Source organism: Shewanella sp. 10N.286.52.A9, assembly GCF_041468985.1.
GTDB classification, from domain to species: domain Bacteria; phylum Pseudomonadota; class Gammaproteobacteria; order Enterobacterales; family Shewanellaceae; genus Shewanella; species Shewanella japonica.
The window spans coordinates 1-57,671 of the sequence record NZ_JBFRJQ010000009.1 but is presented as its reverse complement, the minus strand read 5'-3'; the positions used below and the strand labels follow the sequence as shown (position 1 = coordinate 57,671).

General features: G+C 39.2%; 55 protein-coding genes (1 of these 55 running past the window's edge). 27 read left to right on the top strand and 28 right to left on the bottom strand.

The window, feature by feature from the left end; genetic code table 11:
• Both AB4128_RS08605 and proB read right to left on the bottom strand, forming a co-directional pair.
• A protein-coding gene (locus AB4128_RS08605) for a glutamate-5-semialdehyde dehydrogenase (RefSeq protein WP_192022304.1) crosses the window boundary here: on the bottom strand, positions 1 to 1,022 show its 5' portion. The gene continues 226 nt to the left of window position 1, outside the view; the window shows 1,022 of its 1,248 coding nt (coding positions 1–1,022); the start codon lies at positions 1,020 to 1,022; its stop codon lies beyond the left edge, outside the window.
• On the bottom strand, positions 1,019 to 2,125 hold the full coding sequence (gene proB, locus AB4128_RS08600) for a glutamate 5-kinase (protein ID WP_372037450.1): 1,107 nt from the start codon (positions 2,123 to 2,125) through the stop codon (positions 1,019 to 1,021). The genes AB4128_RS08605 and proB overlap by 4 nt, the downstream gene beginning before the upstream one ends.
• A gap of 965 nt (positions 2,126 to 3,090) precedes the next feature.
• Between proB and AB4128_RS08595 the strand changes: the two genes are divergently transcribed.
• Positions 3,091 to 3,573 carry a MarR family winged helix-turn-helix transcriptional regulator gene (locus AB4128_RS08595; protein WP_055024276.1) on the top strand — a complete coding sequence of 161 codons (483 nt, stop codon included), beginning with the start codon at positions 3,091 to 3,093 and terminating at the stop codon, positions 3,571 to 3,573.
• A gap of 115 nt (positions 3,574 to 3,688) precedes the next feature.
• Here AB4128_RS08595 and AB4128_RS08590 read toward each other — a convergent pair whose 3' ends face one another.
• The 4 genes from AB4128_RS08590 to AB4128_RS08575 all read right to left on the bottom strand — a co-directional run bounded on the left by AB4128_RS08590 (position 3,689) and on the right by AB4128_RS08575 (position 8,849).
• Positions 3,689 to 4,459 (bottom strand): DUF2913 family protein, encoded by a 771-nt coding sequence (locus AB4128_RS08590; protein WP_372037449.1) that lies wholly within the window; start codon positions 4,457 to 4,459, stop codon positions 3,689 to 3,691.
• A 160-nt stretch (positions 4,460 to 4,619) separates the two neighbouring features.
• Positions 4,620 to 5,255 (bottom strand): peroxiredoxin-like family protein, encoded by a 636-nt coding sequence (locus AB4128_RS08585; RefSeq protein ID WP_080915173.1) that lies wholly within the window; start codon positions 5,253 to 5,255, stop codon positions 4,620 to 4,622.
• 286 nt (positions 5,256 to 5,541) lie between these two features.
• Positions 5,542 to 6,843 carry a DEAD/DEAH box helicase gene (locus AB4128_RS08580; protein ID WP_065109002.1) on the bottom strand — a complete coding sequence of 434 codons (1,302 nt, stop codon included), beginning with the start codon at positions 6,841 to 6,843 and terminating at the stop codon, positions 5,542 to 5,544.
• 218 nt (positions 6,844 to 7,061) lie between these two features.
• A complete protein-coding gene (locus AB4128_RS08575; protein WP_372037448.1) occupies positions 7,062 to 8,849 on the bottom strand; it encodes an aminopeptidase P family protein in 1,788 nt (595 codons plus the stop codon).
• Positions 8,850 to 9,070: 221 nt separating this feature from the next.
• Here AB4128_RS08575 and AB4128_RS08570 point away from each other — a divergent pair, with 221 nt between their 5' ends.
• A complete protein-coding gene (locus AB4128_RS08570; RefSeq protein ID WP_372037447.1) occupies positions 9,071 to 10,285 on the top strand; it encodes a M24 family metallopeptidase in 1,215 nt (404 codons plus the stop codon).
• 157 nt (positions 10,286 to 10,442) lie between these two features.
• On the opposite strand, the gene AB4128_RS08565 is transcribed toward AB4128_RS08570, so the two are convergent.
• From AB4128_RS08565 to AB4128_RS08545, 5 genes are all read right to left on the bottom strand, one after another.
• Complete coding sequence (locus tag AB4128_RS08565) at positions 10,443 to 10,913, bottom strand: FKBP-type peptidyl-prolyl cis-trans isomerase (RefSeq protein WP_055024272.1); 471 nt, start codon at positions 10,911 to 10,913, stop codon at positions 10,443 to 10,445.
• A 100-nt stretch (positions 10,914 to 11,013) separates the two neighbouring features.
• A complete protein-coding gene (locus AB4128_RS08560) occupies positions 11,014 to 11,358 on the bottom strand; it encodes a DUF1294 domain-containing protein (protein ID WP_055024271.1) in 345 nt (114 codons plus the stop codon).
• A 105-nt stretch (positions 11,359 to 11,463) separates the two neighbouring features.
• Positions 11,464 to 12,087 carry a YceI family protein gene (locus AB4128_RS08555; protein WP_372037446.1) on the bottom strand — a complete coding sequence of 208 codons (624 nt, stop codon included), beginning with the start codon at positions 12,085 to 12,087 and terminating at the stop codon, positions 11,464 to 11,466.
• Between the two features lie 8 nt (positions 12,088 to 12,095).
• Entirely contained in the window at positions 12,096 to 13,316 is a 1,221-nt protein-coding gene (locus AB4128_RS08550; RefSeq protein WP_372037445.1) for a DUF418 domain-containing protein, read from the bottom strand.
• Between the two features lie 98 nt (positions 13,317 to 13,414).
• The gene (locus AB4128_RS08545) at positions 13,415 to 13,888 is read right to left on the bottom strand and encodes a hotdog fold domain-containing protein (protein ID WP_055024269.1); all 474 of its coding nucleotides are present in this window, start codon (positions 13,886 to 13,888) and stop codon (positions 13,415 to 13,417) included.
• A 337-nt stretch (positions 13,889 to 14,225) separates the two neighbouring features.
• Between AB4128_RS08545 and AB4128_RS08540 the strand changes: the two genes are divergently transcribed.
• From AB4128_RS08540 to AB4128_RS08480, 13 genes are all read left to right on the top strand, one after another.
• Positions 14,226 to 15,116 carry a DUF368 domain-containing protein gene (locus AB4128_RS08540; protein WP_372037485.1) on the top strand — a complete coding sequence of 297 codons (891 nt, stop codon included), beginning with the start codon at positions 14,226 to 14,228 and terminating at the stop codon, positions 15,114 to 15,116.
• Positions 15,117 to 15,294: 178 nt separating this feature from the next.
• Positions 15,295 to 16,254, top strand: coding sequence for a DUF523 and DUF1722 domain-containing protein (locus tag AB4128_RS08535; RefSeq protein ID WP_372037444.1), 960 nt, complete (start codon positions 15,295 to 15,297; stop codon positions 16,252 to 16,254).
• A gap of 51 nt (positions 16,255 to 16,305) precedes the next feature.
• Positions 16,306 to 17,772 (top strand): deoxyribodipyrimidine photo-lyase, encoded by a 1,467-nt coding sequence (gene phrB, locus AB4128_RS08530; RefSeq protein ID WP_372037443.1) that lies wholly within the window; start codon positions 16,306 to 16,308, stop codon positions 17,770 to 17,772.
• A gap of 258 nt (positions 17,773 to 18,030) precedes the next feature.
• Positions 18,031 to 19,242, top strand: coding sequence for an NnrS family protein (locus tag AB4128_RS08525; protein WP_119968932.1), 1,212 nt, complete (start codon positions 18,031 to 18,033; stop codon positions 19,240 to 19,242).
• A 96-nt stretch (positions 19,243 to 19,338) separates the two neighbouring features.
• Positions 19,339 to 20,694: an ammonia-forming cytochrome c nitrite reductase subunit c552 gene (locus AB4128_RS08520; protein ID WP_080917413.1), complete on the top strand. Its 1,356-nt coding sequence runs from the start codon at positions 19,339 to 19,341 to the stop codon at positions 20,692 to 20,694.
• A gap of 341 nt (positions 20,695 to 21,035) precedes the next feature.
• Positions 21,036 to 21,479 carry a nuclear transport factor 2 family protein gene (locus AB4128_RS08515; RefSeq protein ID WP_055024364.1) on the top strand — a complete coding sequence of 148 codons (444 nt, stop codon included), beginning with the start codon at positions 21,036 to 21,038 and terminating at the stop codon, positions 21,477 to 21,479.
• Positions 21,476 to 22,240 carry an SDR family NAD(P)-dependent oxidoreductase gene (locus AB4128_RS08510; protein WP_080915185.1) on the top strand — a complete coding sequence of 255 codons (765 nt, stop codon included), beginning with the start codon at positions 21,476 to 21,478 and terminating at the stop codon, positions 22,238 to 22,240. Before AB4128_RS08515 ends, AB4128_RS08510 begins: the two co-directional genes overlap by 4 nt.
• A 75-nt stretch (positions 22,241 to 22,315) precedes the next feature.
• The gene (locus AB4128_RS08505) at positions 22,316 to 23,584 is read left to right on the top strand and encodes an NAD(P)/FAD-dependent oxidoreductase (protein ID WP_055024264.1); all 1,269 of its coding nucleotides are present in this window, start codon (positions 22,316 to 22,318) and stop codon (positions 23,582 to 23,584) included.
• On the top strand, positions 23,581 to 24,393 hold the full coding sequence (locus AB4128_RS08500) for a DUF1365 domain-containing protein (RefSeq protein ID WP_372037442.1): 813 nt from the start codon (positions 23,581 to 23,583) through the stop codon (positions 24,391 to 24,393). Before AB4128_RS08505 ends, AB4128_RS08500 begins: the two co-directional genes overlap by 4 nt.
• A 77-nt stretch (positions 24,394 to 24,470) precedes the next feature.
• The gene (locus tag AB4128_RS08495) at positions 24,471 to 25,742 is read left to right on the top strand and encodes a cyclopropane-fatty-acyl-phospholipid synthase family protein (protein WP_055024262.1); all 1,272 of its coding nucleotides are present in this window, start codon (positions 24,471 to 24,473) and stop codon (positions 25,740 to 25,742) included.
• Positions 25,743 to 25,744: 2 nt separating this feature from the next.
• Positions 25,745 to 26,275 (top strand): DUF2878 domain-containing protein, encoded by a 531-nt coding sequence (locus tag AB4128_RS08490; protein WP_372037441.1) that lies wholly within the window; start codon positions 25,745 to 25,747, stop codon positions 26,273 to 26,275.
• Between the two features lie 13 nt (positions 26,276 to 26,288).
• Positions 26,289 to 26,963 (top strand): chalcone isomerase family protein, encoded by a 675-nt coding sequence (locus AB4128_RS08485; protein ID WP_372037440.1) that lies wholly within the window; start codon positions 26,289 to 26,291, stop codon positions 26,961 to 26,963.
• Positions 26,963 to 27,508, top strand: coding sequence for a DUF3833 domain-containing protein (locus AB4128_RS08480; protein WP_065109014.1), 546 nt, complete (start codon positions 26,963 to 26,965; stop codon positions 27,506 to 27,508). Before AB4128_RS08485 ends, AB4128_RS08480 begins: the two co-directional genes overlap by 1 nt.
• Positions 27,509 to 27,678: 170 nt before the next feature.
• On the opposite strand, the gene AB4128_RS08475 is transcribed toward AB4128_RS08480, so the two are convergent.
• Positions 27,679 to 28,023 carry a DUF3634 family protein gene (locus AB4128_RS08475; protein ID WP_065109015.1) on the bottom strand — a complete coding sequence of 115 codons (345 nt, stop codon included), beginning with the start codon at positions 28,021 to 28,023 and terminating at the stop codon, positions 27,679 to 27,681.
• A 286-nt stretch (positions 28,024 to 28,309) separates the two neighbouring features.
• Between AB4128_RS08475 and AB4128_RS08470 the strand changes: the two genes are divergently transcribed.
• Together AB4128_RS08470 and AB4128_RS08465 are read left to right on the top strand one after the other, a co-directional pair.
• Positions 28,310 to 29,761: an NAD-dependent succinate-semialdehyde dehydrogenase gene (locus AB4128_RS08470; RefSeq protein WP_372037439.1), complete on the top strand. Its 1,452-nt coding sequence runs from the start codon at positions 28,310 to 28,312 to the stop codon at positions 29,759 to 29,761.
• 179 nt (positions 29,762 to 29,940) lie between these two features.
• Positions 29,941 to 30,681 carry a DUF599 domain-containing protein gene (locus tag AB4128_RS08465; RefSeq protein ID WP_055024256.1) on the top strand — a complete coding sequence of 247 codons (741 nt, stop codon included), beginning with the start codon at positions 29,941 to 29,943 and terminating at the stop codon, positions 30,679 to 30,681.
• Between the two features lie 590 nt (positions 30,682 to 31,271).
• On the opposite strand, the gene AB4128_RS08460 is transcribed toward AB4128_RS08465, so the two are convergent.
• The 3 genes from AB4128_RS08460 to AB4128_RS08450 are packed head-to-tail and all read right to left on the bottom strand — an operon-like array spanning position 31,272 to position 33,611.
• Positions 31,272 to 31,574, bottom strand: a complete 303-nt coding sequence (locus AB4128_RS08460) for a hypothetical protein (RefSeq protein ID WP_372037438.1) — start codon at positions 31,572 to 31,574, stop codon at positions 31,272 to 31,274.
• Between the two features lie 15 nt (positions 31,575 to 31,589).
• Complete coding sequence (locus AB4128_RS08455; protein WP_102519327.1) at positions 31,590 to 33,077, bottom strand: DEAD/DEAH box helicase; 1,488 nt, start codon at positions 33,075 to 33,077, stop codon at positions 31,590 to 31,592.
• A complete protein-coding gene (locus tag AB4128_RS08450) occupies positions 33,078 to 33,611 on the bottom strand; it encodes a hypothetical protein (protein WP_102519326.1) in 534 nt (177 codons plus the stop codon). It lies immediately after the preceding gene.
• A 126-nt stretch (positions 33,612 to 33,737) separates the two neighbouring features.
• Here AB4128_RS08450 and AB4128_RS08445 point away from each other — a divergent pair, with 126 nt between their 5' ends.
• The 4 genes from AB4128_RS08445 to AB4128_RS08430 all read left to right on the top strand — a co-directional run bounded on the left by AB4128_RS08445 (position 33,738) and on the right by AB4128_RS08430 (position 35,358).
• Positions 33,738 to 33,968 carry a helix-turn-helix domain-containing protein gene (locus AB4128_RS08445; protein ID WP_102519325.1) on the top strand — a complete coding sequence of 77 codons (231 nt, stop codon included), beginning with the start codon at positions 33,738 to 33,740 and terminating at the stop codon, positions 33,966 to 33,968.
• A 178-nt stretch (positions 33,969 to 34,146) separates the two neighbouring features.
• On the top strand, positions 34,147 to 34,731 hold the full coding sequence (locus AB4128_RS08440; protein ID WP_372037437.1) for a restriction endonuclease subunit S: 585 nt from the start codon (positions 34,147 to 34,149) through the stop codon (positions 34,729 to 34,731).
• Between the two features lie 46 nt (positions 34,732 to 34,777).
• Positions 34,778 to 35,026, top strand: a complete 249-nt coding sequence (locus tag AB4128_RS08435; RefSeq protein ID WP_372037484.1) for a type I restriction-modification system subunit M N-terminal domain-containing protein — start codon at positions 34,778 to 34,780, stop codon at positions 35,024 to 35,026.
• Entirely contained in the window at positions 34,975 to 35,358 is a 384-nt protein-coding gene (locus tag AB4128_RS08430; protein ID WP_372037483.1) for an N-6 DNA methylase, read from the top strand. Before AB4128_RS08435 ends, AB4128_RS08430 begins: the two co-directional genes overlap by 52 nt.
• Positions 35,359 to 35,370: 12 nt before the next feature.
• On the opposite strand, the gene AB4128_RS08425 is transcribed toward AB4128_RS08430, so the two are convergent.
• The 9 genes from AB4128_RS08425 to AB4128_RS08385 are packed head-to-tail and all read right to left on the bottom strand — an operon-like array spanning position 35,371 to position 46,719.
• Positions 35,371 to 36,222, bottom strand: a complete 852-nt coding sequence (locus AB4128_RS08425; RefSeq protein WP_198589263.1) for a hypothetical protein — start codon at positions 36,220 to 36,222, stop codon at positions 35,371 to 35,373.
• The gene (locus tag AB4128_RS08420) at positions 36,219 to 36,503 is read right to left on the bottom strand and encodes a hypothetical protein (RefSeq protein WP_102519323.1); all 285 of its coding nucleotides are present in this window, start codon (positions 36,501 to 36,503) and stop codon (positions 36,219 to 36,221) included. The genes AB4128_RS08425 and AB4128_RS08420 overlap by 4 nt, the downstream gene beginning before the upstream one ends.
• A complete protein-coding gene (locus AB4128_RS08415; protein WP_102519384.1) occupies positions 36,496 to 37,335 on the bottom strand; it encodes a M48 family metallopeptidase in 840 nt (279 codons plus the stop codon). Before AB4128_RS08415 ends, AB4128_RS08420 begins: the two co-directional genes overlap by 8 nt.
• A 5-nt stretch (positions 37,336 to 37,340) precedes the next feature.
• Positions 37,341 to 40,652: a type I restriction endonuclease subunit R gene (locus AB4128_RS08410; RefSeq protein ID WP_372037436.1), complete on the bottom strand. Its 3,312-nt coding sequence runs from the start codon at positions 40,650 to 40,652 to the stop codon at positions 37,341 to 37,343.
• Positions 40,653 to 40,655: 3 nt separating this feature from the next.
• Positions 40,656 to 42,185: a nucleotidyltransferase gene (locus AB4128_RS08405; RefSeq protein ID WP_372037435.1), complete on the bottom strand. Its 1,530-nt coding sequence runs from the start codon at positions 42,183 to 42,185 to the stop codon at positions 40,656 to 40,658.
• 2 nt (positions 42,186 to 42,187) lie between these two features.
• Positions 42,188 to 43,339 (bottom strand): SAVED domain-containing protein, encoded by a 1,152-nt coding sequence (locus tag AB4128_RS08400; protein WP_372037434.1) that lies wholly within the window; start codon positions 43,337 to 43,339, stop codon positions 42,188 to 42,190.
• 11 nt (positions 43,340 to 43,350) lie between these two features.
• Positions 43,351 to 44,562 (bottom strand): restriction endonuclease subunit S, encoded by a 1,212-nt coding sequence (locus AB4128_RS08395; protein WP_372037433.1) that lies wholly within the window; start codon positions 44,560 to 44,562, stop codon positions 43,351 to 43,353.
• Entirely contained in the window at positions 44,552 to 46,069 is a 1,518-nt protein-coding gene (locus AB4128_RS08390; RefSeq protein ID WP_372037432.1) for a type I restriction-modification system subunit M, read from the bottom strand. Before AB4128_RS08390 ends, AB4128_RS08395 begins: the two co-directional genes overlap by 11 nt.
• Before the next feature lie 44 nt (positions 46,070 to 46,113).
• Positions 46,114 to 46,719, bottom strand: a complete 606-nt coding sequence (locus AB4128_RS08385) for a type I restriction endonuclease subunit S (protein ID WP_102519319.1) — start codon at positions 46,717 to 46,719, stop codon at positions 46,114 to 46,116.
• A 172-nt stretch (positions 46,720 to 46,891) separates the two neighbouring features.
• Between AB4128_RS08385 and AB4128_RS08380 the strand changes: the two genes are divergently transcribed.
• The 3 genes from AB4128_RS08380 (at position 46,892) to AB4128_RS08370 (ending at position 48,655) form a co-directional block, all read left to right on the top strand.
• Complete coding sequence (locus AB4128_RS08380) at positions 46,892 to 47,872, top strand: hypothetical protein (protein ID WP_372037431.1); 981 nt, start codon at positions 46,892 to 46,894, stop codon at positions 47,870 to 47,872.
• Positions 47,838 to 48,182 carry a hypothetical protein gene (locus AB4128_RS08375; protein WP_102519317.1) on the top strand — a complete coding sequence of 115 codons (345 nt, stop codon included), beginning with the start codon at positions 47,838 to 47,840 and terminating at the stop codon, positions 48,180 to 48,182. Before AB4128_RS08380 ends, AB4128_RS08375 begins: the two co-directional genes overlap by 35 nt.
• A gap of 296 nt (positions 48,183 to 48,478) precedes the next feature.
• Entirely contained in the window at positions 48,479 to 48,655 is a 177-nt protein-coding gene (locus AB4128_RS08370; RefSeq protein WP_157936106.1) for a hypothetical protein, read from the top strand.
• 215 nt (positions 48,656 to 48,870) lie between these two features.
• On the opposite strand, the gene AB4128_RS08365 is transcribed toward AB4128_RS08370, so the two are convergent.
• Genes AB4128_RS08365 through AB4128_RS08350 form a run of 4 tightly spaced genes read right to left on the bottom strand, consistent with a single transcriptional unit; the run spans position 48,871 to position 54,442 of the window.
• Positions 48,871 to 49,332 (bottom strand): hypothetical protein, encoded by a 462-nt coding sequence (locus tag AB4128_RS08365; protein ID WP_102519316.1) that lies wholly within the window; start codon positions 49,330 to 49,332, stop codon positions 48,871 to 48,873.
• Entirely contained in the window at positions 49,325 to 49,972 is a 648-nt protein-coding gene (locus tag AB4128_RS08360) for a hypothetical protein (RefSeq protein WP_102519315.1), read from the bottom strand. Before AB4128_RS08360 ends, AB4128_RS08365 begins: the two co-directional genes overlap by 8 nt.
• A complete protein-coding gene (locus AB4128_RS08355; protein WP_372037430.1) occupies positions 49,965 to 53,051 on the bottom strand; it encodes a hypothetical protein in 3,087 nt (1,028 codons plus the stop codon). The genes AB4128_RS08360 and AB4128_RS08355 overlap by 8 nt, the downstream gene beginning before the upstream one ends.
• On the bottom strand, positions 53,051 to 54,442 hold the full coding sequence (locus AB4128_RS08350; protein ID WP_102519313.1) for a site-specific integrase: 1,392 nt from the start codon (positions 54,440 to 54,442) through the stop codon (positions 53,051 to 53,053). The genes AB4128_RS08355 and AB4128_RS08350 overlap by 1 nt, the downstream gene beginning before the upstream one ends.
• A 496-nt stretch (positions 54,443 to 54,938) precedes the next feature.
• Here AB4128_RS08350 and AB4128_RS08345 point away from each other — a divergent pair, with 496 nt between their 5' ends.
• The 3 genes from AB4128_RS08345 (at position 54,939) to AB4128_RS08335 (ending at position 56,822) form a co-directional block, all read left to right on the top strand.
• The gene (locus AB4128_RS08345; RefSeq protein WP_102519312.1) at positions 54,939 to 55,550 is read left to right on the top strand and encodes a DUF1643 domain-containing protein; all 612 of its coding nucleotides are present in this window, start codon (positions 54,939 to 54,941) and stop codon (positions 55,548 to 55,550) included.
• A gap of 48 nt (positions 55,551 to 55,598) precedes the next feature.
• Complete coding sequence (locus AB4128_RS08340; RefSeq protein ID WP_102519311.1) at positions 55,599 to 56,117, top strand: hypothetical protein; 519 nt, start codon at positions 55,599 to 55,601, stop codon at positions 56,115 to 56,117.
• A 459-nt stretch (positions 56,118 to 56,576) separates the two neighbouring features.
• Complete coding sequence (locus AB4128_RS08335; RefSeq protein ID WP_102519309.1) at positions 56,577 to 56,822, top strand: hypothetical protein; 246 nt, start codon at positions 56,577 to 56,579, stop codon at positions 56,820 to 56,822.
• The last annotated feature ends 849 nt before the right edge of the window (positions 56,823 to 57,671 follow it).

The following is a 57,671-nucleotide window of genomic DNA, read 5'->3' as shown; positions in this document are numbered from 1 at the left end:
ACCTCGGTATGATTACTGCCAAACTGATGGATATGATCCAGTGCTCCATTCAAACTATCGACAGTTTTAACCGCTATTTCAAGGTCGAGATATTCTGTACCAAATTGGTCATCTTGCAATAATTGAGCTTGGTTAAAAAATGGGAGGCTGGTTTGGCAGGCGTTAATCAAGACATTTTGCTCTGCCATATGTTTAGCAACTAACGGCATAAAGTCATTTAAAATGGCTTTATGAACGATTAATCCTTCTAGCGCATTACACACGCCTGTTCGTTGTGTCTTACCGTTTAACAGTAATTTAATGGCTTTGTCGAAGTCAGCATATTTGTCTATATACAAATGGCAGACTCCTTTAAAGTGTTGAATTACAGGCACTTTACTGTTATCTGTGACAAAGTTAATTAACCCTTCACCGCCTCGAGGAATAATGACATCAATATATTCACGTTGTTGCATTAAATCCATTAATAAGGCTCTGTCAGCGTTGGGCACGACGCTAATGAGTGCTTCAGGTAAATCAAATTTGACTAAGGTTTTTTGTAGTATTGAGGCAATGGCTTTGCTTGAATGCAATGCTTCTTTACCGCCACGTAAAATAATGGCATTGCCTGATTTAAAGCATAATGCGCCAGCATCAGCGGTGACATTGGGTCTTGCTTCATAGATCATGCAGACAACGCCAAGTGGGATGCGCATTTTACTGATCTTGATGCCATTAGGCTGCTCACCTAAGTCGCGGATTTTACCAACAGGATCGGGGAGTAGTGCTACCTCTTCTAGTCCTTTTGCCATTAGTTCAATTCGTTGTTCGTTTAATAGCAATCTGTCTTGCATGGCACTGGCTAAGTTATTTTGTTTTGCATTGTCCATATCCAGTTGATTCGCTTCGAGGATCGTGGTCACCGCATTGCGCAATTCTGCTGCCATAACGTTTAGAATATGGTTTTTAGTTTCGGTGTCTAAGTTAACTAAAGAGCGTGAGGCCTGTGAGGCCTGCTTTGCAATATCTGTAATTAAATTCATTCGTTCTCCAATACGGTTAAGTGCTCTTTCGAAATAATAGAATCGTTTTGCGCAAAATAGCTTTGGCTTGTATTCTCGTCATCCTGTTCTTGAGCGATATAATTAAGTAAACAGCTACTGTAATTGGTTTGAGCTTTAGCCACTTTGGTGCCATCATCGGTCGATACTAAGATGGTATCTCCTGCCGAAAACTGCCCCTTCACCTCAAGGATATTGCCACTTGTGAGCATATCTTCATCACTTGCAAAGTGGGTGGTTGTGGTGTCATTAATGATGACTTCACCACGCTCTTTGACAGTGTGCGTCATCCAATGAATCGCGGGTGAGAGTGGCTCGATATTAGCTAGGAAGTGGGTGCCAGGGTTTTTACCTGCCAGTAGTTGTTCGAAAGAGGCATTCTCAAACCCATTAATAATTAAGGTATCAATACCCTGTGCAGTGGCTTTTTCTGCCGCTTGGATTTTAGTTAACATCCCTCCTGTGCCAGTTGCGCTTACCGCGCCTCCCGCCATTGAATATATTTTGGAGGTTATCTCATTCACTTGCTGAATAAGTTGGGCGTTGTCGTATTGATGTGGGTTTTTATCATAAAGGCCGTTAACGTCTGTGCACATGATAAGGGTATCAGCATCAATTGCCGCCGCTGCCATCGCTGCTAGGTTGTCGTTATCACCCACTTTAAGTTCTTCAGACGTCATGGTGTCATTTTCATTAATTACAGGCAGTACATTGTGCTCTAACAATGACTCAATGGTGTCTTTGATACTGACGTAGCGTTCTCTATTACATAAATCTGCATGAGTTAACAGGATTTGGGCTAATGGCATATCGAGTAACTTAGCCCATATTGCCATCATGTCATTTTGACCTGCCGCTGCCATGGCTTTCTTTAACGCTTTAGTTGGCGAATCAACATCAAACCATTGTCGCCCAGCAGCAACAGAGCCAGATGAAACAAGTATTACTTGTTGTCCTTGCTGGCGACAGTTTTGAATAAACTGAGCAATATTTTTAAGGTATTTAGCGCTACAGCCATCGTTTCCTGGTGCAATAAGGGCACTGCCAACTTTGACTACGATGCGCGTGTTGTGACGTAAAGACATAGTTCCTCTTGTGATGTGCTTTTAACAAGCTTTCGATTAACTAATTTAAATTTAAGGGTTATTTGTTGAGGTAGTAGATGGCTAAAGAAGAAAGCGACTTTTGTGGTTAGTGCACTTTTGGTGGCTAGTGCGTTAATGCTTAATTTAAGTCGTAAAAGAATGGCAAACCGAATAACTGAAAAACTACCTTGTAGCACTGTTAAGCAGAACCAGTTAATCAATACACTGATACTGATAAATGTGTTTTTGAATGAAGTGGAATATGAATAATATCGTTGGGATAAATTGAAAGTAGGGCCTGAAAGCTCGGCAACGAAAGTTGTAAAAACTAAGCTAAAGTAAAATTGTGGTGTGAACTTGAAACCAAACACAGCAAACGAGCTGATAAATAACCCAACAGCAGTATTGGTTTTCTTATAGCTAAAAAAATACTCATACAGCCTGCTACACGCCTGTAAGTAAGAGTGTATAGGCCTTTGGGCGCAGCAAATGCGATTCAGCTTGTTGTGTTTACGCTGAATGAGGGATTTGCTTGTACTGGGATAATTGATCGTATTGCCAGTTAACATCAATATCAAAAAATAATTTAATGCGAATGTTAAATACGAATTTTTCATCACTTTATATTTTTATCGTTTGAGTACGATTTATATATTGTATACAAAGGGCTGAATATATAACTTGCGAGGATTAACCAAAAACAAACGAATTCCAGTGAATTTCTTGCTATTAGTCTAGATTTTGAGATTGAAAACAGTGACGACTTTAAAACGCGTGGTTGCAACATGTGTTTACTACTAATAATTAGAATACAAACTATTATGATACGGAGTTGTTAAATAAGATCAACCTATGTTGCATGAAAAGTTTACAGGTTCGTGCTTTATTAAGACTAAAGGCGGTATTTAGGATTGATTACGCATTTGATAGAATTGAAATCATTAGTATTGAACTGAGTTTGTCTTATGAAAAAGTATGAAGAGTTACTCGTCTCTTTGCGGCAAGTGATTCGAGCCATTGATTTATATTCAAAAAAGCTGAGTAAAGAAACTGGATTGACTAGCCCACAGTTATTAGTGCTCCAAGCAATTGCAGATCATGATAATGCGATGGTAAAAGAGGTCGCACTGACAATTAATCTCAGCTCTGCCACGATTACGAGTATTTTAGATAGATTAGAAAAACGTGAACTGGTGACGCGTACAAGGTCATTAACGGACAAGCGTAAAGTGGGGATTAGTTTAACGGAAAAAGGCAAAGACATCATAAAAGACTCGCCAACACCGCTACAAGAGCACTTTATTACCCGTTTTGAATCAATGGAAGAATGGGAACAGTCGCAAATGCTGGCCACTATGCAGCGTATTTCAAGTATGATGGATGCTGAAGATTTAGATGCATCACCTGTCTTAGAAGTGGGTCAGTTACATACCCACGAGCATCAATAAATCCAATCTCAATAGGGCGCTAAAAGTTTGTCTAAAGCGCCCATATCTTCATGGCTATTTCGTTGTCACTCATCGCTTTGTTTAGCGTTAAGGCGTTATCTTGTTGAGGTGACGACTAAATAGAGACAAGTAAGCAAAGCTCACCTAATTGATTGTTTGGTGCAATTAAATAAGTTTTATGGTGCTTAATCATACTGGTTTTTTTATTTCCAGGGCTGACTAATAAGCCTTTATCTAACGCCTTTTGTGCAAAATGCTTTTCGTCACCTCGAACATAAATTGGCAATGCTTTAGTGAGTTTATCACCTTCAAAGTGCTGCGCTAGTTGATCTTCACATACCACCAAACTTGATTGACCATTTCCTGCAAGCTTTAGTTTAGTTTTAGGCTCATTTGAAAAAGCGCTATCTGCGATAACAAACCAGTCGTCCGTTTCCAGTTCTGCAAGTAACTCCTGTACTGCTTGATGTTGGGATATGGCAGGTTTTTCAACTTGGCGGTATTGAGTCGCAATAGCATCAAACAGTTGCGGAAGCATGGCGCCGGCGCCTTTACTACGAGCTAACGTAATCCAGCCAGAAATATCATTGGCAACGACTTTAGGGAAACGTTTAACTTTAAACATTTCGACTAACCAAGCACACAAGAAGTGGCTTTCTTGGGCGGATGTTCTTTTGGCTTTTTGTTTTGCTGCAGACTCTGCTAATGCGATTTGAGCGGCTTCTGCCACAGCTAAAATGGCTTGGTTATAGGTTTGGGTTTGCACTTTGTTTACACCGTTAGGTTGAATTGCCGTATCAGATAAATCGTTCAGTGATAGGGCGTTGTCATCAGACGAATAATATAAGATGTATTGTAGCAGAGGAGCTTGAATTGCTGCTACCAACTTGGCTTCAGCGATTAAATAATTGTTATGTCAAAACCTTTTGATAAGGTGATAATGATTGTGTTTAAAAGAAAAGAAAACGGCTAAACCAGACTGATTAAAGAAGAGGGGAGTAGGCGACAACAATAAGTTATCGCCAAGGTTGACGCTAAGATTCAGGTTACTGATTTTGCAGTAATTCTGCAGCAGTCAAAATTAACTCTGGCGCCGGACGGACTTTGTAATTCGGATTAATATATTGAAAATGCACTAATCCACTTTTATCTGCAACATAAACCGCAGGAACAGGGAGAACTAGGCGTTTGTCACCTTCAGGTGTCGTCCATAAGGTATTGTCCACATTAAGTTTAGCTTGATACATGCTGGTGACTTTTTCGCTAGTATAGAATGCAATACCAAATGCTTGTGATGCTGCCATTTTTTCATCAGAAAGCAGCAAGTAATCTAATTCATTATCAGTCATTGATGCTTTTAATTTAGCGGGTGAGTCAGGTGAAATCCCCACTAATTGAAAGCCCATTTCAATTAGCTTAGGCTCAATCGCTTTTAGCTGACCCATTTGGATATTACAGAATGGACACCAGCCACCACGGTAGAAAAAGAAAATGGTTGGCTTTTGCGCTGTTAGCTCAGCTAAATCTACTTTGTTGCCTTTCACATCTTGTAAAACAACACTTGGGATCTGCTGACCATTCATTAATGGCATGACGTGGTATTCATCACTGGCTATTGGTTTAGCCAGCGAAGGCAAACTAAACAAGGTGATTGCTGCGGCTAACATAAGTTTTTTTAACATGCTGAAATCCATATTCAAATAAAAAGGGTTAGTCTTATTGAATGCCAAACAAGGCATTACTTCATTGTTGTCTCAATTTAAAGTGTGCATAGCAGTGACTTTACTTTCACAATCTACTAGACCCGAGCATAACAGTTTTTATTTCATGATATAGACTTAAAAGTGAATTTAAATTTACATCTTAGGTGTGTAGCGATAAAAATGACAGCAATTGAACTTTGAGGGGCAATAAAAAAGGCGCTTGTAGCGCCTTAATTTAGATAAGCTTTGATATTAAGTTAATGAACTATTTTAGTTTTTTATACTTAACTGTGCTGGTTGATTTACCAACAGTGACACGGCGTCCTTGCATGTTTCGCTCTGCAACAACTTGTGCACCCGCATTGTCAACTCGTTGCTGTTTTTTGGCAAAGCTACGACGTTTTTGAATTTGTTTTAGCAATAACTCTCTGCTGCCGACTTCGTAACCTGGCATGGTAATTCTGCGAATAGGCTGATCGATTAACTTTTCAATATCCGCAAGAGTTCGCTCTTCTTCACGGCTAACAAATGAAATTGCAGTGCCAGATTTACCAGCTCGACCTGTGCGACCAATACGGTGAACATAATCTTCAGCAAGGAAAGGTAAATCATAGTTAACAACATAACCTAGGTTTTGAATATCTAAACCACGGGCTGCCACTTCTGTTGCAACTAGCACACGAACTTTACCTTCAACAAATTCACGTAATGCACGGCGACGGCTGCCTTGGCCTTTTTCTCCATGAACAACTGCAGATGGAATCCCATCTAAATTCAGTTCTTTAACCAATACATCGGCGGCATCACGTGTTGCGGTAAACACTAATACTTGTTGCCAATTCTTGGTACCGATGAGCTCTGATAATAACTCACGCTTACGGCGCTGCTCTACGGGGTAAACTACTTGGCTTACTGTTGCTGCTGTGGTGTTTTGCTTATCAGCGGTAATCACTTTTGGCTTATTAAGCATTTCATTGGCTAACTTTTTCACTGATGTTGAAAAAGTAGCTGAGAAGAGTAAGTTTTGACGTTGCTTATTAACGGCTTGCAGGATTTTTTGAATATCAGTGCTAAAGCCCATATCTAACATACGATCGGCTTCATCAAGTACTAAAAATTCCACGTTTGATAAACTTAAATTACAGGCTAATAAGTGTTCTAAAAGGCGACCAGGGGTGGCAACAATAATATCTGCGCCGCGCTTTAGTTTTTGCGCTTGGGTTGCCACTTTTACACCACCATAGATGGTCAGCACTTCAATGTTAATATTTTTACTGTAATCAGTGATGTTTTCAGCAACTTGTGCAGCAAGCTCACGTGTCGGCGTTAAAATAAGCGCGCGGGTGTTTGAGTGTTGCACTTCACGTGGATTCTCAACCATTTTTTGTAGTAAAGGCAGTGCAAAAGCAGCTGTTTTACCTGTGCCCGTTTGCGCACTTGCAAGTACATCTTCACCACGGCGGATAGCTGGAATAGCTTGTTGCTGAACGGGTGTCATAGTTTTATAACCGCAATCAGCGATCGCACTTAATATTTCAGGGGCGAAGCTAAAAGATTCAAATTTCATCGGTATATGTTCCTATCATTATCACGTCGTTCAACGGGTTATTTACAAGCTCATTATAACTGCTATAAGAAGCGGCGGCGGAGTATAACAAATATAATTGATTAATTCTTAACTTAATCTAATGACATTTTGAAGAAACAGGCAAAAACACAAAAAAATACCAAGTTTTTGTTCAAAACTTGGTATTCAGTGCTCGTTAGCGTTGACTTATGGCGTTGTTATAACTCACTAGTCACTTGAGTAAGCCAAGTTAAATCTTCGCCCTGCATGAGTGGCGATAACGTGCTAAATACTTTGGCATGGTATTGATTGAACCAATTGATTTCGGCTTTAGTTAACAGTGATTTATCAATTAGGCGTTTATCCATCGGAATTAAGGTGAGTGCATCAAATTCCATCATCTCACGTTCAGCATTAACCAGTGTCTGTGAAGGGATAACTGCCACCAAGTTTTCAATTCGAATACCAAATTCATCAGCACGGTAATAACCTGGCTCATTAGAAAGCACCATTCCTGGTAATAATGCTACGCCATTAACATTTTTACCTATGCGTTGTGGGCCTTCATGAACACTTAAAAAATGTCCCACGCCATGACCCGTGCCATGATCATAATCAAACCCATGTTGCCATAAATACTGGCGAGCAAATCCATCAAGTTGTTGGCCTGATGTGCCTTTCGGGAACTTAGCTTGATCAAGAGCAATATGGCCTTTAAGCACTAAGGTGAACATTTTTTGTTGTTCAGCAGTGACATGACCAATTGCGATGGTGCGAGTGACATCAGTCGTACCGTCAATGTATTGAGCGCCAGAGTCAACAAGGTAAATGCTGTTCATGGTCATTTGGCTTGGCGTGCCATCAAGGTGATTGTAATGGCACATTGCGCCATTACCACCCGTTGCAGAAATGGTGTCAAAGCTAGGCTCACGGTAAAGTGGATCCGTTAAACGAAATGATTCAAGCTTATCAGCGAGCTGTGCTTCATCGTGCATCACATTAGCGGCAACTTCACGGTCAAGCCATGCAAGGAAACGACTAACGGCTACGCCATCTCTGACATGGCTTGCGCGCATTCCGTTAAGTTCTGCTGCATTTTTTTGTGCTTTTGGTAAAGCGACAGGGTCGCTACCTGCAACTAATACTGCACCCGCTTGTTGGGCCGTGAGTTGGCTCCACGCATTGGCAGTATTTGGGTCAGCTAATAGTTTTACACCGTTAAGTTGCGATAAAGAATCAGCTAGAAGTGACTCATCTTTGAAATCAACACCAGCGCCAACATGTTCAATGAATCCAGCTGGCATTTTGGCAATATCAGCAAATAAGGTCATATCACCATTGGTTGATAATAATGCACAGCCCAATGTGACAGGTAGACGTGGAACGTCATTGCCACGGATGTTAAGTAGCCAGCAGAAAGAATCTAATGCAGCAATCAATGCCATATCTGCGCCTTCTTTAGCGACTAGTGCACCAATCTGTTGACGTTTTTCAAGGCTATTTCGCCCGGCGCCTTCATGGCTAAATAGGGTAATAGGTTCACTAGGTAATACTGGGCGGTCATGCCAATGAATATCAATTGGGTTTTCTGCAACACTGATTAGCTCAAGTCCTGCTTTGGTAAGTTTATGCTCAGCTTGTTGGTACCAAGCTAATGTATGCAGTCGAGTGTCGATTCCAACACGTTTACCTGAGCCTAATTGATCAATGAGCCATTCAACTTGCGGGGTATCGTATAAGCTTTCGTAACTAAATAGTTCGCCATTAACCTGTTGCTTAACTTGTACGGTATAGCGACCATCAACAAAAATTGCCGCAGAATCTTTTAAGACAATTGCCATCCCAGCAGATCCAGTAAATTCCGTTGCCCATAGTAGGCGCTCATTTCGCTCAGGGACATATTCTCCGAGGTATTCATCAGCTCTAGGAATAATAAACGCATCGAGATTATGTTTAGTTAGTTCTTCACGAATGGCCTGTAGGCGCTGATTAATAATGTCTGACATGATAACTCCGTTGGAGAGGGCTGATTGATTCAGTCTTATTGATGAAAGGCGATTATCGCAATTGCCCGAGGCGCTTTGCAAGTTAAAGACTATATTGGGCAAATGTTACATGAGCGATAAACCAGTAAATACTGATATGAATTTATATTGTATACATTTTCAAATTGCAGTTTACACTAAGACAAAAATCTCATCACCCTTAACTTTTTTTGGAGTCATTTATGACGATTGGAGTTGGTACTCAAACTCAAGAGCAAGCGCTGGCAAGTTTATCGGACATGACAGAGGATGTAGTTAGTATTGCACTTGTGGAATTTGAACAACGTATTGCTAAAGCGCAACAGTTAATGCAGCAGCAGGGCATAGAAGCCATTTATGTTAATGCTGGTACCAATTTATACTATTTTACTGGGACTAAATGGTACGCCAGTGAGCGCATGGTTGGAGCCATCATCCCAGCAACAGGTGATGTTGAATATATTGCACCTGCGTTTGAGCTAGATACTTTAGAAGGCTTCATGGCGATTAAAGGTAAGGTAAATACGTGGCATGAAGATGAAAGCCCTTACGCACTTTTTGCCAACACAGTCAGCCAGATGGGTATATCTTCCGGTAAAATTGGCATCGATGAGTCAACTGCGTTTTTCATTTTTGATGGCATGCGATTAGCGAACTCTGAGCTTGAATACGTCAATGCTAAAAGCATTACAGCTGGCTGCCGGATGATTAAGTCAGCATCAGAGCTTGCTTTATTACAACGTGCCAAAGACATGACTTTGGCTGTTCATATTGCAGCAGCTAGCATATTACGTGAAGGGATCACGACTGCTGAAGTGGAGCAATTCATTCATGAAGCGCATAAAAAGGTAGGAGCCCCTGCTGGTTCTTATTTCTGTATTGTGTTGTTTGGTGAAGATACTGCTTATCCTCACGGGGTTAAGTCGCCTAAATCTCTTGATGTAAATGATACGGTACTTATTGATACTGGCTGTCAGCTACAAGGCTACAATTCTGATATCACTCGTACTTATGTTTTTGGTGAGCCTAATGAGCGCCAACGCGAACTATGGCAACTAGAGCAACAAGCTCAGTTAGCTGCTTTTGAGGCTGCTCAAATTGGTAAAACTTGTGCGAGTGTCGATAAAGCCGCGCGTGAGGTTATTGTAAATGCGGGGTTTGGCCCTGGTTACGATGTACCAGGTTTACCCCATAGAACCGGTCATGGTGTTGGACTAGACATCCATGAGTGGCCATATTTGGTATTAAATGATCATACTGAACTGACTGCTGGAATGTGCTTTAGTAATGAGCCTATGTTATGTGTGCCGGGAGAGTTTGGCGTGCGCCATGAGGACCATTTTTACATGACCGAAAAGGGAGCGGTTTGGTTCACTGAACCCGCTAAATCAATCGATGATCCTTTTGGCCTAGCGTAGATTTAGTTATCATTTGATTAAATCGACATCAGGCAGTAAACGTTGATATTTACCTAATGCTGAAATACGCCCATTAGCAATGACGAATGGGCGTTTTGTTAAGTATTAGAGTGATAATTGAGTTGAGTTAATACTTTGATTTAGTTGAACGCTTGATTTAGTTGATCGCGAGTAATTCAACTTCAAAAATTAACACTGAACCGCCTTCAATTTTACCTGCCGCGCGGTTACCGTAAGCCAAGGTGCTTGGTACAAAAAATTTAAATTTATCACCAACTGTCATTAGCTGAACACCTTCAGTCCAACCTGGAATTACACGATTAAGTGGGAAATCGATACTTTGACCACGCTCCACTGAGCTATCAAACACTGTGTCATCAATCAAAGTGCCATGATAATGCACAGTAACTGTGTCCGTTGCTTTAGGATGCTCAGTTCCTTCACCTTTATGCATGACTAAATATTGAAGCCCTGACAGTGTTGTTACAACCCCTTCTTTTTTCTGATTTTCTAGCAAGAATGCATCACCTTTAATAATGTTTTCTTGAGCTGCTTTTTTATTATTTGATTGAGTAAAAAAGTAAAAGATGAGTCCAGCGATGACGCAAATAGCCAATAAGACTTTCATAGTAAGTTCTCGTGTGTATTCTGGTGGATTGTCGTTTTACGCATGTTACTGATTGATAGTGCTGGGGTAAAGTTTCACGCTTGCTTAAGGTGACTTTGCGTTAATTTATGCCTGTGTGTCTTAACTGCAAGTAACACATGCTTATAACTAATAAAATATTTAAAACAATCATCACCCAATAAATCCACTTAAAGGGCGTTTTTTGCGTTTTATGGCGGAAATATTGCTGCGCAAGAACGCCCGCTGGCCAGGCGCCAATGAAGGCTAAAATATATAAGGTACGCTCTTTCACTCGCCATGTTTGCTTACTGGCAGCACGTTTATCATGCCAAGTCACGGCGGCACAAATCAGGTTTATGAGCAGCACGTAATAACCTAAATAGCTAGATAGGCTAAAGCTTGCAATGATGAGTGCTAGGCAAGATATCAATCCAAATAGTTTCATTGGTGCTCGTTTGGTTAAATGTTCAAGGCGATGTCAATAAGGGGTACTTTACATAAGGGATGCCATAAAAGGGCTATTTTAAACAAGAGCCGCTTTAAGCAAGAACTATTTTAAAAATTCAGCATAAATTTCTAAATCTATTTCATCACCGACAATCGGTATATAACTGCTCATGTTAAAGTCAGAACGCTTAATGCGACCTATGGCACTAAACCCTACAGTGTACTTACCTGTCATCCAATTATCTGCGCCGCCATGAAAAGTTGCTTTGAATGTGACGGGTTGAGTGACCCCTTTAAGCGTTAAGTTGCCTGTAAAATTAAATTGGCTCTCAGATATTGGGGTGACTGTATGGCTTGCAAATACCGCTTGAGGAAAAATTTCAGAATCAAACCAAGTGGATTCTTGTAGGGTCTCAGCTAAGTCTGGATTGTTGATATCAACAGATTGTATATCGACTACGGCGGTTAAGCTCGCTGCGGCCATATTGTCTGGGTCAAAAGTCAGTTCAGCATCAAACTGATTAAAACGCCCCACATAAGTCGATAAACCAAGATGCTGAATTTTAAATAGCAACGCGGCATGATTCTTATCGAGTTGATATTCACCGCGCTGCAGTGCAACCAGTTCAGATTTAACATTGGGAGCCACCCAGCTGACGCAGCTTGATAACATCAATATTGCGCCGATTGAGCACACAAGCGACTTGTTAATAATCCATTTATTCATAAGGTAGCTCACTGTGAGGTCATCTTGTTTTGACTATGGCGAACTCGATTTCGCCATAATGCTTCTAATGGCCCTTGCTTGAAGAACCGCAAATACAATGGGGCAAACACTAGCTGTAATCCAATGATTATCCCAGCAATAAAGACGTAATCAATTCTATTCATTATCAAATGTAATTCAGGTGCATAGTATTGAATAATATAGCGAAATAATATCACGCCAATAACGGATTGGATAATGTAACAACTCAAGGCTAGTTTACCGACATCTTGCAAACGACTTAATGCATGTGGACTGTTTTTGCACAGGTTAACGATCAAATGGATATAAATCATCGCCATGGGAATGGCACTTATTATCACTGTGGCTGCGGAGAGCTCTTTTAGCACCGGATTAGATGAAAAACCCAATAAAGTATCAATAACAGAGAATATAATGGTCCACGTAATGCATTTTAGTAACGTGACTCTATCTAACCCGTGTTCAAATATTCCTTGCCTGTAAAGCGCCATTCCCCACATCATCAAGCCGCCAATAAACCAAACGAGTGTAAAGGGCGTTATGATAAGCATGAATCCCACTTGAATAAGCTGCAATATTACGGTGTTGAGATAGCCAGCTGACCATTCTTGTAATTGCTCAAGGTGCAGTTCGGAGCCCCGAAAGTACAGATCATCTTCAATTGTTAAACTAAACAAAGCGACTAAAATGAGTGAAAGAGCAACAAATTGAGTTGCGCGCTTTTTGAGTATTTCGAGATCGCTATTGATATAATTAAGCGCTAAAAAAGCGCTGATACCGTAAGTTAATAATATATCGCCAGCCCAAATAAATACGCCGTGCATTAGCCCAATTAACATAAGCCATAAGAGGCGTTTTTTCATTAATGGGTAAGCAGGTAGACTTTGCGATTCATAGCGCTGAAATTGCACCAATAAACCTGCACCAAATAAGATGGAAAGAAGGCTTAAAAATCGGCCTTCCAGAAATACATTACTAACTACCTCTGTGAATATATCCATCTTTGGCTGTATTAAATGCGGGGCATAACCGTAAAAACTATCATTCATAAAAAATATATTCATGAATAAGATGCCAAGAATAGCTAATCCCCTTAAGGCGTCGATATTATGGTTACGGTTTCCGTGGCTTTCGTTGATGGTATTGACTTGATTTGGGCCAGTATTGGTGACGCTGGTAGGCGTACTAATATGAGCTGCAGAATCCATTTCGCTATTCATATTGTTTTTGTGTGGTGATCGATGATTAAAAGCCTAACAGTCACTGAATCAAAAAGATAGCAACAGCTAGGCTGTAATAGAAAGGCTTATTTTTGTGGTTTTTCAGAGATCCACAATTTAATTGTGCCGCGAACAACCACATTACCATCGGTGTCATAGGCATTGACAGGAACCAGTAAGTCACCAACTTGCCATTGTTCGGGTGTGACTTCTGCAACACATAAAATATCACTGCCTGCCTTGGCGGTATAATCGACTGTCATTCCTTTTGGGATCCAGCGTAGGTGCTTAGGTATCGATGCTTCGGCCATCACACCCATTGCCATTTCTAAGCCATTACAAATAGCAATCACATGTACAGTTTTAATATGATTGTGCACAGCTTTGCGCTTTTTGATTAAACAAGCACAGCGATTGACTTTTAGTTCAGTAACGAGAGGCTTTACCGTGGCAAAATAGGGAGCCATACGTGACACCATAATCGAGAAAATTTTATTCCCGAATGGGTATTTGGTTACTTTGTTATATAAAGCTAATACATGGTTAGGCTTGTTGCTCATATCGATCCTTCTCTTATTAGAATTATTTTGACATCTGGTCTGATGAGTTGGTTTGGGTTAGTTTAACATCCTTGTAACGCCTTGCACATATGCCAAGGAAATTGAAAAAAGATTAATGACAGAGATTAGAGAATATCGAGGTATAATTTATTTAAATTAATGATGAGGCTTGAGAACTTTACTCATAGGCCTAGGTCATAGGGCGCATCAAGAACATCATACAAGCTACCACTGAGTCAAAGCGCATGTTTTGACAAGGTAATGCAATTTTAAATAATTAAATTCAGCGTTTTATTAAGGATTAGCTTTGCAGCAACTATTAAATTTTTTCAAAGGAATGGCGATGGGCGCCGCGGATGTTGTACCGGGCGTATCAGGCGGCACGATTGCGTTTATCACAGGGATTTTAGATCCACTTTTAGACGGTATTCGAAAGATCAATCCGTCTTTGTTTGGAGTGATAAAACAGCAAGGTATCAAAGCGGCTTTTTTACATATTAACGGTCCATTTCTAGTCGCTGTTTTTGGCGGTATTCTGACCAGTATTTTTACACTGGCTAAGCTCATCTCATGGTTACTGACAAATCATCCAATCCCTGTGTGGTCGTTCTTTTTTGGGCTTATTCTCTTTTCCGTTGTGCATATGCTCAAACAGGTGAGCAGGATTAATTTGATACGTTGTATCTTGTTTGTACTCGGTGTGGCGTTCGCCTGGTTTATCACCGTACTTAACCCTATTGAACTTGATGTCAGTTACCTTACCTTTTTCTTTGCAGGCTGCATTGCCATTTGCGCCATGATTTTACCAGGGATCTCAGGTAGTTTTATTTTATTACTTCTAGGACTTTATCCTGCGGTATTAGCGGCAGCTAAAAGCTTTGATGTGCTTATGCTTGCGTGTTTTGCATTAGGCTGCGTGGCAGGTTTATTGAGCTTTAGCCACGTATTGTCTGCCATGTTACGTAAATTTCATGATGAGACATTGCTATTTTTAACTGGATTGATGCTGGGCACCTTAGGGAAAATCTGGCCATGGAAAGAAGTACTAACTTGGCGTGAAAATTCGAAAGGTGAGCAAGTCCCTCTAACTGAGCAAAATTTATCACCGATGCAGTTTGAGCAATTAACTGGGGAGTCGTCACAACTGTTTGCCGCTATTGCCTGTTTATTGGTGGGTATTGGACTTGTGTGGGGCTTGGAAAAATTTGGTAAGCATTCTGCTAAGTAGGCAGACTAATAATAAGAATTAGCCCGTAATGGGCTAATTCTCGCTAATGTTACTTTGAGAATAAATTAATTTTACTTTTTATTATAATTTAATGAGTTAAAGACTAATATTTAAAGACACAAGTGATCTCAATAGCATGACATGACGTAATGCTTATTAAGCCACAAGGAGTTGTATCGTGAACAAAGAAATCTTTAACCCTGAAAAAATTCAAATTGGTATTAGCAGCTGCCTATTAGGTCAAAAAGTGCGTTTTGATGGCGGCCATAAAAATTCTAACTATTGTAATATCGACCTAGCACCATTTTTTGACTACATCAGTGTATGTCCTGAAATGGCAATTGGAATGGGGGCCCCACGAAAAAGTATACGTCAAGAGCGTGATGGCGATAAAATTTTCGTCAAAAGTGCAGACGGTTCAATCGATGTTACTGATAAATTAAACGAATACAGCGAAAAACGAGTTGGCGAGCTCGATTTTATTGGCGGATATATTCTCTGCGCTAAATCACCGACTTGCGGTATGGAACGTGTTATCGAATATAAATACGGCACCAATAACGGGACTAAAAGTGGCGTGGGTGTTTTTGCCAAAAAGCTGATGGACAAATATCCTCATCTTCCAGTCGAAGAAGAAGGGCGTTTACATGACCCTTTACTCAAAGAAAACTTCATTACTCGTGTTTATGCATATCATGAATGGCATTGTTTACAGGCTGAAGGTTGGACAAAGCACAAACTGATGCAGTTTCATGCTCGTTACAAGTATTTACTCATGGCGCATAGCCCACAATGGTATCGAGATTTAGGTCCAATATTAGCCAACATAGAAGATCTAAATGAGTCAGCTCAAACTTATTTTGAAGGGTTTATGACGGCGCTGAAACTTATCGCGTCACGAAAAAATCACACCAGCACATTGCAACATATTCAAGGATACTTTAAAAAACATCTGTCAAAAGAGCAAAAGCAAGAGTTGAGCGAATCAATTATGAAGTACCGTGAAGGTGTGTTGCCTTTGTTGGTACCAATAACCTTGATTAACCATTACTTACGTGAGTACCCAACGCCTTACATTGAAGGCCAGGTGTACCTAAATCCTCATCCTGAGGCATTACGACTACGTTACGCCTACTAAATTTATCTCACTGATAATATTAATAATTGTTCCTATTGAGATAGAGGCTTAATGATGAAAACACTCATTTGGTTCAGGCAGGACTTGCGTCTTGCTGACAACCTAGCGCTTTGTGAAGCATTTGCTTACGCGAAATCTGCGTTATCAAGTCCAATAAAAGTGAACAACGAACAAGTTGAAGCCTTGTACGTTGTCAGCACAGAGCAGTGGCGCCGCCATGATGTTGCTCCTATTCAAATTGATTTTATTGAACGACATGTCAATATTTTAGCCAAAGGGTTAGCAACACTTGGGGTTAAACTTCACGTAGTGCACCTTCCTTTATTTGATGATGTTGTTGAGTGGATGCCATCGTTTTTGGCGCAACACCAAATAGAAAAAGTGTTTGCAACTCAAGAGCCCGAAATTAATGAACGTCAACGTGATGAGAAGCTGCTTAAATTAGGACTTCCAATTGATTTTGTGGCTCAAGATTGCATTGTTAACGCTGGTTGTGTGAACAACCTATCAGGGCAAATGTATAAAGTTTTTACTCCCTTTTCTAAAAAGTGGCGTGAGATTACTGCAGGTATGGCTATAGCACCGCTTGCTGTTCCGAAACCAATTGCTGCGGCCTTACCCGAGCCAAGTGCAATTGTCTTTGATGCAGAAAAAAAGTCGAGTCATCTTTGGCGTGCAGGGGAAGGAGAGGCGAAACGCATTTTAGAGCAATTTTGCTCGCAGAGTATTCAAGATTACCATTTAGAGCGAGATTTCCCTGCTTTAGACAGTACCAGTAAATTATCCCCCTATTTAGCGATTGGAGTGATTAGTGCTAAGCAGTGTTTAGCCTCTGCCCTTAATCGATTTCCTGAAGCGCTGGTGGACGACACTAGTCCTGCGAAAACTTGGATTAATGAACTGGCATGGCGTGAGTTTTATCGTCATTTATTAGTGGCTTTTCCAAGGCTATCAAAAGAAAAAAGCTTTAATGAGAAAGGAGATTCCGTTCAATGGCGGAATAACATTGAAGAGTTTTCTGCTTGGTGTGAAGGACGAACAGGTTACCCGATTGTTGATGCTGCCATGAGGCAACTTAATCAAACTGGTTGGATGCATAATCGATTAAGAATGGTGGTGGCAAGTTTTTTAACCAAGCACTTACTCGTAGATTGGCGGTGGGGAGAGCGCTATTTTAGACAACATTTAATTGATGGTGATTTAGCCGCGAATAATGGTGGTTGGCAATGGTCGGCAGGAACAGGTTGCGATGCACAACCTTATTTTAGAGTGTTTAACCCGATGAATCAAAGCAGTAAGTTCGATCCCGATGCGAGTTTTATTAAACACTATGTACCTGAATTGAAAGATGCGCTGCTAAAAACAATTCACCAACCTACCTTTACTAAAGACACTCAAATGTTTGATGATTTGTTTAGTGATAAGCAAGCCAAGTCAGTGAACTATCCTTCGCCTATTGTTGAGCACAGCTTTGCACGCAAGCGAGCTATAGAAGTATTAAGTTCGCTAAAGCGTTAATGCCTTATCTAATTTTTATCAATACAAGCCACTTTTAAGTGGCTTTTTTTGTTAACACTGCCTTTTCAAATCTAACTTAAACCGAAGTCATCAAAATAGTTCATTGCCTTTATTTGCGAGAGATCACAGTTTCAACTAGGTTAGTAACACTGACCATTTTTAATGATTGCTGGAATGGAATTAACAACATACAATAAACATATATTTTAAATACATCTTTAAGTGGTTCCTCACGTTAAGTTAAAAGGTTTGAATATCATGCTAAATATTGACGATCCGGCAGAAACTGAAAAAACCGCAGCAATATGGCGATTAGCATTTAGGCCTTTTTTCTTAGGCGGTGCAGCGTTAGCTATGCTTTATATTCCATTGTGGTTAATGGGTTGGTACATTCCCGAATACAGTTTGTTTAATAGTCAATTTTGGTCAAATGTATTGCCTTTATGGTGGCATCCACATGAACTGTTATTTGGCTTTGCAATGGCTATCGTGTGCGGTTTTTTACTGACGGCAGTACAAACTTGGACTAATCAACCTAGCTTGAAAGGGCCTATGTTGGCTTTAACATTTACCAGTTGGTTTTTAGCCAGACTATTGTTGTTATTGCCTTTTGATATTCCACTATTTTTACCTGCTTTTTTTGATAGCGTGTTTTTAGGCATTGCTGCCTTCACCATGTGGCGGAATGTTTATCGTGTGAAGCAATGGCAAAATATTGGTTTTTCTATCATGCTTACAGTGGCGCTTGTGGTTAATCTTGTGAGTTATTACGCATTACAAGAACGTAATTTCATTTTAGCTAATCAAATTTGGCAAGGAATGTTATTTTGGTTGGCTTTGTTGATTACGATAGTAGGTGGTCGAGTCATTCCTTTTTTCACGGCGATGAGAGTAAAGCTGCCAAAAGCTGAACCAATTTTTGCCATTGAGAAAAGCTTACTTGTGTTAATGATTACGCTTGTTATACAAGCCATTTTTGAAATCTTTCCAATAGCGGTTGAGCAAGTGCTATTGCTAAGTGCTGGCGTATTGCACTTAGTCAGAATCAGCCGCTGGTTACCGCACAAAACAGTGAAAGAGCCAATGCTATGGTCATTACATCTATCGTATCTATCCTTGCCTATTTCATTGTTGGGTTTAGGTTGGTTTATCAATGATGAATTTGCCTATCGGAGTCTATTGCACCTGTTTGCCATTGGCTGTTTAGCTTCATTGTGCTTATCAATGATTTCAAGGGTGTCACTTGGACATACCAGCAGAAACATTTATCAAGGTCCAAACATGGTATTAGCATTTGCGTGCCTACCTATTGCAGCTTTATTTCGAGCGGTGATGCCGCTACTTATGCCGGCTAATACACAGGTTTGGTTATGGATTGCGGGTGGCTTTTGGTTTACGGCCTTTGCGCTATTCGTTTGGCATTATAGTCCTATTTTATCTCGTCCAAGAATTGATGGACGACCTGGTTAATAGCCTGATGAGCTATGACATTTTATTACGTTGGAAGGAAAAACTGTGAATAAGCAATTAGCTTTGTTTAAACAACATAACAGCAAGGTGTTGGGGATGACTAAAAAGTGTGTAGCGAGTTTTGTTGCTGTATTGGGCTTAGCTTCATGCTTCGCTGCAAGCGCCAAAACAGATATCAATCAAACTAAGTTTCCTGACCAATATAAAACTTGGGCCGAAACAGAAGAGCAAACAGAGCGAGAAGATATGTTAGCAAGTTACCCTGCTAACATTATCTTATGGGCAGGCTCTTCATTTGCCAAAGAGTATCACAGTCCCCGTGGGCACCAATTTGCGGTTGCAGATGTCACCCACACATTACGCACTGGCGTGCCACCTAAGGAAGGTGAAAAAGGCACGTCAGCAAGCTGTTGGACATGTAAAACACCTGATGCACCTCGTTTAATTAAAGAGATGGGGTTTGAAGGGTATTCAGCGTCTAACTTTACTGACTTAGGTACGGAGATAAATAGTGTTGTTTACTGTACTGATTGTCATGTAGATGGCAGTGCTGAACTCGCACTACCTCGTCCGCATGCTCAAAATGCAATGAGCAAAACAGGTATTCCGTTTGAAAAACAAGATGCATCAATGCAAGGGGCACAAGTATGTGGTCAATGTCATGTGACTTACTACTTCCAACCTGAAAAAAGTAACGTCGTTAACATGCCATGGATTTTTGGCAGTGATACTGACAACATTTTAAAATACTACGATACTCGCCGATTTTATGAGTGGATCCATCCTATTTCTAAAACGCCGATACTGAAGGCGCGTCATCCTGAGTTTGAACACTGGAGCCGCAGTAAACATGCAGAGGCGAATGTGACTTGTATTACTTGCCACATGCCAGTTGAAGAAAATGCAAAAGGTGAAGAGTTTACCAACCATAAAGTGGATAAAGCATTACCGCACTTTGATAAGACATGTATAGCGTGCCATGAAAGCAAAGAAGCGATCACAGCCCAGCTTGATGCTGATAAGCATGAAATTGAAGCAATGGCTCGTGAGGTTGAAGGCTTGTTAGTGAAAGCCCATTATGAAGCGAAAGCAGCTTGGGATGCTGGTGCTAATTGGGAGCAAATGAATAGTGCGATTATGTCTATTAGGCATGGTCAATGGCACTGGGACTTTGCGATGGCTTCACACGGTTTATATGCCCATAACCCAGACGAAGGCCGTATGCTGCTGAGCCGAGCAACATCTCAAGCTAAAATGGCAAGAGCGGTACTTGCACAAGTATTAGCAGGTCTTAAAGTGGACAAGGTTGAGTATCCAGATATTAGCTCGAAAGAGTCAGCACATGCCGCTGTGGGAATTAATGAAGCTAAACTAAGTGAAGCTAAACAGATGTTTATTAAAGATGAAGTTGAAAAGCATTGGAACCCAATTGCTGTAAGAGGCTATCAATAAGCTATTCAGTCAATTTTGGCAAGCTGGTGAATCAATACTAAGTTGATCATTTAGCTGAATAGCATTAGTAAAAAGCACCTAGGGTAACCTAGGTGCTTTTTTTTGATCTTTAGAAGCTAATTCAACGTACTTAAGGGTATATAAAATATTTAGGTTTTGTTTGATTATTTTTAAGACAAATCCAGTAACTAAGCTTATTATCAATAGATAACTATTCGTTTTAATTGCTTTTTGTTTACTGTACTTCAGCTTTTAAAAATTAAACATGATGTTTAGTGAAATGGTTCAAGGAGAGTTAAATGCACAGTAGCACTAATACCGTTAGTGAGTTACCTGAGCCGATGAATTTCGATACGCCTGTTCAGGCGCAAATTGTTGATGACTTCATTAACATGTATCAACAGCTCAATAAGAATACTTTGCACCTTCTGAATCAGGTCTACAGTGAGAATATCGTGTTTCAAGATCCACTACATAAAGTAGAAGGATTAGCTGATCTGACCCAGTACTTTGCGAACATGTATGCCAATGTTGAGGCTATCAACTTTGATATACAGCAAGTAAGTGCCTCTGCAAGCCAAGCTTCAGTTTTTTGGATCATGACTTACCAGCATTCTAAGCTGAATCATGGCCAGCCTATTAATGTTGAAGGCATGAGCCATCTGCAATTCACAGATAAAATCTATTCTCACCGTGATTACTTCGATCTTGGCCAGATGCTATATGAACCCATTCCACTATTGGGAAAATTGATTCGGATGGTTAAGTCTAGGGCATCGTCATGAAAACCAATACAGCTAAACAGGAAGCGATTTTAATCACAGGTGCAAGTTCTGGTATTGGGCTTGCGTTAGCACGTCATTATATTGAGCTGGGATACCATGTGTTTGCGTGTGGTAGAAATGAGCAATCGCTCAACACCATTGGCGGTGCATATCCGTTAGTGTTTGATATCAATGATAAATATCAAATAGAACAAGCATCAATGCAACTTAGCACTATGCTGAATAATAAAGGATTAACGCTAACAACCGTTGTTCTCAATGCGGGGAGTTGTGAGTATATAGATAATCCGCTTCAATTTGATGGCGCTTTATTTGAAAGAGTGATTAACACTAATCTGATTGCAATGGGGTATTGTTTACAGTTTTTTTTACCACTTATTGCTGCTCATGGCCGTATCGGTTTAATGAGCTCAAGTGCGACCTATTTACCTTTCCCTCGTGCGGAAGCTTACGGCGCGTCAAAAGCCGCTGTTAATTACCTTGCAAGTAGCTTGCGGTTAGATTTAACACAACACGATATTGGAGTCAGTGTGATATGCCCAGGCTTTGTATCAACGCCACTAACTGATAAAAACGATTTTTCGATGCCGATGAAAATCTCTGCGCAACAAGCGGCTATTGATATTTTTAGTGGATTGAAAAAAGGTCGTGATGAGATTCATTTCCCTAAACGTTTTACCTATATCTTGAAATGTTTAGCTTGTTTACCTTCGGGATTGATTAACAATTTACTTGCGCCTAAAGCGCAGAAGCACTCTTAAAATGGTTAAAACTGAGATTTTGACCTCTAGAACAGTATAAATGGTCTAAAACAATAATAATCATAAAGGATTAATATGAAAAAAATTGCAGTGGTTGGATCAGGTATTTCAGGGTTAACATGTGCTCATTTACTCAGTCAATTACATGAAGTGACTGTATTTGAAGCGAATGACTATATCGGTGGGCACACGGCAACAATTGATGTCGAGGTGGGAGGGAAACCCTACGCCATTGATAGTGGTTTTATTGTATTTAATGACCGTACTTATCCAAGATTTCAGAAATTAATGGCACGTTTAGATGTAAAGTCTTTGCCTACAGAAATGAGTTTCAGCGTTCAAAACACCCAAACAGGTTTAGAGTACAATGGCCACACGCTTTGGAGCATGTTTGCTCAGCGTCGTAACTTATTAAAACCTGATTTTTATCGATTTCTAGCTGAAATCGTTAAGTTTAATAATCAATGTAAAGCCATTTATGATGCAGAAGACTATCAAATTGACACGTTAGGCGAGTTTTTAGATAGCCAAGGGTTTTCTGATTTTTTCAGTGAACACTACATTTTACCTATGGGCGCCGCCATTTGGTCTGCCAGCATTAACGATATGCGTGCCTTCTCGTTACGATTTTTCATTCGATTCTTCCATCATCACGGATTGTTGAATATCAGCGACCGTCCGCAGTGGTATGTACTTGAAGGTGGCTCTCGTAGTTATATTCCTGCACTTATTGAACCATTCAAACAGCGCTTGTTTCTCAATTCTCCGGTAACGTCAATTGAACGTAAGCATGATGGGGTCAATATAAAAATTAACGATGGAGAAGTGCAGTACTTCGATGAAGTCATATTGGCTTGTCACAGTGACCAAGCGCTAGCTATGCTAACTGACGCTTCTGAAGATGAGCGTCAAGTTCTGGGGGCGATGGCTTATCAAGATAATGAAGTTGTATTACACACCGATGTGAACCTATTGCCAAAGCGAAAAGCAGCATGGGCAAGCTGGAATTATCGTTTACAAGGGGTTGATGCGAGTGATATTGCGAATAAACCCGCCAGTGTGACTTACAATATGAACATATTGCAGCGTCTTCCTAAAGATGCCCCCACCTTTTGTGTCACCTTAAATCAAACTCATTTGATTGATGAGAGTAAAATTCTTCGCAAATTTAACTATGCTCATCCGGTATTTAATGAAGCGAGTATGGCAGCTCAAAAAGAGCGAAGCCGAATTTGTGGCGTGCGTCATACTCATTTTGCTGGTGCATATTGGTATAACGGCTTTCACGAAGATGGTGTGCGCAGTGGCTTAGATGTATGTAATAACTTCGGTATTAGCCTATGACATCAGTGGTAAAGTCTGACAAATTCCATAGTGGTATTTACCAAGGCGAGGTAACCCACAGACGGTTTACGCCTAAATCTCATTCTTTTGAATATGAGATGGCTTTGATGGCAATAGATTTAGATGAGGTTAACCAACTAGAAAAAATCAGTAAAATTTTTGGTTTGTCTAAATGGAGTTTGCTGAAGTTTAATCCAAGCGATTATTTAAACAATCTTACTAGCCAATTTTCTAATGAAGCAGTGATTGAATTAATGGCTGATTGTGATGTTATGTCTCCTGAGGCTGGCTTAAAGCATCGAGTGTTTTGGACCATTACACAGTTGGGGGCTAGCACTCAATGTGACTCGGTTATCTTTGCTGGGCAAATCAGGCATTTTGGCTTTTACTTCAGTCCTGTTAACTTTTACTTTTGCTATCAAGACGGCGAACCTATCTATATGCTCGCAGAGGTGAGTAATACACCATGGGATGAGCGACATTGTTATTTAGTGGACCTGCAAGATACTCAACACACTGATAAAGTGTTCCATGTTTCGCCTTTTCTTGATCTTGATATGCATTATCAATGGAAAATTACCCCACCCAGTAAGCGACTTAACGTCACGATTCAAAACCGAGATGACGCTAATAACAAACTATTTGATGCGAGTCTTTACTTAAAGCGTCGAACATTTACTGCCGCAAACATTCGCAAGATGTTGATAGGGTTTCCTATTATGACAGTGAAAATAATGTGGGGTATTTATTGGCAAGCTTTAAAACTGTTTGTAAAGCGGATCCCGTTTGTGGTTCACCCGCAAACTTAAATTAAACCAAATGACAACTTGTTACGTATATCAACATCATAATGATAAACAGATTAACGTAGGACGCGGAGAGTGATATGGAAAATACAGCAACAGGTGCCAACTTAGCTCAAGCAACTATTTCCGAAGGTTTTGCCAAGAAAATTTTATTAAAAGCATTAACGCACCTTTCTGATGGCTATCTAACGATTGTGAGCTCCGATGATCAAGCTAGCGCAGAACAAAGTGTGAGTTTTGGCAATTTTGATTCAGATTTACATGCCACTATCCAAGTCTCTCATCCTAGTTTTTACAAGCAAATTATTTGGGGTGGTTCAATTGGCGCTGGTGAAGCCTACATCCAAGGGCATTGGTCTAGTCCAGACTTGACTAAAGTGGTTCAATTGTTTGCTCGAAACCTTGCACTTTTAGACAATATTGAGCGCTACTTTTCATGGTTTAGTGTTGGTGTTAATCGCATCAAACACGTATTCAACCGTAACTCTACATCAGGCTCTAAGCGTAATATTCTAGCGCATTATGACCTAGGTAATGCAATGTATGAGCAATTTCTGGATAAAGAAATGCTCTATTCAAGTGCGTTATATCCGCATAACAGCGCCAGCCTAGAAGAAGCGCAACTACACAAATTGCACACCATTTGTGAGCGATTGGATTTAAAACCTGGCCAAACATTGCTTGAAGTGGGAACGGGTTGGGGAGCGTTAGCGATTTACGCAGCGAAACACTTTGATGTCAATGTCACCACAACCACAATTTCAGACGCTCAGTATGAATACGCAGCTAACAGAGTCGAGCAAGAAGGCTTGAGTGATCGTATTACCTTACTTAAACAAGATTATCGATTATTGACAGGTGAATATGACCGGGTTGTATCGATAGAAATGATTGAAGCGGTGGGTCATGAGTATTTACCGAGCTTCTTTAAGAAGCTTGAAACCTTATTAAAGCCTGAAGGAAGAATGCTTATTCAGGCTATTACTATTGCCGATCAGCGCTATGACAGCTATCGAAAAGGTGTTGATTTTATTCAACGTTACATATTCCCTGGTGGCTGTTTACCATCAGTAAGTGAAATGAACAAACATGTTGCAAAACAAACCGATATGGTTGTTTGGTCAATTGATGACATGGGGAAAGATTACGCACAAACATTACTTCACTGGCATCAACGTTTTGATCACGCGCAGCAAAAAGTTAAACAGCTTGGGTACGGTGAAGACTTTATTCGTATGTGGAAGTTTTATCTAAGTTATTGCGAAGGTGGCTTTTTAGAGCGCACTACGAGTGCGGTGCATTTGGTGGCTGTTCGTCCCAAGTATCGTACTGCTTTAGCAAGCGGTGCTTAACAATGAAAAGCCATACTAACATTATTAATGCTTGTGCATTTCAGGTTATTTGGTGGGCCGGTGTATTAGCCGGAAACCAATTAATTGTCATACCCGCATTGTTAATCGTATGGCATTTTGTGGTGAGTCAGCAAAAGAAGTGGGACCTTAAGGTTATGCTGGTAAGCGCCTTAGCGGGCTGTTTAGTCGACTCATTGCTGACGGTATTTGGAATATTTGAGTTCGCTTCATTCCCTATTTGGTTAGGGCTACTTTGGGCATATTTTGCTATCTCATTAAATTACAGTCTGGCACTGTTTAACCATTTGCCCGTTGCTATTCAAGCACTGCTAGGTGGCGTATTTGGCAGCTTAAGTTATATCGGTGGTGCTAACCTTGGGGCAGTGACCTTACCTCAAGGAACTGCTACAACAGCGATTGTATTGTTTGTTATTTGGTTTGTGTTGTTTCCATCTTTTTTGCATCTAGCAAAATCTATCGGTCTAAAGCAAGTCAAACACTATTCAAATAACGCCTTTAATCAACTGTCATAAAGGAGGAAGGAGCATGAAACTATATAGTAGAGCGGCAATGTTAACGTCATCAATAACGACAAAAAAACGTTGGTTAGCCAGTTTTAATATTAAACATGATACTAAGAATTCTTTGCGAACAATCGCTGCGACTTTATGCCTGACTCTGAGCCCATTTTCTTCAGCCGCAGTTACCGCTGATTTTGAAGCTGCAACGACAGCTATAACAGTTCAAGAATCAATGCCTGCGACTAAACAAGATACTAATGAATCAAGTGTGTTGAAAATGGTAGGGCAGGCAGATATGGACTTACTGTGGTTTTCTATTTATAGCGCAAAATTGATGTCTGTAGATGGGGAATACCAACAAGACCAATTTCCTTTAAAGCTTGAGATTGAATATCACCGCGACATTGATGCTGAAGATTTGATTGAAGCGACGGTCGACCAATGGCAGCACATAGGTATCGACAGTGAAGAAATTGTTCGATTACAACAGCAGATCGAACAAGCATGGCCAGATGTTAAGGAAGGCGATAGATTAAGTTTTATGATGCACAGCCAAGATAGAGGCCAGTTTTACTTCAATGAGCAAGCATTACCAATTATTCAAGAACCGGGGTTTGCTGCCGCATTTTTGGATATTTGGCTTTCGGAGCAAACCAGTAGACCAGAACTTAGACAGCAATTAATTGGAGCCAATAAATAATGACTCAACTAAATAGAATAAAGTCATTTTGCATAGCAACCTTGGCAGCTTTATCTTTAATGTCTTGCTCATCGGCTTCAATCGAGGATTACGATAAAACTACCCCTGTATTGGATTTGCAGCAGTTTTTTGCTGGTAAATTGACTGCTGCCGGCATTGTTCAGGATTTTTCAGGCACTGTGACTCGTAAATTTACAGTCTCGATGGATGCTAGCTGGCAAGATAATCAAGGTATTATTGACGAGCGATTTATTTATGATGATGGGGAAAAACAAACCCGAATTTGGCATATTACCGATTTAGGTAATGGCCAATATGAAGGAAAGGCTAACGATATTTTAGGTATTGCTACAGGCGAAGCTAAGGGCAGTGCGTTACGTTGGGCTTATGACATGAACTTGATTGTAGATGAGTCAGAATATGAAGTGCACTTTGATGACTGGATGTTCTTAGTGGATGAAAATACTATCATTAACAAAAGCGATATTATTAAGTTTGGGGTAACAGTTGCCCAAGTGACTTTGGTTATTCAAAAGCAACCATAGTTATTAAAAGAGTTATTTAAAAGAGTTATTAAAAAGAGTTATTAAAAAGAGTTATTTAAAAGAGTTATTTAAAAGAGTTATTTAAAAGCTAGCTAACTGTCTAAAATATCTATAGCAGATTGAGCAAAACTAAGGTTATTAAGAAGACAATAACCTTAGTAGTATCGCATTCAGCCTTTTAATTTTGAATTATCAGGCTGTTTTTTATCGTAATATTCAAATGGAAACACATTTCTAATTCGTTGGGTTAACTTATCTGATACGTTGGCAGATACGTGTAATCTGACATCACCTTGCTTTTCAGCACGTACTGTACAAGTTAACTTTTCAGCTTTTGCTATGGCTTTACATTCTCTTGAGAAACGTTCAGGTATTTTGCCCGAATGTTTATTCAGTTTCCCTTCTTTGAAATGCATTTCAAATATTGTTAGTCCACGAGAACCTGAAAAAATAAGTTTGTAAGCAATGACAAAAAAAACTAATACAAAGAGTACTTTAAAACCCGTTTCAAGCATATATCGATCCTTTTAATTTCAATCCTTTAAAGACACACTATCAATAATAAAGATACTCCGCTGATATAAGATTGCAATCCATTTAGGGCATTAATACGTTGGATGATGGTTAGATCACATCGCTGAAGCACGACATTTGAAGCATCATTGAATACACAATTGATCTTGGGTCGTTATGTCTATGAAACTTAGTTACTATTAACTTATTCGAGTGAGCCATCCCAATTATTGATGAGTCAGTTTTTGAGTGTTGGTTAGGTACTTATTTTCGTTAAAAGGTCATGCTATGCACCGAGTTCAAGATGCCTTTCTTTTTCGTCAACAAGCTTATGTTAATGGTCAATGGATTGATGGGGATTCTGGTTTTACTCAAGATGTAATCAATCCCGCTACCAATGAGCTTGTTGCCTGTGTGCCACAACTTAGTGAATCACAAGTTCATTCTGCGATTAGCGCAGCGCAGCAGGCATTAGCCCCTTGGCAAGCGTTAACGGCTAAAGCACGCCAACAAATACTGCTCAAGTGGCATCAGCTTATACTGCAGCATAGTGACGACCTTGCCAGGATTATGACGTTAGAGCAGGGAAAACCCCTCGCGGAAGCTCAAGCTGAAGTGAATTATGGCGCATCATTTATTGAGTGGTTTGCTGAGGAAGCAAAGCGTGTCTATGGAGAGACAATTCCGGGGCACCAATCAGACAAACGCATAACCGTCATAAAGCAAGCCATAGGTGTGACTGCGGCTATTACGCCATGGAACTTCCCCTTAGCAATGATTACTCGCAAAGCTGCACCAGCATTAGCCGCAGGCTGCAGCATGATTGTCAAACCCGCACCACAAACGCCATTAACTGCACTTGCACTAGCCGAGCTTGCTCATAGGGCAGGAATTCCTAACGGGGTGTTTAATGTGGTTATCGGAGAGGCAAAGAAAGTAGGTCAAATCTTGTGTGAAAGTCATCAGGTAAGAAAGTTATCTTTTACTGGCTCAACAGCCGTGGGGGTTAAATTAATGCAACAATGCGCCCCCACAGTAAAAAAGTTATCACTAGAGCTTGGCGGCAATGCGCCTTTTATTGTGTTCAATGATGCAGATCTTGAAGCTGCTGTAGCAGGGGCGATACAAGCTAAGTTTAGAAATGCTGGGCAAACATGCGTTTGTGCAAACCGTATCTATGTGCAATCAGGGATCATAGAACAGTTTACTGAGAAGTTCGTCAAAGCGGTTACAGCGCTTAATGTAGGAGATGGCTTTGATGTAGAGACTGATATTGGACCACTGATAAACCAAGATGCCGTTGATAAAGCCAAATCGCACATTGCTAATGCCTTATCACTTAATGGCAAAGTATTAGTTGGTGGTCAGCCACTTACAGAGTCTGGTCACTTTTTTGCTCCCACAGTGATAAGCAATTGCCAGCAAAACATGTTAGTAGCAAAAGAAGAAACCTTTGGACCCATCGCCCCTATTTTTGAGTTTGATGATGAAGCACAAGTGATAGAAATGGCTAATGATACAGATTTTGGTTTAGCTGCATATTTTTATGCAAACGACATTAGTTTAGTTTATCGGGTTTCAGAGGCGTTAGAGTTTGGCATGGTTGGGGTTAATACAGGGCTGATTTCAACTGAAGTTGCTCCGTTTGGTGGGATTAAGTCTTCTGGTATTGGTCGAGAGGGATCCAGACACGGTTTGGATGAGTACCTTGAAATGAAGTATGTTTGCGTTTCAATATAAAGCGTTTCTCTTTTTATCGAGCGTTTAGCGTTATATGCAGTAGCGCGTTTACAGCAAATAGATTGAATACGTAACACTAACCGCTCAATTAACCGAATAATGTTTTATTAATAAAGCGGTTTAAGCGTTAGAGAATGTGATGCATAATTAAACACATCACCAATAACCAATTGAGAGCGATGCTTTTTTCTTTATTCGATATTTTAGCGCTTGTCTGTTTCTTCCTTTGTTGGGTGGGATACACCATTTTTGCTCGAAAAAAAGCAAAAAATACTAACTGTATTGCTCGATGCTTACACCAACACCGAATTCATTGGATGGCAGAGGTTATGACCAAGGAGATCCGCGTAGGTGAAGCGTCTTTATTGGCCAATTTAGAACGAAATATCGCATTTTTTGCCTCGACAACCTTACTGGTCTTAGCAGGTGTGTTAACGCTGTTTGCGCAAGTAGAGCGACTTGAAGACGTCATTAGCTCGATACCATTTGCTGCAGAGCCCAATCATGCATTAGTGCAAGTTAAGCTCGCTTTGCTTGCGGGTATTTTTGTATTAGCTTTTTTTCAATTTACTTGGTCAATGCGTCAATATGGCTTTTTGAATGTGATGATAGGCGCAGCACCCATAGACCCAACAGGTCAAAATAAAAATTTAGCTGCCTATTCCCGACAAATGGCCACTGTAGGTGATCAGGCTGCTCATTCCTATAATTATGGTCTACGCTCTTATTATTTCTCAATGGCGGCGCTGTGTTGGTTCTGGAACCCTATGCTATTGATTGTGGCGAGCTTGCTGGTGGTATATACCCTTTATCAACGAGAGTTTAAGTCTAGAGCGGTCAGAGCGATTACGGCAGCTCAAACTCATTTAGAGATTGCCAAAGCAGTCAAAGACAAAGCTCATGAAAGGTCAACGTTATAAGCTGTGACTATTTGATTGGGAGTGTTGAACTCCATTTTGTTGAAAAATAGACATGAAAAAGCCGCTTAAATTTCTTTAAGCGGCTTATCAAAATTGGTGGCCCCTCCCAGACTCGAACCATTATATGGGGTAAATGGCTTTTCAAAAAAGAAATTGATACTGTCCGTCCGTTCATGTTGCCTTATGTACTATTTGGCTTATATCCTTGTTCAGCTTCCTATATAGTATTATTATTTAGTGCAACCATAAGGTTGTATTTAATGGTGATACTAGTATGCTCGGCTTATGCGTATTCCGGTCTAGTGGAACTACTCTGCATTTTTATGTGAACCACTAAAACAGTTTTCTGGGTCAAGTGTTTGAGTGCGCGAGGAGAATGGGACAGTCATTGGTACTGGGCTGCTCTAGTATGCCAAATTGAAAGGCTAAATTTACTTTATAAATAAGAAATATATTAATAGAATCTATATTTATTAGTATCTAAAAGCCTATTTTTATACCCAAACCTTTACAAAAATCTTCAATTACAATGTCTCAGATAGCAAATCATGTAAACATGAAACCAAGTTAAGTTAGTATTGCAGACAACTTCACTCTTTCAATGAAAACATCATTTTCTCCAGACTGAAGAATAATATTTGCGAGGATTTGGCTGTATAAAATGTATATCCATCTTCACCATGTAAAGGAAGATGATAACAAGAGCCTGACTCTTGCGACCATTCCCAACACTTTCCACATTTTGATAAAACAGGAGGTTTATTAGAGCCAGAGCTGAGTCGCCAAGAATCTCCATCTGAATAGCCACCGCGCCAACTCGCAAAGATTTTAAAAAATACATCACCTTTATTGGTGAATTTTAAAATTACCCAGCCATGAGGTTTATGAATCATAACAACTCCATTTTTTTAAAATGCTTCTGAACTAAACTGGCTAAGCTTCTTCATTGATTGCTCTGAGATGATCAATTGTTCGAAGCCATCGATTTCAAGCTCTTTATGATTAAACTGACCAAAGATCCCTATGATTTTATCGATTGAAATATCTAATTCACTTGATGGCATATCATTAAACGACGTGAGCCTTTCATCTAAATTAATTGTTGTATCACCAATGCTGATAGTTGGTTTGTTAGCACTAATGATTGCATGACTGTCACTATCGTCAATGTCGTCGCCTTCATCTAACGCAGGTGCTTCTGCGATGATCTCTTCATCCATCTGTGCAAATCTTACTTTTGTTAATTCATCAGGGATGTCTTGAGCCACGCGATAAGCATACTCAACAAGATTTGGCTCTGCTGGCATAAATAAAATTGCCTGTTGATTTGGCGCATCAGTAATGCGTAGTAAACGCCCCAACACTTGGCGGTAATTCATCTCTGTTTTTACGTTTGAAAGGTAACTGCACACCTGAAGGCGTGGGATATTCGTGCCTTCTGATATCATGCCAACACTGATGATCCACTTCTCTTGGCTATATCTGAAAGATTTTATGAGATCATTTCCGTTGCCTTCATCACTCGTGACAACAACAGCACTTTCACCAATAGTCTGCTTCAAAATTAGTTGTATTTGCCAAGCATGAGCAATGGATGAGGCAACGATCAACCCTCCTGCTTCTTTGTTAACGCCGCGAAGCTCATTTAGCTTGTGACTAGAGTGGATTAATAGTTGCTCTATTACGCTCGTGTTTGTCACTATCTCTGAGTAAGGAACAATTGATTGTGATAGCAGCTCTATAAAGCTTGTGAAGTGGCTTGTTTCATCACCCTCAACAACTGTGATCTTGTCATTATCTAATGCAACTACTTGCGGTATTCGACATACATTGTCAGAAATAGCTTGTTTTAAGCCATATACATAATCACATTGTATTTGCCCTGACTCATTGCAGTAGTCAGCCAGTGCTATAGGCTGAGCATCGGATCGCCACGGTGTGCCAGTTAATGCGATTGTGTAAGCCGCTTTTTGTTTAATCGTTGTTATGATCGGCTTACCCCAAGCGTTAGCATCTTTTATATTTGAACCTGCACAATGATGGATCTCATCAAAGATCACAAACACGCGATACTTTTCAAATAAGCGCCAGACCTTATTATCTATTGTGCCCAGTGCCTGATAAGTGAATGAATTGCCCAATGCGCCGATGGTGCCGTCAAAATCTGCTTCGAATTGTTCACCTAACGCTTCACTAAAGTCATGCGCGACGATTGAAGAAGGAGAAAAGCAAAGCACAAGATCAATGTCACCTTGGTCATACATCAATTTAGCTAATACAGAAGCCATCACTGTTTTGCCAGCACCAGGAGTAGCAAGGGCTAAAAAGTGCTTCTTTAACTTATATTTAGAAATTGCAAAGTGAATGCACTCTGACTGCCAATTTCTTAGTTTCATTTATTCGTTCTCTTTTGTTGATTTAATAAGTTCGTTTAAAACTGAAATTTTCCCTTTTAAGATGTGGTTGTTTTCCTGAACTGCCATGTAACGACCTTTTAAATCGTCATGCTGTTCAGGATATATATCTTTCAATGCGACATACTCTTTTATCGCACCTAAGCCTTCTAATAGCGCGGAGTTGTATTGATTTAGCCGTTGAATGAGCATTTGGGAGTAACTGACAGGTGAAGTCGCGCTTACTTCTTCATACGGCATTAGCGATACCATTTCTTTTAAAATTGCGTGATCAAACAAGTCGCTTTTGGTGTAACGAGTAAGCCCTTTCTTCTTAGTTGTGCTTCTTACTAACCAACCCCTTCTGGTTAATTTTAAAAGCTCTTCATAAACGAAACGACGGGATACCGTTGGGTTAAGTTCAGCATCCTGCTTGATCGCTATATATGCCGTTCTTATTTCAGTTGCAGTGAAGTGATTGACGTTGGGCATAGACAAAATTTGGATGACTGTTTTGTCTAATTCGAATTTTTCCATGCATAAACCTCAATAAATATAATAAAAACACCTTAAATATGCATATATGCATTATTTAGGATTATATGCAATCGTGTAAAACAACGCAATGTGGGATATTTAGTCTTTTGTGTTTGAGACAAACCAATGGACGATTTTGCGAAAAAATTAGGTAAAAATATCAAGATGATGAGAGTCTTCAAAGATAAAAGCCAAGCTGAATTATCATTTGATTCAGGTTTAAATCAGAGCTATTTAAGTCGAGTTGAAAACGGTACAGTTAACGTTACTGTTATTAAGTTATGCGCTATCGCTAAAGCACTTGAATGTGACTTAACAGAACTACTGCCTGAAATAGATAAAACCAGTGCACTTTAAACTTCCTATTTACGCCACTCCTAAAATCAATACAAAACAATTTTGCTAAAAACATACCTCCTAAACCGTCAACGTTAACCACAAATAAAATGCATCATTCAAAAGATGCAAAATAAGTATTAGCTAAATAATCATCCCTCGCTATCTTAATTGCATCATTTATATGGTGCAATTACGAATGAATAAAACATTATCTGATATTGCGATTGTGAAAGCTGGCCACCCTTTTAGGGGAAAGATACCTGAAGACACGGAAAGTAACACTTATGTTGTGCAGAACAGGGATATTGATAACGACGGGATCATACAGTGGCATCAACTCATTCGCACAAATATTACAGGGCGTAAAACACCTGACTGGTTACAAAAAGGCGATGTGCTGTTTGCGGCTCGTGGTGGTCGTAACTTAGCAGGTTGTGTTGGCGAGATTGATAAACCAACGGTTTGCGCACCCCACTATTTTTTAATTCAAGTAACTGATAAATCAGTGTTACCTGAATTTGTAGCCTGGCAGCTAAATCAAGATGGTGCCCAGCGGTACTTTGCAAATTCTGCTGAAGGTAGCTCACAAACAAGCATTAGACGAGCTGTATTAGAAGCCGCTCCACTTGTTATTCCAACTCTCGAAAAGCAGCACGCTATCGTTGGGTTTGATAGCAAAGTGAAACAAGAAAAACAGGTGTTAAGTGCTCTAATTGAGAACAGAGCAAAACAGATGCAAGGCATCGCTAAAGAATTATTAGGCTCTGATAATCAGGGCTAGACAGAATTTAAATTAAGGACTTAAAAGATGGTAAAATCAAGATGAAATTAACAAGGCGGTATGGGCTGCCTGCGATACCTTCAGAGGAACAGTAGACCCTTCTATTTATAAAGACTTCATCTTAACCATGTTGTTCTTAAAGTACATCTCTGATGTATACCAAGATGAATACGACAAGCTTGTAGAGCAATATGGTGATAACCCTGAGCTGATTCACGCAATGATGGCGAAGCAACACTTTGTATTACCTACAGGTGCAAGTTTTGGGATCTATACGAGAAACTTCATGAAGTAGGCAACGGCCAACGTATTGACCAAGCACTACATGCCATTGAAGAAGCGAATGGCACTAAGCTGAAAAATGTTTTCCAAGATATTAGCTTTAACACTGATAAGCTAGGTCAAGAAAAACAAAAGAACGACATTCTCCGCCACCTATTAGAAGACTTTGGTAAAGACATTCTTAACTTACGCCCAAGTCGTGTTGGCTCTCTTGATATTATTGGTAACGCCTACGAATATCTAATTAAACACTTTGCCGCAGGTAGTGGTAAGTCTGCTGGTGAATTCTATATAATGTCATCTTCATTTTTATCTAACGAATGCCACCTTAAAAAAGCAGCGTAAACTGTTACCAGATTACCAACTAAATTTATTTATTTCCTTTCTCACATAGTCATACATTTGAACTTCATTTTCTACAGTTATAAATACTCTTCCGTGTGAATTGCCATGATCTGATTTCATAGAGTTGAAGTTATTCTTCCATTCATTCAATACCCCGCCATAACATTTAATACAATGGTCAAACAGTTGGTCAAGAGTGATATTGGTTTGAACTGAATTAAGTTCAAGAAAGGCTTTAATCAACTGTGAATTTTTCTGCCATGGCTTATTAGACCACTTTTCTATTCGATGTAGTTTCTTAAATTCATTATCATGATCAGCAGGAACTAAGTTTTGAGGTAAAAATACTTCGCCCTCTATGTTAGATAGCTCATTACAAAATAGTAGGTTAAATAGTTCTCCAACTGATTTAACAGTCTTGAATTGTCCTTTATTTATCACTCGAATGTTTGGCCTTTCAGCTTTTATTCCATCTTTATTACCTTTGGAATGTTTTGCTACTTTAAGGCTATCTAAGCTAGGTAATGGTTCTCCAGCTTTATCCCCGTAGAATAGGAAATGATCTAAAGTTAATGTGACCTCATCAAAAATAACCCAAACCATACACCCTGATGGTTTGTCAGCTAATTTGACATGAACTTTTTGTTGAGTAGTTGAGGACGAAATGTGAGATGCTTTTAATTGAATATGTCTAATTATCCCATAGCACTCCACAATGATGTCATAACCAGAATTATCCACTTCGGGCTTTGCTATCTCAAGCCCACAGTGATGCTCAAGCCACGAGAGCTTCAGTAGTTCACCAGCAAATAAATGCTCTATTAATTTTTCTCTATATGACGAATGCTCATTATGTTTACTCATGATCTTCTAATAAACCCCTTATACCACTGACTTTCTGTTAGACCGTTCAAATATTCAATTGCAACATTCAATAAACCCCTTTCATCAGCCCAATCAATTTGCTCTTGGACTCTCGCTATCTTTTTATCACTTGATTCAAACCAAGAGCCTAAAATTAGTGAATGAGGTGGTTTTTCGTCTGATATTTTAGCAATAAGTTCTTCAAACTTGGCCCATTGCGGGGGCATAGGGCAGACTCTGTTCTCGCTTTTACAAAGTAACTTTAATTCATCTTTATTCATTTAAATACAACTCCGCCATATCATCCAGTTTGGCTTTAACTTCTTTCCAGTTGGGCATCACTTGAGTAAGCAATCGCCAAAACTTTTCGCTGTGGTTGTGCTCGGCAATATGGCATAGCTCATGTAATATCACGTAATCAATACATTCTTTAGGGGCTTTAATTAGATGAGGGTTGAGCATTAGGTTACCTTTAGCAGAACAGCTTCCCCATTGCTTTTTCATAGCCATCACTCTAAAGGATGGAATGCCTGTTACCCATGACGATTTAGGCAGCATTTTATTTAGGCGTTCATGAAAAATTGCTTTAGCTTTATGTTGATACCATTTGTCTACTAATGGCTTAACTTTAACCACCCGATCATCAAAATCTTTACGTAAGGTTACGTTCAATTTACCACGACTAAGCTTAACGTTAGACACTTGCTCAGAATCTATTAGCACTTTTAAAACATAGCGTCTGCCTAAGTAAAACTGGGGTTCACCGCTGACATAGCGTTTGGGTAAAACGTAATCTTTTTGCTTAGCAAATTCTTCAATATTTTGCCAAATCCATCTGGCACGTTTAAGCATAGCCTGTTGAATCGAATCCTCGGTAGCATCATGTGGCACTGTTGCAACCACACGTTGATCGGGATGCACCTTTATCACCACCTTACGAGCAACAGCTTTACTAGAGTTAACCTTGCTGCTTTGTGATTTACGGATCACATCATAATGAATCATGTCATTACCGTAATAAAAAGCACCACGCTCAGCCGTTTTAGTGTGGGTTTTCTTGGTACTAATTTCAGCAGCAATTGAAGAACTAGCCTCTGTTAATGAATTCGCCATCAACATTAACCTCTTGATAAACCAAGGCGAGTAATTTTAAGCACTGCTTCAATGAGTTTTTCAGCGTTATCAATACCGATATCGCCAAACAACATCGGTAGTAACTTCATACTGATGGCATTTTCAATTTCGGCAGGGTTGATAGAGTATTCAGCTACTGCATTGTTAACCACTTCATCAATATTAAAGGCAAGCTCTACTAATTTCTCATTATCTAATGATTGTTCGATTAAGTAGTCTGCGCCAAACACATGCTTAAACAAACCAAAATAGGCTTGAGCATGTTTATTTAATTTGCCTGAATCATCGGTAAAGTCGTTTGGTATATCGGCAACTTTGCGATCTTTTACTTCTTGTTCAAAGTCAGCAAACAAGATGTATTGTTTAACTGGCGCATCAAACATTTCTTTGGTTTTCTCAATCGCTTTCTTTAACAGATTAGAAAAATACTCTTGTGCATAAGGATCATCAGCAAGATCTTCTTCAATCATCTTAGTGATACGACCCGTGATTTTGTCTGTTTGGTTTCGAGCTTCATCATCACTTAAATCTTGCGGTTTAACATTTTTACCCAGATTACCAACCAAGTAAGCACCATCAGGTTCTTTTACCTCAATACCTGCAATATGTTTATCTAATAAGCTACGGATATCTTCTGCATACTCATCGTAGTTGACGGTTTCGTTGGCATCTTCACGAACTTGTTTGCGTAGGTCTACAAAGGCTTTTAAGTCACGTTTATACAAGTCACGTTTGCTATCGAAAGACTTATCTTCAAAGTAGCTAGCAGATTGTAAAGCGACCTTAATGCAGTTAGAGAAAACAGTCAGGGCAGAGTAAAAGTCATCACGCTTTTTAAGATTAGTATCAACCAATTTGCCATCTACATCCTGCACTTTAGGGGCTAATGCTTGCCTTAATGCAGGGCCATCTTGCTTATTTTTAACATTAGCAAAAATATCCCACAGCTCACTATGTAAGCCTGGTAACTTTTTATATTCCGTATCCATGCGGTTATATAAACCTTTAAGATCGTCTATATCAAAGCCACCTTGGGTGCGTTCAGCCAAGTCTTGGTATTTTTCAATGGTGGTATCAAGTTCTTTCAAAATACCACGGTAATCAATTAAGTAACCAAACAGCTTTTTACTATGTAAACGGTTTACGCGAGCAATGGCTTGTATCAGATTGTGCTCTTTAAGTGGCTTGTCGATATAAAGTACCGTATTTTTAGGCTCGTCAAAGCCCGTTAGTAGCTTATCGACCACTATCATGATGTCGGGGCCATCGTCACGGCTAAAGTCTTCTATAATGGCTTTTGTGTAAGATTTTTCATCGCCCCCGTAGGTTTGTGCAACGTTACCTTTCCACCAGTTTTGAACGATGTCTTTACTGTCTTGATCAACAACGTCATGGCCTTCGCGCGTATCAGGCGGTGACATAGCTACAACAGAAGTCACAGAGCCTATTTTATCTAATGCATTCTTATAGCGAATGGCCGAGGCTTTAGAGTCACAAGCTAACTGGCCTTTTAAGCCTTGCTGTTTGAAATTTTGGAAATGATCAGAAATATCATAAGCAATCAAATCAATTCGACCTTCAGCTTGGTAGATTTGACCTTTTTGTGAAAACTTTTTCTTTAAATCAGTTCGTTGTTTGTCGCTTAATTTACTGGTGCTGCGTTCAAACCAAGCATCAATGGCCTTGTCATTCACGTTTAACTCAGGAATACGCTCTTCGTATAACAAGGGGGTTACGGTTTTATCTTCAACGGCTTGTTGCATGGTGTATGAGTGGATGATTTTACCGAACTTGTTTTCAGTCTTATCATCTTTTAATAATGGCGTACCTGTAAATGCAATGAATGCTGCTTTGGGCAAAGTTTGCTGCATTCGAATATTGTTTTCACCGTTTTGACTACGATGGCCTTCATCCACTAATACAATAATATTGGGGCTATCGTTAAAACATTCTTTTTGCTTAATAGCAGAGCCAAACTTATTAATAATTGAAAAGATAACGCGTTCATTACCTTTACCAATTTGCTCGGCTAAACGTTTGCCTGATGTTGCCATAGCATCTTTTTTATCTCTGTCAGTCAGTACACCACCAGAGGCAAAAGTACGGCTAAGCTGATCTTCTAAATCAACTCGGTCAGTTACGATGATCACTCGAACTTGTGATAGTTCTTCTAACCAAACAAGGGCTTTGGATAAAAACACCATAGTAAACGATTTACCACTGCCCGTTGTATGCCAAATAACACCGCCTTCACGAGCACCTGCTGCATCAAAGGTATTAATGCGGTCAACTAAAGCTTTAATGCCAAATACTTGCTGATAACGAGCGACAATCTTGCCTGCTTTTTTATCGAACAAAGTAAACAATCGGGTCATCTCAAGTAAACGCTCAGGGCGTAATAAACTGATGATCAGTCTATCTTGGTCGGTAACGGTTAAATCACCTGCGGAAATTAACGATAAGTAGTCATCTTTAGCGTAAGCGGGGCGATGATTGAACAAACTATTAAGCTGTTTATCATTAAGGTTACGATTTTTTAGGCGAACAAACTCAGCTTCAGGTATTAACTCTTCTTTCCACTTTGCCCAGAATTTTTCAGGTGTACCGCAAGTACCATACAATCCTTCATGTCCGTTTACCGATAACAGTAACTGGCTATAAGCAAATAAGTGTGGAATTTCTAGCTGACCTTGATTGCGTATTTGCTGAGAAATCGCCTCAGCATTGGTCGATTTACCTTCTTTATTTGAATCAGGGCGTTTTGCCTCAATGACCACTAAAGGTAAGCCATTTACAAAACAAACGATATCAGGAATACGATTACCTGTACCTTCAGCATTTTGTACCACCAATTCTTCGGTAAAATGGAACTGGTTATTATCAATATTATGCCAATCAATGAGCTGAATAGTAGGAGAGGCTTTTTTACCATCAACAAACTCAGTAACACTCACGCCATACATCATGGCGTTATAAAGCTTCTCATTAGCCGCTTTAAGCCCTAAATTCATCGCAGGGTTTAACTCGTGCATCACTTTATCAATCGCGGCATCAGTGAGCTTGTGTTGCTTACCAGCAAAGGGAAAGGTTTGTTTGGCTAAAAACTTACGCATGATTGGCATTAACACCACTTGATGAGTGCTTTTTTTATCTGCCGCGCTCTTTGTCGTAAGGGATGGATTGCCACGTAAGGCTTCACACTCACTAGGAGGAATGAACTGGTAACCCAAATTAGTCAGCAGGGTTAGTGCTGGAATTTTTGAACTAAATTCTTCTTTAAAGTTGACTACAGACATATCTTAAAACCTATCCCTTATACTAACTATAAACTCGCCACTTCTTGCTACACAATTTCCATTTTTAATTACATAACACTCCACCCAGTGGTCGCCAGTATATGAAGTTGATTCTGTTCGATATATATCTGAAGAATTTCTATTTGTGTGCTCTGAAATTTCCCCTCTGAGTTGCCCAGCATTTGCTGCCTCTTGTCCTGTATTCACAACTTGCCAATAAATATCAAAAGGCTTTGGTATATTTGTATTAACTTTAAATTTAAGATCTTTACCTTTTAAAAGAGGCTGTCCTGATTCAAATTTTTTCCAAAACACATTCGTTTTATAGCTAGCTTTTATTTCCACATTGTAGTCTTGATTTAAAGATACAGGCCAACCCCCATGCTCTTTATGTTGAACATTAAAATGCAAAGCAGGTAGGTTAGATGGACGGTATACATCGACTAGAGACTTCGTGAAGCGATCATTTTCAACGAACGTATCAATATTAATGAAATCTTCTTTTAACCAAGAAACCCATTGGAAAAATGCTTTTGCCCTTGCATGGTCATCTTCATGCCATCGATCAGCAAAATTTTCTCCCGGATTAGCTGGATTTTGAATAAGCCAGGTCCCGTTACTCTTGCGTGTAATTAGATTATAAGTAGAACGAGAAAAATAATCATTGAATACAAAGTCATTATTAAGCTGTGCAGCTTGTTGCTCTAATAATGATATTAAGTTACTCAAGGTGCTATAAATCGTATTTTCATTTCTATAACAACTAGCGGCTAATACTGTAATAACCATTGAAATAGGCTTACATAACTCTATATCTGACTGAGAAAACCTAATATCACGGTGTCTTTTCAATATTTGAATTGCTCTTTGTAGCGGAGTTTTCACATGGATGTTAGGCACTTCATCGATAGAGTTAAATAACTGACGTTGATTATTAAATATTTGCTGTTTCTGTGATAGTTTTGCAAGTTGAAACGCTTCACCGTTACGCTGATAAAACCACTCAGCAAACCCTTTAGGGTTACTTGTTGTCCAAGTATAACTTTCATCTTGATTTTTATTGGTAGCTGCAATTGAGTGTATTTGGCCAACTCCACTTTGTTCATTTACAGCAGGAAGCACATCCATATGGAAACCAATGTTATCCTCTTCGGCATAGTTTAGAGTCCAACAGCGCTTACCTTCGTCATCAAGCATTCTAGAGTATGTGCCATTTGATTTTATTCTGTCACCAACTTGGTTCTTAATGGTACTCGCTTGGCTAAACTGTTTCATATGACCCAAACAGCAAACTAAATCAATATCGTAGTCTGAATCCTTACTATCTTTAAATGGTCTTATTTCAGTGCCCAGTTTAAAAGATCCTTGAAGGTAAACATCAGGAGGAGACATTGCACCATCATATTCACCTTCTAACAAAAATGACTTCATTGAGTTAAAGCGCTCTATTGCTTGTTTGTATTTGGAAGGACTGATATCTAATTTTGACGCAGCTTCCTGAAGCGCGTCCTCACGACTAACTATATTTACCATTACTAACCTCCATGTATTGTTATAGTTTCGTTAAACGTTTTAGTTTGATAGTTTTGGTCGAATATACGCCATGACATCGATGCTTTTGGCATTCGAATTCTTCCCAATTCAACAGCACAAGAAACGGGTATTGCTGGGAATATATTTAATTCAGTATCTAAACCATAATGCGCGGATATGCTCTCGATGACTTTTCTCATGGCTTGCCTAAATAAAGCCAATTGTTCAGGCGATCTCATAAAGTCATTGTGTTGAAATTCTTGTGGCGTTTTGATTTCCCAAATATCCACATCGTCCCCTAAAACTTCATGAACCCTGCTACTTTCGATATGTGCGCTTAAAGATAAAACAAGAACAGGCATGCGTTGTTTTGATTGCGGTTCAACTACAATAAAATCAAAGTTGTCAGGCATAACTTGCCAACTCCACGTTTTTGGCTCGCGAATGGGTTGATATGTATCAACGGAAATTTTATCTGTGAATAAACAGCCCAACTTAATTAATAAAGGCATCGGTGCTAATGAGAACAGTGAAAAATGTATATTTTCCCCCGCACTTATCAAAGGTGTAATCTGCTGTGTAAAAACAGTTTCTAATTGTTTTGATTCAGCAGCCCAATATTCTGCGTCTCTATCGGTTAAACTGCTCGACATAGATAATGTCAAAGGCGCTGAGCTAACAGGGTATTTGGTTGGAAACATTGCCGTTACAGCTTGATCGTATTGTAAAGGAGATTTTTGTTCACCAATGTTTGCGCCATAAAAAACAACATATGATTTATTTGAAAGTGAAATACCTGCCACTGTCCAAACGCGGTGCTCGTGTTCTTTTTTCCATTTTTGCAATAAATCAGCAGAGTATTTCTTTCCTGTTGTATCTTGATCAATTGTTTTATGGCAGTCGTGGCACATTAACATCAGATTGCCGACTTCGTTTAGCTCAGCTTTATTAGTTACGAATGGTCCCCATCCCCTAGGGCCAGCTTTCGAAAAAGAGTAAATATGTGCCGCTTCTGCAATGTTAACCGCCTCCAGTGTTATAGGAGATTGGTAAAGTGGACGGTTACAGCCATTAAACTGACAGCGTCCTGCTGACTTACCCCACAATGCAGTTTTCACTTTTTCTTTGATATATCTAGTAACTTCACTTGCCACGATGCTTTTCCTTAAACTTTTACTCTACGCTTGCCAGTTAATAACTGTTGCATTAATGCTTTTTTCTCTTGTTTTAAATCAGCTAGTTGTTTCTCAAGAGCTACTATTTCTTTATCAGCATTAGTTAATACGGCAGCGATTTTTTGTTGTTCACCTATTAGAGGTACATTAAATTTCATACTTTCAAAGGCACTTTTTGACAACTCTAAAAAAGTAGAACCACTCGCTTTACTTATTAACTTATGTTTTTCATATGTCAGTAGATAAAACAAGAATTCAATATTTGTTTTCTGGTTCGGAATAATATTTTTAAAGCCTTGATTAGTACACATTTCGTGGGCGGTAATAGCCATCTCACCAATAGTTGCACGAGTGCAGACCAATAAAGAGCCTTTTGGTACTAGTTTAGCTGAGCTATTTTTAAGACCTTCGGCTGAGATTCGCCTTACGCTAGAGTTGATATATACACTATCTTGTTTTGTAATATCAGTGGGTGTTATCCAATCGATGTCACCATCCCAATATTCTTTATTTGATGTACTTGGGGTACCACCTGAATAAATTGTTCCAAGGTCACCAACAGCTACCTCTTCCCACTCACCCTCAAACGACTTACCTGAATCATCAAGTAGGCGTTTTTTTCCAGTGAGCAGTTGTTGCATTAGGGCTTTTTTCTGCTGTTTGCTGTTGTCGATTAGGCGCTCGGTGGTGCTAATCGCTTTATCCCAAGTGCCAAGGATAGTGGCGATTTTTCGTTGTTCAGGGAGTGGGGGGATTGGAACTTTTAATGCTCTAAGTACAGTTAAATTTAATGCTGATTGTGAACTACCTGATGATGACAACCCAATTTGGTTTTTAGCTATATCTGAATTTAAATAGTGAATCAGAAATTCATAGTGATTTGTACGAATTCTACCTAAATTTCTATGTATATTTGAACCGTCAATCTCTTTTGGAACTAGCCCCAATCTTCCAACCGTACCAACAAGTGAAATTAATATATCATTGGTGGCGATTCGTGAACGTCTATACTCGTGATCAAGCTCTGATGAAATTCTGTGCAAGGAATCGATATCATTTATATTTCCTAGTAAATCTTTAATTTGAAGCAATGGAATACCATCTACAACATAATCTCCGGGCTTTAAGACCCCATAAGTTATTGGAGCATCAGGATCACACAATGATTCTAAAGTTTTATTTTCCCAATCATTAGGCATCATAACCTAACTCCTTTAAGTAGCTTTCCATTTCTGCTTCAAGCGTATTGAGTTCACTTTTAAGCTCTACACGCTCAGTACGCACTGCCACTAAATCAATTTCTGCTTCTTCTTCAAAGGTATCAACATAACGAGGAATATTGAGGTTAAAATCATTTTCAGCAATTTCATCAAAACTGGCTAGGTAAGCATATTTATCAACAGTTTCACGGGCTTTGTAGGTGTCTATAATTTTTTGAATATTCTCTGTTGTTAACTGGTTTTGGTTTTTACCTGACTTGAATTCTCGGCTAGCATCAATAAACAAAACATTGTTGTCCGTTTTTTGCTTTTTAAATAGCAGAATAGCGGCTGGAATACCTGTACCAAAGAATAGTTTTTCTGGTAGTCCTATTACGGTATCAAGTAGGTTTTCTTCTATTAGCTGTTGACGAACTTTCCCTTCAGAAGATGCTCTAAATAACACCCCATGCGGCACAACCACACCCATACGCCCAGTCTCTGGTTTTAGCGTTTCTATCATGTGACTGATAAATGCATAATCGCCTTTGGTTTTTGGCGGTATACCTCGTCTAAAACGACCATACGGGTCGCTGCTAGCATCTTCATGACCCCATTTATCAAGAGAAAATGGTGGGTTGGCTGTTACGATGTCAAAGTGTATTAAGCCTGTTCCTTCTTTGTCTAATAACTGAGGGTTGCGAATAGTGTCGCCCCATTCAATGCGGTGGTTGTCTTCACCATGTAGGAACATGTTCATTTTGGCTAGTGCCCAGGTTGCACCAATGGCTTCTTGACCGAATAAGGCATATTTTTTTGAGCCTGAGTTCTTACGCACCATTGCGCCACATTTTAATAATAATGAGCCACTGCCAACACAGGGATCGCATATTTGATCACCTTCTACAGGCTCTAAAATGGTCGCGAGTAAGTCTGAAACTTCTGGCGGAGTATAGTATTCACCAGCGGTGGCACCACTGCCTGCGGCAAAGTGTTTAATAAGGAATTCGTAAGCATTACCAATAACATCTAAACTCCCCACACGCTCTGAACTTAAGTTAAGAATGTCTTTACCAAAATCTTCTAATAAGTGGCGCAGTAAATCGTTCTTTTGCTTTTCTTGGCCTAGCTTGTCGGTATTAAAACTGATGTCTTGGAATACATTTTTAAGCTTAGTTCCGTTGGCTTCTTCTAACGCATGTAGTGCTTGGTCAATACGTTGCCCGTTACCTGCTTGGTGACGTTGTTCGTATAAATCCCAAAAGCTAGCACCTTCTGGTAATACAAATCGCTGCTTTGACATCATGGCAGTTATTAATTTCGGATTATCACCATGCTGTTCAACGAGCTTCCTGTAATCGTCTTTATACACATCTGAGATGTATTTTAAGAACAACATGGTTAGCACGAAGTCTTTGTATGTATCTGCGTTAATAACCCCTCTAAACGTGTCACAAGCGGCCCATACTGCTTTGTTTATATCATCCTGATTGATTTGACTTGTTGGCATTCGTTTTATTCCTTAATGGTTAAATTCTTTTATTGTTTAAATTTTTAGCTAAGCTCACTGATGGCAATGGCTTCAAGTTGTTTTTGTCTATTATCAATAAGCTGTTGTAATACTTTTTGTTCTTTTACTCCGCAGCGGTGCATAGCCGTTAATTGTCTCTGTTTTTCTATCGGCAGCATTGTAATAGGCACATATTCTAAAATTTGCCTACGAACACTCAAATAAAGCGAGCCTTCAGCCGTTGTTTGAAAATAGCGCTGTGCAGGGAGTTGATTTAGTTGCCAGCATATAAATTCTGGCGCTACTAACTCTGTAAATGCTGGTTTTATTCGTACTAAAAAGAAATGTGGTGAGCACACCGTTTGCTTTGGTAAATCTTCGACCAATGCGGAATAATGTTTGGCTCCTTTTGCCACAAAGAGTATATCTCCCGTCTTTAACCAGTCTGGCTGTTTTTTACTTGTTAGCGTGGTTGTGATTACTTCATCCTGAACTATCTCTCCAGTGGCTTTTGTGTTTCGCACCTGCACAACATGCACATCACCATTTATATCTGGCTCTATACTGCCCCTAAATGGGTGGCCTGAACGGATATCTGCAATATCACTAAGCCTAGTGTCATGAGTAGCGTCATAAATACTGGTATTCATTAGATTCTATAACCTTGTTTGGCTTTTATATTGGCCTATGGACAAACGCATTTAGCGCATAAGTGCTTTTGAAGGCACTTATGATCCTGATTTAATTTAACGTTAATTATATTGACGTAGATATAAGTAAAGATCAATGAATTTATGCAGTATTTAAATGGAGCGTAATGATTTGAGCGATAATTCACCAAAAGTTGTAAAGCAAACCGTTAATTTGGGAAATTTACCTTATTTTTCTGATGTTGATGACAGCGGAAAGCGAATGGTGATGTTTCATCAAGATCATATTATTGAACGATTTCCAAGGGTGTTATCACTAACGCGTGTTTTAGATGCACTAGAAATTAACTTATTTTTGGAGCACAGATTCAAAGGCTTGTTTATGCCGCCCAAGCGAGGCGGTAAAAAGAACCCTTTGGGTGGGGTATCGCTTGTAACGATGAATTCGTTGGCAAATTCGATGTCATTATTTTTACAATGGATTGAAGCGCATGACGTTGACTGGCATGAAGTATATGCGGTGAGTGACAGCGATAAAGCCAAATATTGGCTACCTGTTTATCGTTACCGTAAATACCTTATTGATCAGGTTCTTGCTAAGAAAATTGATAGAGATACCGCAAATTTGTATATCAACCATGTGCGTCAATTTTACGAATGGGCTAGAAAGCAACACCGCATTGAAAAGCTTCCTTTCAAATACAAAACAAAAGTGATTAAGAAAAAACGTAAAGACGGCAACATTGATTTATTGTTCACTCAATATGGTGCTGAAGAAAAAGGCTTTACGGTCACCACGACAGATCTATTGATCCCCAAAAAATACAAACAGAAAAAATCTACTGATGCGAGTTTATCACCATATGATCAAGATGAGTTGCAGTTACTTTATACCAGTAATGCACTAAGTAAACTTGGGCCAAGATTAAGAGTAGATTTAGCTGTTCAATGTGGACTTAGGGCTGATGAGGTTGCCACTTTTGAAGCTAATCATGTTGTTGATCCTGCGCTAAGTGAACAGCCTATTTATTACGTCACTATTGTTGGTAAGTACGATAAAGAACGCACCATCATGGTTTCAAAAGGGTTAATGACATCATTATGGTTATATCGTAACGATGAAGAGCATCAAAGAGACCCCAGACGGTATTGAAACAGACGTAGAAGCAATGGCATCCTTGCTCTGGCAGTTAAAAGCACAGGATGGCTACGCAGAGTTTTTGAGTGGAAACACTTTTACGTCAGTTCAAATAACCCACGATGATGAAAGCTTTAATTTTGAATGGAATCGTGGAGCTAGTGCTATACCAAAAATTTTGAAACGTTTAGCCCTGCCAGCTGACGAAGCAACGGTAACTCAGCTAAATGCAGAAATGAATTTAATTGGTGTGGCTTGGCTACCTGACAGCAATCAAGTAGTGCGAGATTTAGACGGTGGTTTAGCTCTAGTAGGTAAAAAGTAAATGCCTAACGAATAAGTACAAGCCGTTAAGCAAATAACGGAACGTGGTTATTCTGTTAATGGGGTTTCTGATAGACTTGGGATGTGTACCATTTAAATTTATAGTTCGCATATAACAAGAGACTATGGTTGTAACCTAACTCATTTCGGTCTATTTTCAAGTTAGCGTGGCCAACACATTTCTGCCCAAAAATTAGCTAGGTAAGCTTTAATGTAGTGGCCAGTTTTAGTTAGCCACTACATAACAACTTCACTCTTCAAAGTTTCATTATTACTCATCCTGACAAAGACCACTATGTGCTCTCAGATGACATTATTGGCGATATACCGATAGAGAACGTCTTCTATGTTGGTGAGTTAGCTGATTATGATGCAGATAGTATTAATAGCAGTGGCTCTGAGTTTAGTCATTGGTTTAGTCAGTTAGATGCAAACTTCATTAAACCCACTTCAGACTATTATGATGATGTGTAGTGGCTCAGAGAATTTGGCCCTTGGTTAAAGTTTATCAACAACAGTGCCCGCTAGTCTCCGAATATTAACTATACTAATCCTAATGTGAACCATAAAACCTGAGTTTAAGCACTAACCCATTTCTATCCAAAATCGAACTGGTTGAACCAAGCTATGCAAGTTACTGTTGAACTGCTGAGATTGGCACATATGCGATTGTCAGATTTGATCAAAACCTAAAAATCAGCATAACTAAACGACCTTCCATTTTCAGACATTTCTTTATAGCGCTCATCAGATTCTTGTTGAATATTGGACACTTTGAACTCTAATTCTTCTACTTGCGCTCGCAACTTCTCAATCTCTGCTGTGGCTTGCTGTAAGGACTTCAATAATCTGCTATTTTCTTTTTTAACTTTTTCAGAAATATCGTTTAGAACTGATTCTGGATTTTTGGGTATATTTTGGTTTGTACCAACGGTTTTAGCATATTCTTGAATAATTTGAGATAACTTTTTATTGGTATTTCCCATTATTTTATTAGTGTTTTCACTAAACCATTGTCTACGATTTCCACATTCTTTTGCCACGATAGTGAAGTTAATATCACCAAAGTTATTGCAAGGAAATTTTTCACCAGAGCTTTTGAGGGTAGTTACATAGGCTTGATAACGTTCAAATGGCGTTTTTTTAGTCATTTACGTTACCTATATGTTTAAAGTAGGTTTTTGCAAATTGAGAAGGCAACTTCCCGTGTAAATCATCAGCCATGTTGATGATGGTGTTGTTCTCTTTGTCTATAACAACAATGCCTTCGGTAGCTTTGACCAAAAAGTCAATTACACAGATGAGATCATCTAAGTCTTGTTTTAATTTTTGCAAAGAATTGCTGTCTTCTATGCTTGTAGAGCTAAGTTTGGCTTCTCCAATTGCCTTAATTAAGGCTTCATTCTGTAAGGTTAAATTGCTTATTTCGCGCTCAAGTTCTTCCCTTTTTTCCATATCAGAAAAGCTATTAAGTGCTTTAGCTTTTATTGTTTCTAAATCGCTATGCTGATCATCACCATAGTGGAGATAATAGATTGGCCCAAGCTCATTCCAATAAGGACTGTTAGCAATTGTGCGCCTAGAGATTACTTTCATATTTACTGGAAGATCTTCATTGAAAACCTCCGCACACATTTTTTGAAACTTAGTTTTATTTTTGAAATGTATGAGATCCAAGTAAGACTTCATTTTTGGTATGACAATTTCTTGTATTCTTTGAAGCCTAGCCTGTATTCTAGCTTCTTGAGAGGTTTTGAAGCGATTTTCTCCTTTCTTTGCCCCTTTAGTCATTACATTCCCCTTTAATGCTGCTAGGGAGGCTTATAATGTGCTGTAAGGTGTCTGGAATTACAGCTTTTTGCTCGTCTAAAGCTTTTGGCAATTGATTAACACTGATCCCCGTAATATCACATATTCCTTTAATGATACCTTTAAATTCGGATATTAAGTTTTTTCCAGTTGGGATATCAGATATTAGTTTTTGAAATTGCCCAGATTGCACAAGTATTTTATTGCGGAACAGTGAAACTTTTGCTCTTAATTGGGGAGTTAAAAACTCTTCACTATTAAGTGCTTCTTCAATTCGAACTAAGGTATTTGTCAACTCGTTGGAAGATTTCATCGACTGGAGTTTTTTCGTTAGAAATTCTGGTTTAGCGACTAGCCACTTGTCTTTGTGCTCCAAGCTATGGGCCATCTGTTCAAGACATGTAGCAGTAACGGTCCAAGCAGAAATTTCATTTGCATAAAACTTTTTAAGAGCAATCTCTCCTCGATATATGGATAGATCAGAGTTGGATTCTTTAGCTGAACTGATTATTTCCTCTAGTTCGGCAGATTTATCAGCGTATGCTCTTATTTTTGCCGCAATAGCTGGCTGATGATCTACTGTTTTCACAGCATATGGACAACTACCGCAATTTTTGAATTCCTTTAATTCTGTATTTTCAATGTCAGAGGGGCATTTATTAGTAAAGGGGCACATATGTGTTGAGTTAAACGCTATGATTTCATGAACATCTTTATTTTCTCTAATATCATCCATAACTTTATTCAGTCCACTTTTTATGCCCGTGCCAAATGAAATTCCACCGAAGTCTTTTAATGCACCTAAAGGATCTGTTTTCATTGCGTTGGTTAGCGCAGAGTGATCACTTTTCGCATCAATAAACATAGGGCTTATAAAGTCTTTAAATTCTTCGTCTTGAGCTTTTTGTTGGTTACCTACCCAACTTTCATTTAGTTTGGCGTAGTAAAGGACATGGGCGTCATTTGAATGGCCTGTTATTCTTTGAATTACACTTGGAGGAAGCATTGTAATATTATCTGTTACTACCTGAGATCGCATACTGTGAGGTGTGTAATTTGTAGAAGTAGTTCTCCATTTTTTCATACACCCTTCAAGACTGTCACAGTCGCTAATATCTAGTGGTGACACATATCCTATTTGCTTATAAAACCATGAAAAACCGATTAAGAAGTTTTTAAAGTGTCTTCTGAAAGTATCGTCACCGACTACAGAAAAGTTGTCAGAAGTTGTGCTTGCACTATTTGCTGTAGCAAATAGTGGAGTAATGTCTTCAAACTCTGAGTTTTCAAAGTGGTCATAAGGTATTGGGCTGTCTTTACCTGTGAGATATTTATTCCGCCATCTTAATTGCCTGTCGAGTATTCCTATGACAGATTCGGGTACATCGGCTACCCATGCCCCATGTGATTTATCTGTATTCACATATAGTTTGCTGGGCACGTATGATCTCTCTTGAAAGTCTAGTCTTTCAACTTTTTCATCGTACAGGTTTTTGTCTAGCCACCTGAGATGCATATGGCGTATTCCTGTTTCAGCCATAACTACAGCTAGGTGAATAAAGTGAAGCATAAGTGACGTTTGGGTTAATTGACTATCTTTTGAATTATGTCCAAAAAGAGGGGAAACAAAGTGCCTAGGAATCCTATCTATTGGCTTATATTGACCTTCAATATAAACCAAGGGCTGAAACCCTGTCGAGGCAGGTTCAATGCTTTGTAAATCGTTATGACCCTTTGTTAAAAAACTAACTTTATTGTCATAGCTTTCACTAATAAACCAAAGCCATTCAGCAATACCATACAAATAAGATAAAAATGAAGCGAAAACGTCTTCGTCAACGACTTCTTTGTTGGTTCCTTTCGGCCTACTAACGATTGGCAGATCTAATTTCTTTGAAATGGGATTTGAAAAACCTTGTTCAATTAGTGATACGTAGTCGAAAAAATCACTAACTTTACTGAACTGCTCTCGATAATGTTCTTTTCCTACACCATTTTTAAGAGCTTCTTTAATCAAGCCAATGTGGGCTTCTCTATTGATATCACGAATTAATGGTACTGGTAATTCTTGTGCAATGAGCTTTTTTAAAACTTTACCGATAGCGAGAGAGTACGAGTAATACGATTTAGTCCCTTTATCGTACAGTTGTTTAACAAAGTCATTGCTAATCGTTGCCCAATTTTCAATATTAGGGTTAGACTCGATGACAAGTGGAGGAAAGTGTTCAACTGATAAATCAGGTGATCTCTTGTAATTAGTTTTACCAAAAGCTCCACCAGAGGACTTATCATAAACATCAGCAATAGTATATCGAACTTTGTCTGGCAACATGTCTATAAGAGCTATGTACCAGCCCAAAGTTCTTGGAATTTTTTGTTTGCGGGAGTTATTCATGAGGCTGAGAAGATCTGGTGTTATATCCTCAACTCCCCATGCTGCACAGGCTCTAATATATCTATGTGCATACCAGTTTAAGTTTGTAAGGGATTTTTCACTGATATATTCCGTAATATTTTGATTTTTTAACTCTGAACAAAATGGCGAGCGAATATACCTTAACAACTCAGGGTAAGCATCAAAAGCCCATTCATACTGTTGTCCGTGACTATTGCGTAAAGTTGGAAGAGGACTAAATGAAACGGGAATAAGCAATAATTTTGAAACCCAGCAACAATGTATAAATAGCTGAAGATCTCGCTTTAGTGCTCTTGCATGGTTTTGCGTTATAGTTTTATGTTTGGCTTCTTGAGGTAAGAATTTGACTACCTCAACACGTACTTGCTTATAATTGGACTTTGATAACTCAAATATACCTTCTATCCATTTTTTGTCAGTTTGTACAGCTCTAATATCACCAAAAAACTTAAACAATGATAAGCGAGGAAGGGCTGCACTTGCACTTTCATTTTCAATGTCATGTTGCGTAAGGTTATTAGCGTTTAAATCTTTCTTTATGCACTCCATTGCCAGATTTAATGCTTTGATAGCTCTGTCACCAACTTCATTATTATGGCAAATAAACTGTAAGTTTTCAGTAGTGTTATAAATCGGGAACTCCATTAAAGATCCTCTAGTTTACTTTCTAGCATTTTCATTTGTTTTGTATAGTATTGGGATAAGAGTTGCTTAGGTGTTATCCCTTTTTTTCTAACATATGAATTTGCTGAAGCTATAACAAACTCTATTAAATCAATATCTTCTCTGGCATATACTTCTGTAGAAGATATTTGTGCATGACCCATTAATATTTTGACAAAACCTAGCGGCATTCCTTGTTCACCTGTAGGTTCTCCTTTACTGTTAACTATTGGAAGATAGTTGTAGACATAAAAACCATATAAGTGCCTAAAACCATGTAAGTTGTGTTTGCCTAAACCCTCATCTACTGCTCTTAAATATCTTTTAAAGGTTTTGGCTCTTTCAGACCTGTCGGCAGCGAAAAATGGTCTGCCATTAAATTTTTGAAAGAGATATCTATGATTAACATTCGTTTTGTAATGAGTGCTTATATATGTCTCTAATAAGCCCCAGAATATATGTGTGAAAGGCTGGATCAAGAACGTTTTTTCAGTCACTCTTCCTTTCCAAGAAAGACACTCTTCTTCTTTTTCAGTTAGTCCAATTTGAGTGCGAGTAAATGGGTTGACGATTCTTATTTCTCTTCTATCAAAATCAATATCATCAACGGTAATTTGTAAGCACTCAGACTGTCTCACTCCTGAGGCTGCTAAAAAAGAGTACATCAGCAGATCTCTAACTACGGAAAACTTATCAAAATGCTGTTCATTCAAATGATGAGTAAAAAAGTCAATGCTGCTATTGGCAGGGATCGCTCTCCTGTATGCCTTTTCTTTATTATTGTCTGAACCATTTTTATTCGCTCTCTTACTTGCTTTAGGGAAGAGCTTCTTTTTAATTTGGGGTTTAGATGCGGACAGTAATTTAGTGGTTGCATAGAGCCAAGAGTTTTTCTTCATCTTAGCTTTTTGTTTTGTGGAAATTTCAGAGGTGTATGTCAGAAAATCAAAGTGCTCTTCTTGAACATTATTAAATAACTGCATTTCCATGAAGTAGTTAAGTGCGGATTCAATTCCTTGCGAAATACTTACATAGCTCGTGTTTTTTGTCTTGTTTAGGTTTTTGGCGACTTGCTTTAACAGCTCATCTTCATTATGTTTCCCCTTGATTAAAAACTTTTCATAATTTGCAAATAAGCGGCTTGCATCAATATCCATCTGTTTTTCAATAGCTACAGTTTGGTATTCATAGAGGAAGTCGAGAAATCTACTAACATGCTCAGCATATTGCTTTGTTGTGGTTGTTGCACCTTCCTTATCTAGCAACATCCTTACATAAGCTTTAAATGGCTCGTAATACTCTGAGGTATGTACATTCATCAATGCCATTCCATCAGAAAGCAATCTCCCCTTAATCCTTACAAAATTTTTCATTTAATAATGACGCCTTCCAAGTACAACCGAAAATTTAAATGCAACCATAGCTAGGTTATAATTAATTAAAAGATTCAAAAGTGTCAAGGAGAATTATTTTGCTTGGACGATTAGTGTTTGTATTGATAGGAAAGGAGAGTTTAGTTGTGGAAGGAAAGATGGTGGCCCTCACGTATATGGCTGTGAGTATTTTGTAGTGGCAGGTCGCTTGCCTTGCAGTGTTAAGTTGGTAAGATGTTGTTCATAAAGAAAATCAAAGCGTTGTTGCTCGTGAGTGTTCATCGTAATACTCCTAGATAACTGCCAGAGTAGGCAGGGTCTAGTAAGTATTTAGGATGGGAGAATAAAGGTGAGCTTTTATCTTTTCTGCCGCACAGCGGCTTCGTTCAACAAGGCATTCAAAGTCGCCGCAGGCGGCTGGACAAATTAACGTGGCTTCGCCGCTAAAAACAATTTGCCCTTTAATGTGAGCGTTACATGCCCCCGAGGAATCAAGTTGAGCATTAAATTCGAAGTTAGAGGCCTCTTTTACGAGTCGAAAGGATACAAGTTTCGGAAGTACCTCGACATCAAGCGAGTTGGCGTAGCACTCAATAACCCTGATCTCATGGTTGTAATGATGAATCCTGGTTCTTCTTATCCATTGGACGGTATCGATAATAACTCCGTACCATCAGAGGCGGAGCCAGACACCACGCAACAACAAATTATGAAAGTCATGGATGTAGCTGTGTTTAACTACGCTCGAATTCTAAATTTGTCTGATCTCCGAACACCAGATTCAAGCGAGTTATATCGTTTCTTGAAGTCTGAAGATAGTAGTGCAGTTGAGCATTCAATTTTTTCGCTAAGCCGTAAAACTGAACTAGAGCAGCTATTTGTTAGGGGTACTCCGGTTATTTTTGGCTGGGGCGTAAACCAAGCTTTAGTACCTTTGGCTAAACAGGCTATAGAAGCTTTATGTATTAGCAACCCTCTAGGAATTTTGAAACTAAATACCAGATACTCGTACTACCATCCACTACCGAGAATCTATGCTAAACAACTTGAGTGGGTTCAGCATGTAACAAGTCAAATCAGTCGGACGGCTAACGCCGCCGCTGTTTGAGGCGTTAGCAGCTTTGCCGTATCACTTGCTCAACCAAAAGGAAAATGAATGAAATTCTTATCTCTTTTGCTTGCTTTGCCACTGTTTATTTGTGGGTTAGCACATGCGGATTGCTCATCTGCTGTTTCTAGTAAAATCAAAAACAGTGGATTTCTTCAAGAGTCTGATAGAGCTAGACTCATGGATGATTGTGAAAAGTACCAAGATTACAGGCTTAGCGTTAAAGATAATCCAAATGTAAAAGGTGCTTATATCTTAAACCTAGGAACGTTTTCATGCAGAAAACGTGAAGATTATGTTGATGCGTACAATTGGGTACTAGAAAGAGGTGGAAAGTACGATCCAAGCATAATTGATGGAACTAATAAGTCTCGCACTAGATTTAAAACTTGTGAAACAATTAAAACACCAACATTGGTCGCGGTTCGAACACAAAAAGACACTGACAGTCCAATTTATGAAATACTTTACCACAGCCAATATAGTGTGTATCTATTGCATGAAGGCTGGGTTCACGGAGCAGAATTAATACCTTACTCAGACTTGATCAAAGCTCGTGTTAAATAAACTGGTAAAACTCATTATTTATGTCCATTGAATTGACACATGGAATGGCTGATGGCACCGCGGAAGAATTTATTTTAGCTGGAGTTCACCTCAGTAAAGTCTGCATAGACTCAAGGTATATAGCCCCTGCAATGGTATGTTTTTCCTTTGCGATCGAACTTCATATAAAGGCAATCTTGGCGTCATGTGCGATCGACCCTAAAAGGGAGCATTGTAATGGTACGGTTAATCTGGCCGTTCTATTGGAAGTGGTATTACATTTTGAGTTGAATTGCATCTAGTTTTACATCAAGGGATATCATTCTTAAACACGTTTTGGGGCAGAAATGCTTTAGATTCAACAATTAGTTCATGGAATTAGTAAAGTTGAAATATGATCGAAAACAATATTGCATACTTGATTTTGTAACTTATTCAAGTAATGTAAGACTACGCTTTAAAAATAACAGGTGAATAAAGATGCCAGAAGAGAAAAAGCATGGGGGATATCGTCAAGGTGCAGGCAGAAAAACTAAATATGAAAAAACAATAGTAATGCGAGTGCCTGAAAAATATAAAGAGGTCATAAAAGAGTTAATTTCCCACCTGGATAGCACTGCAGGACTCAGCCATCATTTTAATGAGTCTGAATCAGAGCCTGTATACCTCCGTTCTTTAGAGGACAAAAAGCAGCATATAACTTTCGTGACTAAGCCGTTTAAATAATCCTTAGTAGTTATTTTATATTTAGCTAAGATAACCCTAAGGAAGCCACCTTGATAAAGTTACAAAATCAAGATGATAAGTTTCCTAGGAGTACCACAATGTTTAATTTTTTATTCTATCCAATCTTGCTTTACTGTTTACGCAAACCATCACCGCATCAATAAGGTTGGAACTCATTTGTTCCTTGTTACAAATGAACTGAACAAGCAGGAGCAGATGCGACTGCGGACGTTGATGGCATGTCTGATGACAAAAGGTTTACAACTATAAAACTTTGAATGGTGCTACTGAAAGAGCAAAAAAAAAGAGAAGCATTTCTGCTTCTCTTTTTCTCTCTAGCTCTTTAAAGTTAATAATCTTATCGATTCAGAAACTTATATTTGGTGGCCCCTCCCAGACTCGAACTGGGGACCTAACGATTCTGGTTATCCAATACTTTCGTAATGGCCTGGACTATATCATCACCCTCGAAAACGATAGGGTGTCGGACGCTAATGATGTATTACACAGCAAGAACGTGCTGAACCATCTAGTCTCTGAACCTTCCTGATACGCTTATCAGGCTTGGCTGCTGATTGGCATGTTCGTTAAAACGAAGCTTTCCAGCAATTCATCCGATTTTCCATATGATATTACTATCATAGGTCACAATTAAGATTATGAGTCGTGTGCTCTAACCAACTGAGCTAAGGGGCCAAATTTCTTACTTATTGCATGGTAACTAATGCAACCTTACAATGCAATATAATCAGAACTCTAATTCATTGAATAAAAAAGAGTTAAGCAGCTATATAAATATAACTCGACCTCTTACCCCACATAAGAACTGTTATATGGGGTAAATGGCTT

Bases quoted from the DNA above. Each gene is read 5' to 3' on its own strand.
- proB (WP_372037450.1), bottom strand. From the start codon at position 2,125: ATGTCTTTACGTCACAACACGCGCATCGTAGTCAAAGTTGGCAGTGCC.
- AB4128_RS08595 (WP_055024276.1), top strand. From the start codon at position 3,091: ATGAAAAAGTATGAAGAGTTACTCGTCTCTTTGCGGCAAGTGATTCGA.
- AB4128_RS08585 (WP_080915173.1), bottom strand. From the start codon at position 5,255: ATGTTAAAAAAACTTATGTTAGCCGCAGCAATCACCTTGTTTAGTTTG.
- AB4128_RS08580 (WP_065109002.1), bottom strand. From the start codon at position 6,843: ATGAAATTTGAATCTTTTAGCTTCGCCCCTGAAATATTAAGTGCGATC.
- AB4128_RS08575 (WP_372037448.1), bottom strand. From the start codon at position 8,849: ATGTCAGACATTATTAATCAGCGCCTACAGGCCATTCGTGAAGAACTA.
- AB4128_RS08570 (WP_372037447.1), top strand. From the start codon at position 9,071: ATGACGATTGGAGTTGGTACTCAAACTCAAGAGCAAGCGCTGGCAAGT.
- AB4128_RS08565 (WP_055024272.1), bottom strand. From the start codon at position 10,913: ATGAAAGTCTTATTGGCTATTTGCGTCATCGCTGGACTCATCTTTTAC.
- AB4128_RS08560 (WP_055024271.1), bottom strand. From the start codon at position 11,358: ATGAAACTATTTGGATTGATATCTTGCCTAGCACTCATCATTGCAAGC.
- AB4128_RS08555 (WP_372037446.1), bottom strand. From the start codon at position 12,087: ATGAATAAATGGATTATTAACAAGTCGCTTGTGTGCTCAATCGGCGCA.
- AB4128_RS08550 (WP_372037445.1), bottom strand. From the start codon at position 13,316: ATGGATTCTGCAGCTCATATTAGTACGCCTACCAGCGTCACCAATACT.
- AB4128_RS08545 (WP_055024269.1), bottom strand. From the start codon at position 13,888: ATGAGCAACAAGCCTAACCATGTATTAGCTTTATATAACAAAGTAACC.
- AB4128_RS08540 (WP_372037485.1), top strand. From the start codon at position 14,226: ATGGCGATGGGCGCCGCGGATGTTGTACCGGGCGTATCAGGCGGCACG.
- phrB (WP_372037443.1), top strand. From the start codon at position 16,306: ATGATGAAAACACTCATTTGGTTCAGGCAGGACTTGCGTCTTGCTGAC.
- AB4128_RS08525 (WP_119968932.1), top strand. From the start codon at position 18,031: ATGCTAAATATTGACGATCCGGCAGAAACTGAAAAAACCGCAGCAATA.
- AB4128_RS08520 (WP_080917413.1), top strand. From the start codon at position 19,339: ATGACTAAAAAGTGTGTAGCGAGTTTTGTTGCTGTATTGGGCTTAGCT.
- AB4128_RS08515 (WP_055024364.1), top strand. From the start codon at position 21,036: ATGAATTTCGATACGCCTGTTCAGGCGCAAATTGTTGATGACTTCATT.
- AB4128_RS08510 (WP_080915185.1), top strand. From the start codon at position 21,476: ATGAAAACCAATACAGCTAAACAGGAAGCGATTTTAATCACAGGTGCA.
- AB4128_RS08505 (WP_055024264.1), top strand. From the start codon at position 22,316: ATGAAAAAAATTGCAGTGGTTGGATCAGGTATTTCAGGGTTAACATGT.
- AB4128_RS08500 (WP_372037442.1), top strand. From the start codon at position 23,581: ATGACATCAGTGGTAAAGTCTGACAAATTCCATAGTGGTATTTACCAA.
- AB4128_RS08495 (WP_055024262.1), top strand. From the start codon at position 24,471: ATGGAAAATACAGCAACAGGTGCCAACTTAGCTCAAGCAACTATTTCC.
- AB4128_RS08490 (WP_372037441.1), top strand. From the start codon at position 25,745: ATGAAAAGCCATACTAACATTATTAATGCTTGTGCATTTCAGGTTATT.
- AB4128_RS08485 (WP_372037440.1), top strand. From the start codon at position 26,289: ATGAAACTATATAGTAGAGCGGCAATGTTAACGTCATCAATAACGACA.
- AB4128_RS08480 (WP_065109014.1), top strand. From the start codon at position 26,963: ATGACTCAACTAAATAGAATAAAGTCATTTTGCATAGCAACCTTGGCA.
- AB4128_RS08475 (WP_065109015.1), bottom strand. From the start codon at position 28,023: ATGCTTGAAACGGGTTTTAAAGTACTCTTTGTATTAGTTTTTTTTGTC.
- AB4128_RS08470 (WP_372037439.1), top strand. From the start codon at position 28,310: ATGCACCGAGTTCAAGATGCCTTTCTTTTTCGTCAACAAGCTTATGTT.
- AB4128_RS08465 (WP_055024256.1), top strand. From the start codon at position 29,941: ATGCTTTTTTCTTTATTCGATATTTTAGCGCTTGTCTGTTTCTTCCTT.
- AB4128_RS08460 (WP_372037438.1), bottom strand. From the start codon at position 31,574: ATGATTCATAAACCTCATGGCTGGGTAATTTTAAAATTCACCAATAAA.
- AB4128_RS08455 (WP_102519327.1), bottom strand. From the start codon at position 33,077: ATGAAACTAAGAAATTGGCAGTCAGAGTGCATTCACTTTGCAATTTCT.
- AB4128_RS08450 (WP_102519326.1), bottom strand. From the start codon at position 33,611: ATGGAAAAATTCGAATTAGACAAAACAGTCATCCAAATTTTGTCTATG.
- AB4128_RS08445 (WP_102519325.1), top strand. From the start codon at position 33,738: ATGGACGATTTTGCGAAAAAATTAGGTAAAAATATCAAGATGATGAGA.
- AB4128_RS08440 (WP_372037437.1), top strand. From the start codon at position 34,147: ATGAATAAAACATTATCTGATATTGCGATTGTGAAAGCTGGCCACCCT.
- AB4128_RS08425 (WP_198589263.1), bottom strand. From the start codon at position 36,222: ATGAGTAAACATAATGAGCATTCGTCATATAGAGAAAAATTAATAGAG.
- AB4128_RS08420 (WP_102519323.1), bottom strand. From the start codon at position 36,503: ATGAATAAAGATGAATTAAAGTTACTTTGTAAAAGCGAGAACAGAGTC.
- AB4128_RS08415 (WP_102519384.1), bottom strand. From the start codon at position 37,335: ATGGCGAATTCATTAACAGAGGCTAGTTCTTCAATTGCTGCTGAAATT.
- AB4128_RS08410 (WP_372037436.1), bottom strand. From the start codon at position 40,652: ATGTCTGTAGTCAACTTTAAAGAAGAATTTAGTTCAAAAATTCCAGCA.
- AB4128_RS08405 (WP_372037435.1), bottom strand. From the start codon at position 42,185: ATGGTAAATATAGTTAGTCGTGAGGACGCGCTTCAGGAAGCTGCGTCA.
- AB4128_RS08395 (WP_372037433.1), bottom strand. From the start codon at position 44,562: ATGATGCCTAATGATTGGGAAAATAAAACTTTAGAATCATTGTGTGAT.
- AB4128_RS08390 (WP_372037432.1), bottom strand. From the start codon at position 46,069: ATGCCAACAAGTCAAATCAATCAGGATGATATAAACAAAGCAGTATGG.
- AB4128_RS08385 (WP_102519319.1), bottom strand. From the start codon at position 46,719: ATGAATACCAGTATTTATGACGCTACTCATGACACTAGGCTTAGTGAT.
- AB4128_RS08375 (WP_102519317.1), top strand. From the start codon at position 47,838: ATGAAGAGCATCAAAGAGACCCCAGACGGTATTGAAACAGACGTAGAA.
- AB4128_RS08365 (WP_102519316.1), bottom strand. From the start codon at position 49,332: ATGACTAAAAAAACGCCATTTGAACGTTATCAAGCCTATGTAACTACC.
- AB4128_RS08360 (WP_102519315.1), bottom strand. From the start codon at position 49,972: ATGACTAAAGGGGCAAAGAAAGGAGAAAATCGCTTCAAAACCTCTCAA.
- AB4128_RS08355 (WP_372037430.1), bottom strand. From the start codon at position 53,051: ATGGAGTTCCCGATTTATAACACTACTGAAAACTTACAGTTTATTTGC.
- AB4128_RS08350 (WP_102519313.1), bottom strand. From the start codon at position 54,442: ATGAAAAATTTTGTAAGGATTAAGGGGAGATTGCTTTCTGATGGAATG.
- AB4128_RS08340 (WP_102519311.1), top strand. From the start codon at position 55,599: ATGAAATTCTTATCTCTTTTGCTTGCTTTGCCACTGTTTATTTGTGGG.
- AB4128_RS08335 (WP_102519309.1), top strand. From the start codon at position 56,577: ATGCCAGAAGAGAAAAAGCATGGGGGATATCGTCAAGGTGCAGGCAGA.